The sequence below is a fragment of the Empedobacter sp. UBA5528 genome, assembly GCF_002426075.1.
In the GTDB taxonomy this organism is placed as follows: domain Bacteria; phylum Bacteroidota; class Bacteroidia; order Flavobacteriales; family Weeksellaceae; genus Empedobacter; species Empedobacter falsenii_B.
In genome coordinates, this window is sequence record NZ_DINY01000061.1 from 1 (window position 1) to 57671 (window position 57671).

At 30.7% G+C, this 57671-nt stretch carries 49 protein-coding genes (1 of these 49 running past the window's edge); 28 read left to right on the top strand and 21 right to left on the bottom strand.

The window, feature by feature from the left end; all coding sequences use genetic code 11:
* Positions 1-334: 334 nt before the first annotated feature.
* A complete protein-coding gene (locus B4L98_RS12730) occupies positions 335-727 on the top strand; it encodes a DoxX family protein (RefSeq protein WP_280050222.1) in 393 nt (130 codons plus the stop codon).
* A 183-nt stretch (positions 728-910) separates the two neighbouring features.
* Positions 911-1903, top strand: coding sequence for an OmpA family protein (locus B4L98_RS12735; RefSeq protein WP_291078367.1), 993 nt, complete (start codon positions 911-913; stop codon positions 1901-1903).
* A gap of 221 nt (positions 1904-2124) precedes the next feature.
* Here B4L98_RS12735 and B4L98_RS12740 read toward each other — a convergent pair whose 3' ends face one another.
* Together B4L98_RS12740 and B4L98_RS12745 are read right to left on the bottom strand one after the other, a co-directional pair.
* Positions 2125-4320 (bottom strand): B12-binding domain-containing radical SAM protein, encoded by a 2196-nt coding sequence (locus B4L98_RS12740; protein ID WP_291078369.1) that lies wholly within the window; start codon positions 4318-4320, stop codon positions 2125-2127.
* Between the two features lie 59 nt (positions 4321-4379).
* Positions 4380-5330, bottom strand: coding sequence for a M20/M25/M40 family metallo-hydrolase (locus B4L98_RS12745; protein ID WP_291053306.1), 951 nt, complete (start codon positions 5328-5330; stop codon positions 4380-4382).
* A gap of 221 nt (positions 5331-5551) precedes the next feature.
* Here B4L98_RS12745 and B4L98_RS12750 point away from each other — a divergent pair, with 221 nt between their 5' ends.
* The 5 genes from B4L98_RS12750 to B4L98_RS12770 all read left to right on the top strand — a co-directional run bounded on the left by B4L98_RS12750 (position 5552) and on the right by B4L98_RS12770 (position 9049).
* Positions 5552-6115, top strand: coding sequence for an RNA polymerase sigma factor (locus tag B4L98_RS12750; RefSeq protein WP_185144198.1), 564 nt, complete (start codon positions 5552-5554; stop codon positions 6113-6115).
* Positions 6108-6935 (top strand): hypothetical protein, encoded by an 828-nt coding sequence (locus tag B4L98_RS12755; protein WP_291078371.1) that lies wholly within the window; start codon positions 6108-6110, stop codon positions 6933-6935. The genes B4L98_RS12750 and B4L98_RS12755 overlap by 8 nt, the downstream gene beginning before the upstream one ends.
* Before the next feature lie 21 nt (positions 6936-6956).
* Complete coding sequence (locus B4L98_RS12760; RefSeq protein ID WP_291078373.1) at positions 6957-7766, top strand: DUF4097 family beta strand repeat-containing protein; 810 nt, start codon at positions 6957-6959, stop codon at positions 7764-7766.
* Positions 7763-8488: a hypothetical protein gene (locus B4L98_RS12765; RefSeq protein ID WP_291078375.1), complete on the top strand. Its 726-nt coding sequence runs from the start codon at positions 7763-7765 to the stop codon at positions 8486-8488. Before B4L98_RS12760 ends, B4L98_RS12765 begins: the two co-directional genes overlap by 4 nt.
* A 96-nt stretch (positions 8489-8584) precedes the next feature.
* Positions 8585-9049, top strand: coding sequence for an OsmC family protein (locus B4L98_RS12770; protein ID WP_291078376.1), 465 nt, complete (start codon positions 8585-8587; stop codon positions 9047-9049).
* Between the two features lie 41 nt (positions 9050-9090).
* Here the strand turns inward: B4L98_RS12770 and uvrA are convergent, their stop codons facing one another.
* Positions 9091-11892 (bottom strand): excinuclease ABC subunit UvrA, encoded by a 2802-nt coding sequence (gene uvrA / locus B4L98_RS12775; protein ID WP_291058772.1) that lies wholly within the window; start codon positions 11890-11892, stop codon positions 9091-9093.
* Positions 11893-12043: 151 nt separating this feature from the next.
* Entirely contained in the window at positions 12044-12382 is a 339-nt protein-coding gene (locus B4L98_RS12780) for a hypothetical protein (RefSeq protein WP_291058774.1), read from the bottom strand.
* Positions 12383-12536: 154 nt separating this feature from the next.
* On the opposite strand from B4L98_RS12780, the gene B4L98_RS12785 reads away from it, so the two are divergent.
* Positions 12537-13511, top strand: a complete 975-nt coding sequence (locus B4L98_RS12785) for a bile acid:sodium symporter family protein (RefSeq protein ID WP_291058776.1) — start codon at positions 12537-12539, stop codon at positions 13509-13511.
* Positions 13512-13596: 85 nt separating this feature from the next.
* Positions 13597-14583 (top strand): DUF3810 family protein, encoded by a 987-nt coding sequence (locus tag B4L98_RS12790; RefSeq protein WP_291078377.1) that lies wholly within the window; start codon positions 13597-13599, stop codon positions 14581-14583.
* A 32-nt stretch (positions 14584-14615) separates the two neighbouring features.
* Here B4L98_RS12790 and B4L98_RS12795 read toward each other — a convergent pair whose 3' ends face one another.
* Positions 14616-15284 (bottom strand): head GIN domain-containing protein, encoded by a 669-nt coding sequence (locus B4L98_RS12795; protein WP_291058778.1) that lies wholly within the window; start codon positions 15282-15284, stop codon positions 14616-14618.
* Between the two features lie 88 nt (positions 15285-15372).
* Entirely contained in the window at positions 15373-16614 is a 1242-nt protein-coding gene (gene pepT, locus B4L98_RS12800) for a peptidase T (protein ID WP_115000674.1), read from the bottom strand.
* 64 nt (positions 16615-16678) lie between these two features.
* Between pepT and B4L98_RS12805 the strand changes: the two genes are divergently transcribed.
* Together B4L98_RS12805 and B4L98_RS12810 are read left to right on the top strand one after the other, a co-directional pair.
* Positions 16679-17545 carry a hydroxymethylglutaryl-CoA lyase gene (locus tag B4L98_RS12805; RefSeq protein WP_291078379.1) on the top strand — a complete coding sequence of 289 codons (867 nt, stop codon included), beginning with the start codon at positions 16679-16681 and terminating at the stop codon, positions 17543-17545.
* Between the two features lie 135 nt (positions 17546-17680).
* On the top strand, positions 17681-19051 hold the full coding sequence (locus B4L98_RS12810) for a peptidylprolyl isomerase (RefSeq protein ID WP_291046591.1): 1371 nt from the start codon (positions 17681-17683) through the stop codon (positions 19049-19051).
* Positions 19052-19089: 38 nt separating this feature from the next.
* Here the strand turns inward: B4L98_RS12810 and B4L98_RS12815 are convergent, their stop codons facing one another.
* Positions 19090-19632: a lipocalin family protein gene (locus tag B4L98_RS12815; protein WP_291078381.1), complete on the bottom strand. Its 543-nt coding sequence runs from the start codon at positions 19630-19632 to the stop codon at positions 19090-19092.
* Positions 19633-19757: 125 nt separating this feature from the next.
* Between B4L98_RS12815 and B4L98_RS12820 the strand changes: the two genes are divergently transcribed.
* From B4L98_RS12820 to B4L98_RS12835, 4 genes are read left to right on the top strand one after another with little or no spacing between them, the layout of a single operon-like run.
* On the top strand, positions 19758-20030 hold the full coding sequence (locus B4L98_RS12820) for a DUF2089 family protein (protein ID WP_291078383.1): 273 nt from the start codon (positions 19758-19760) through the stop codon (positions 20028-20030).
* Positions 20023-20502, top strand: coding sequence for a PH domain-containing protein (locus tag B4L98_RS12825; RefSeq protein ID WP_291078385.1), 480 nt, complete (start codon positions 20023-20025; stop codon positions 20500-20502). The genes B4L98_RS12820 and B4L98_RS12825 overlap by 8 nt, the downstream gene beginning before the upstream one ends.
* Positions 20483-21079: a hypothetical protein gene (locus B4L98_RS12830; RefSeq protein WP_291053334.1), complete on the top strand. Its 597-nt coding sequence runs from the start codon at positions 20483-20485 to the stop codon at positions 21077-21079. Before B4L98_RS12825 ends, B4L98_RS12830 begins: the two co-directional genes overlap by 20 nt.
* Positions 21076-22002, top strand: a complete 927-nt coding sequence (locus B4L98_RS12835) for an alpha/beta hydrolase (protein WP_291046572.1) — start codon at positions 21076-21078, stop codon at positions 22000-22002. The genes B4L98_RS12830 and B4L98_RS12835 overlap by 4 nt, the downstream gene beginning before the upstream one ends.
* Before the next feature lie 374 nt (positions 22003-22376).
* On the opposite strand, the gene B4L98_RS12840 is transcribed toward B4L98_RS12835, so the two are convergent.
* The 10 genes from B4L98_RS12840 to B4L98_RS12885 form a co-directional block, all read right to left on the bottom strand.
* Entirely contained in the window at positions 22377-23228 is an 852-nt protein-coding gene (locus B4L98_RS12840; protein ID WP_125350343.1) for a carboxylesterase family protein, read from the bottom strand.
* A 103-nt stretch (positions 23229-23331) separates the two neighbouring features.
* Positions 23332-24786, bottom strand: coding sequence for a glycoside hydrolase family 30 protein (locus tag B4L98_RS12845; protein ID WP_221855164.1), 1455 nt, complete (start codon positions 24784-24786; stop codon positions 23332-23334).
* Between the two features lie 5 nt (positions 24787-24791).
* Entirely contained in the window at positions 24792-25631 is an 840-nt protein-coding gene (locus B4L98_RS12850; RefSeq protein ID WP_221855166.1) for an endonuclease/exonuclease/phosphatase family protein, read from the bottom strand.
* Between the two features lie 93 nt (positions 25632-25724).
* Positions 25725-27971: a beta-glucosidase BglX gene (gene bglX, locus B4L98_RS12855; protein ID WP_221855167.1), complete on the bottom strand. Its 2247-nt coding sequence runs from the start codon at positions 27969-27971 to the stop codon at positions 25725-25727.
* Between the two features lie 10 nt (positions 27972-27981).
* A complete protein-coding gene (locus B4L98_RS12860) occupies positions 27982-29322 on the bottom strand; it encodes a glucoamylase family protein (protein ID WP_221855170.1) in 1341 nt (446 codons plus the stop codon).
* A complete protein-coding gene (locus tag B4L98_RS12865) occupies positions 29322-30755 on the bottom strand; it encodes a RagB/SusD family nutrient uptake outer membrane protein (RefSeq protein WP_286495499.1) in 1434 nt (477 codons plus the stop codon). Before B4L98_RS12865 ends, B4L98_RS12860 begins: the two co-directional genes overlap by 1 nt.
* Before the next feature lie 19 nt (positions 30756-30774).
* Positions 30775-33702, bottom strand: a complete 2928-nt coding sequence (locus tag B4L98_RS12870; RefSeq protein ID WP_291078387.1) for a SusC/RagA family TonB-linked outer membrane protein — start codon at positions 33700-33702, stop codon at positions 30775-30777.
* A gap of 178 nt (positions 33703-33880) precedes the next feature.
* Positions 33881-36598, bottom strand: coding sequence for a helix-turn-helix and ligand-binding sensor domain-containing protein (locus B4L98_RS12875; protein WP_291069938.1), 2718 nt, complete (start codon positions 36596-36598; stop codon positions 33881-33883).
* 60 nt (positions 36599-36658) lie between these two features.
* Positions 36659-37372 (bottom strand): lipoyl(octanoyl) transferase LipB, encoded by a 714-nt coding sequence (gene lipB / locus B4L98_RS12880; protein WP_291078388.1) that lies wholly within the window; start codon positions 37370-37372, stop codon positions 36659-36661.
* 51 nt (positions 37373-37423) lie between these two features.
* The gene (locus B4L98_RS12885; protein ID WP_291078390.1) at positions 37424-38266 is read right to left on the bottom strand and encodes a hypothetical protein; all 843 of its coding nucleotides are present in this window, start codon (positions 38264-38266) and stop codon (positions 37424-37426) included.
* Positions 38267-38430: 164 nt separating this feature from the next.
* On the opposite strand from B4L98_RS12885, the gene B4L98_RS12890 reads away from it, so the two are divergent.
* Together B4L98_RS12890 and B4L98_RS12895 are read left to right on the top strand one after the other, a co-directional pair.
* Entirely contained in the window at positions 38431-40599 is a 2169-nt protein-coding gene (locus B4L98_RS12890) for a S46 family peptidase (protein WP_291078392.1), read from the top strand.
* A gap of 145 nt (positions 40600-40744) precedes the next feature.
* Complete coding sequence (locus B4L98_RS12895; RefSeq protein ID WP_291078394.1) at positions 40745-41893, top strand: AI-2E family transporter; 1149 nt, start codon at positions 40745-40747, stop codon at positions 41891-41893.
* Positions 41894-41997: 104 nt separating this feature from the next.
* Here the strand turns inward: B4L98_RS12895 and B4L98_RS12900 are convergent, their stop codons facing one another.
* From B4L98_RS12900 to B4L98_RS12915, 4 genes are all read right to left on the bottom strand, one after another.
* Positions 41998-42573, bottom strand: a complete 576-nt coding sequence (locus B4L98_RS12900) for a phosphatase PAP2 family protein (protein ID WP_291078396.1) — start codon at positions 42571-42573, stop codon at positions 41998-42000.
* Complete coding sequence (locus B4L98_RS12905; protein ID WP_236688155.1) at positions 42573-43127, bottom strand: twin-arginine translocase TatA/TatE family subunit; 555 nt, start codon at positions 43125-43127, stop codon at positions 42573-42575. The genes B4L98_RS12900 and B4L98_RS12905 overlap by 1 nt, the downstream gene beginning before the upstream one ends.
* Before the next feature lie 92 nt (positions 43128-43219).
* Positions 43220-46135 carry a protein translocase subunit SecD gene (gene secD, locus B4L98_RS12910; RefSeq protein ID WP_291078398.1) on the bottom strand — a complete coding sequence of 972 codons (2916 nt, stop codon included), beginning with the start codon at positions 46133-46135 and terminating at the stop codon, positions 43220-43222.
* A gap of 121 nt (positions 46136-46256) precedes the next feature.
* Positions 46257-47105: a DUF6929 family protein gene (locus B4L98_RS12915; protein ID WP_291078400.1), complete on the bottom strand. Its 849-nt coding sequence runs from the start codon at positions 47103-47105 to the stop codon at positions 46257-46259.
* A 124-nt stretch (positions 47106-47229) separates the two neighbouring features.
* Here B4L98_RS12915 and B4L98_RS12920 point away from each other — a divergent pair, with 124 nt between their 5' ends.
* From B4L98_RS12920 to B4L98_RS12970, 11 genes are all read left to right on the top strand, one after another.
* Positions 47230-48450, top strand: coding sequence for an MDR family MFS transporter (locus B4L98_RS12920; protein ID WP_291065998.1), 1221 nt, complete (start codon positions 47230-47232; stop codon positions 48448-48450).
* Positions 48451-48487: 37 nt separating this feature from the next.
* Complete coding sequence (locus B4L98_RS12925; protein WP_125350685.1) at positions 48488-49054, top strand: cob(I)yrinic acid a,c-diamide adenosyltransferase; 567 nt, start codon at positions 48488-48490, stop codon at positions 49052-49054.
* Entirely contained in the window at positions 49047-49679 is a 633-nt protein-coding gene (locus tag B4L98_RS12930) for a thiamine diphosphokinase (protein ID WP_280049982.1), read from the top strand. Before B4L98_RS12925 ends, B4L98_RS12930 begins: the two co-directional genes overlap by 8 nt.
* A gap of 65 nt (positions 49680-49744) precedes the next feature.
* Positions 49745-50479 carry an SIMPL domain-containing protein gene (locus B4L98_RS12935; protein ID WP_280051395.1) on the top strand — a complete coding sequence of 245 codons (735 nt, stop codon included), beginning with the start codon at positions 49745-49747 and terminating at the stop codon, positions 50477-50479.
* 465 nt (positions 50480-50944) lie between these two features.
* Entirely contained in the window at positions 50945-52342 is a 1398-nt protein-coding gene (gene mnmE, locus B4L98_RS12940) for a tRNA uridine-5-carboxymethylaminomethyl(34) synthesis GTPase MnmE (RefSeq protein WP_291078403.1), read from the top strand.
* Between the two features lie 184 nt (positions 52343-52526).
* Entirely contained in the window at positions 52527-53660 is a 1134-nt protein-coding gene (locus tag B4L98_RS12945) for a site-specific integrase (protein ID WP_291078405.1), read from the top strand.
* The gene (locus B4L98_RS12950) at positions 53657-54457 is read left to right on the top strand and encodes a hypothetical protein (protein WP_291078407.1); all 801 of its coding nucleotides are present in this window, start codon (positions 53657-53659) and stop codon (positions 54455-54457) included. Before B4L98_RS12945 ends, B4L98_RS12950 begins: the two co-directional genes overlap by 4 nt.
* A gap of 107 nt (positions 54458-54564) precedes the next feature.
* On the top strand, positions 54565-54843 hold the full coding sequence (locus B4L98_RS12955; RefSeq protein WP_284583556.1) for a helix-turn-helix transcriptional regulator: 279 nt from the start codon (positions 54565-54567) through the stop codon (positions 54841-54843).
* A 112-nt stretch (positions 54844-54955) separates the two neighbouring features.
* Entirely contained in the window at positions 54956-56104 is a 1149-nt protein-coding gene (locus tag B4L98_RS12960; protein WP_286500665.1) for a VapE domain-containing protein, read from the top strand.
* 217 nt (positions 56105-56321) lie between these two features.
* Positions 56322-57179: a toprim domain-containing protein gene (locus tag B4L98_RS12965; RefSeq protein WP_291078410.1), complete on the top strand. Its 858-nt coding sequence runs from the start codon at positions 56322-56324 to the stop codon at positions 57177-57179.
* Between the two features lie 193 nt (positions 57180-57372).
* Positions 57373-57671 carry the 5' portion of a hypothetical protein gene (locus B4L98_RS12970; protein ID WP_291078413.1) on the top strand. Its footprint extends 238 nt past the window's final position, so only the first 299 of its 537 coding nucleotides appear in the window; it begins with the start codon at positions 57373-57375; its stop codon lies off the right edge, out of view.

Consider the following 57671-nt stretch of genomic DNA (forward strand, 5'->3'; position numbering starts at 1 on the left):
GGAAAATTCAGGGGGATATCCATTCGTAAACTCAGTAACAAGTTTCAATACTCACATCAAATACCGTCACTTCGAGTGATTTTCGAAATGTAATGTAGAAAATTATATCAAGAAGTTAAACGTTTTAAAACAATTTTCATCTTATTCTTCAACATAATAAATGTGACAGCAAGAAAGAAAAAAACGTAAAAAGTTAAGCGTAAAACATAATAAATTAATTCCCTATAAATTTCAAATAAAAAATCTTGATTTTTCACCTATTCAAAACCCATTAAGTGTTAGTTGTACGATTTTTGATTCATTATTGAATAATAACATTCTAAAAATGAATACCATGAAAAATAACACGACACAAAACATCGCACGATATACCTTAGGAGCTTTTTTGATTGGAGCAGGAATTGCTCACTTAACTATAGCTAGAAAAGAATTCAAGACACAAGTACCAAATTGGGTTCCTTTACCCAAAGATGACACAGTTGTGTATTCGGGAATTGCAGAAATAGCCTTGGGTAGTACGATTGTTTTAGCTCCAGATAGTAAAAAAGAAATAGTTGGAAAAATAGCAGCTTGTTTTTTTGGGGCTGTTTTTCCTGGAAACTGGGCTCAATATAAAAACAAAAGAGATGGTTTTGGATTGGATACAGATCAAAAAAGATTAGCACGATTATTCATGCAACCTTTACTAATTATATGGGCTTTGAAATCGACTAAAAATACTAAATAACTTGTTTGAAGTAACCAACTTACGACAATTGAATTATATTAAACAAATTTGAATGAAAGAGGATGACTTTTAATAAAGATCTAAATAAAAGATTAAAAAAATTACGCAAATAAATAACTGTATGATAATAATTTATAGTATTTTTATCTCAAATAATACTATAAAATTAATATTTGAACAGCGATGAATAAACTATTTATTGTAGCGATTGCAGCTACTTTGATTGTTTCTTGTAACAACAAAACAGAAGAAAAGAAAACGGATAATGTTATAGTAGATACTAATCAAAAACAAGAAAATACGGTTGCTAATAATGGATTTGACATCAGCAAAATTCCATTTTCAACAGCTGATATTGGAGATTTTCCTTTCATAAATCTTCCGCAAGGTTTAAAAGAAATGAACAAACCTTTGGTAAAACAATTTGACATATGTTTTTTTCCTATTAACGGTGTTATGACACCTTTTGAAGGAAAGTTGTATAAAACTTTTGTTTCACCTAAACAAGGAGAAGAATTTTCGCAACATTTCTTTGAAAAAAGTATGGCTGATTATTTACAATCTATCGGGGCTGTTAAAGTGTTTGATGGTGAAATAACCAAAGAAGAATATGAGCGTTACAATAAACAAGATCCGAATAAAGGAGGCGAAGGTGATATGGGATACGCTGGACAAAATATGAAGTTTTGGGTATTACGCACAAAAGATAAAGGAAATGTATATATACAATACCATTCTAACAATGCTGGTGCTTCGCTTAATGTACTACAAGAAACAGACTTTAAGCAAACTGTCACCAAAGTAACAGCAGACGAAATTGCTGAGGATTTGACTATGAATGGAAAATCTATTTTATATATTAATTTTGATGTTGATCAAGCAAAAATCACGCAAGAAGGTGATGAGATTGTGACTGAAATTGCAAATGCCTTAAAGAAAGATAACGCATTGAAAATATCAATTGAAGGGCATACTGATAATTCTGGCGACGCTAAGCATAACAAAAAACTATCTAATGATCGTGCAAATGCTGTAATGCAAAAACTAATTGCTTTAGGTATTGATAAAACACGTTTATCTGCTATAGGATACGGAGCCGAAAAACCATTGGTAGCAAATGATACAGAAGAAAATAAAGCTAAAAATAGACGTGTAGAGTTGGTTAAAGTAAAGTAAAATCTATATATGTTTTAATTTTATTAAACATGAAAAATATTGATACTAATCCGTAGTACATTATTAAAAAAAGTTGCTCCAAACATTATAGAAACTAAAGAACTAGATTCTATACCAAAGAATGTTTAATTCTGATGATTCTTTAAAATCATTTAATCAAAAATGATACAAATTCATATCTACTAAAAAAAAACCTTGAATAATTCAAGGTTTTTTTATGTTTATACAATCAGTAAAACTGTTTCTTTTAATTTTTCTGCTTGTTTTGAATAAATAAAAATCTCAAAATCAGTTTGTATTTTTTCTTCAAAACTTTGTTTCATTTGTTGATAAGAAACTGCTTTTGGACTTTCTTTCAAGTATTGAACAAAATCAACCAACCATTCACCAATCTCTTTGTCTACAACAATTTCAAGATAATCTTGTTTGGTATGAAATTGTAAAACAGCATTCTCAAAAGTTTTTCCTTTTTTTGTTTTCGTTACAAATTCTATTTGTGGCTTACCTCCTAACCAAACCACTTTTTGCGTTGGTTTATACGTTACAAAAGTTTCATTATTCAAAACTGTTTCGATATAATTTGGTTGAATTGAGGTTCTCGGAACTTTAAAATCAAACCATTCATTCAGTGATAATTCAAAACCAACTCCGTGCATATAATTAAACAATGATTTCTTTAATCCATACGAGAACTGATCATGAATTAAACCTGATTTTTCTTCGTGAATCATATCATTATTCGCAAAAGTTCCTAATTCGGTGCTATGATTAATTACTTGATATTTCTCTGGATTCAACCCAACTGGACTATGTGCTGTCATCGCAAATTGATGCCAAAATCCTGATTGAAGAATTCCTAATTCGAACATTTGACGCACCATTTCCAAACTATCAATCGTTTCTTGCTTTGTTTGTGTCGGAAAACCATACATCAAATATGCATGTACCATAATTCCAGCTTCGGTAAAATTTCGATTTACAACCGCAACTTGCTCCACTGTTACACCTTTATCAATCAATTTCAACAATCGATCCGAAGCGACTTCCAAACCTCCAGAAACCGCAATACAGCCCGAAGCTTTCAATAATCGACACAAATTATATGTAAAACTTTTCTCGAATCTTATATTTGTCCACCATGTTACAATTAATTTTCTTCGAAGAATTTCTAACGCAACTTCTCGCATTAATGCTGGCGGAGCAGCTTCGTCCACAAAATGAAAACCTGTATTTTGAGTTGTTTCAATCAACTCTTCCATTCTATCCACAATTTGTTTTGCAGCAATTGGTTCATAAATTTTGATATAATCTAACGAAATATCGCAAAACGTACATTTCCCCCAATAACAACCATGCGCCATTGTCAGCTTATTCCAACGCCCATCACTCCACAAACGATGCATTGGATTAACCACTTCGATGACAGAAATATATTGATCTAATTTGATATCCGTATAATCTGGTGTTCCCACTTCGCTAAATTTATAATCGCGAACAGTTTGATTATTGATATAAGAAACTTGATTATTTTGAAGAGCAAAAGTTCTTTTTAACTCAGAAACTTCAACTTCATTGTTGATATATTTTAACAATTGCTCAGTTGGTGCTTCACCATCATCTAATGTAATAAAATCGAAGAACTCAAATACTCGTGAATCGCTTAAAGAGCGCAATTCTGTATTTGGAAAACCTCCACCCATGTCCACAACAATTTCAGGATAATTTGCTTTAATATATTGCGCACAACGGAAAGCCGAATATAAATTTCCTGGAAAAGGAACCGAAAAACCAATCATTTTTGGAATCGTTTTCTGAATTAATTTCTCTAATTCCGAAAGTGTAATTTTATCAATATAAGTTGGGTCTTTCTGTAATTCTTGATACAATTCATCAAAAGAATTTGCCGATCTTCCTAAACGTTCAGCATAACGAGAAAAACCAAAATTTTCATCAACAGCCTCAATGATTAAATCCGATAAATCTTCTAAATATAGCGTTGCCAAATGCTTCGCTTTATCTTGAAAAGACATCGAACCAAAAGCCCATTCCAAATCTTCAACTTCTGCAAAACGAGAAGCTTCTGGTAAATATCCATCTTGAATAATTGAATCAGCTAAGGTCGAATTTTTTCCTTGTAAAAATCGGATAACAGGATCAATAGTTGCGATATATTCGTCGCTTAACATCACCATTCTTTTACTATTATCACCTAATTCAATCTCTTGATTTTGAATAAATTCAAATAAATTAATTAAACCTTTTCTTGAAAATAATTGTAAGATAACATCTAAACCTAAATCAGCTTGAAAAGTTGAATATGAAAGTGTGTTTAGAAATCCTTTTAAATAAACTGTTCCAGGATATGGTGTATTTAATTGCGTAAAAGGTGGTGTGATTAATAAAAGATCCGTTTTCAATCGTTGAAATTTGTTGCAAAAATACGGATTGAAAAAAAATAATTTTAGATTTTCATCAATTATTTTTCAGTTTTATCAGTGCTTCTAAACGGCATCGTTTCAATTTTGAAACTTCCTTCAATCACAGCTTTTTCGAGATTAAGAATTCCTTTCAACGATTCATAATCTACTTTATCTGCATCGTCAGTTGGTTTATGATAATCGTCGTGACCGCCTGTATGGAAAAATAAAACTGGAATATCTTTCTCATAAAACGAAGTTTGATCCGAACCGCCTCTACCTTCATAACCTGTATAAAATTTAACAAAATCAGTCGGATTAATTTCATTAAAAATTATTTCGAAAGTTGGAGAAGTTCCATAACCTATAATTGAAACGCCAGATTCTTTGTTCAAACGACCAATCATATCCATGTTTAACATCCAATGCACTTTCGATAAATCATACGTTGGATGTTTCACAAAATAACGTGACCCTACCAAACCTAATTCCTCTGCACCAAAAGCAATGAATAGAAAATTAACAGGTTCTGTCACTTTATTTTTACTGTAAAATCTTGCCAATTCTAACAAACCAGCAACGCCAGAAACGTTATCATCAGCACCATTGTGAATCATTCCATAACTATCTTTCGCCAAAGAACTTCCTTGCTTTCCTTCTCCCAAATGGTCGTAATGTGCACCAATCACAATCGTTTTCTCCGCTTTATTATCTAAAAAAGCAATCACATTTTTTGCAGAACGAATACTGTCAACAACTTTTACTTTTTTTACCTTCGCCTCAAATCCTTGAAAATATCCATCTTCTCCTAAAGGTTGAAGTTTATATTTTTTGAATTCTTTTGCAATATATTTTGCAGCTTTCAAATTTTCTTCACTTCCAGTTCCTCTTCCTTTCATTTTGTCATCAGCCAAAAAATAAACGTGTTTTTTAAGATTTTTGACTTCAATTTCTTGCGCAAAAGACTTGGCTCCTACAACCAAAGATAAGATGATAACTATTTTTTTCATATTCAATTTCGACTAACTCTGTGTCTAACAAAAATAGAAAAATAATCAAGAATATAGATGAATAGGATAATTTTAGAAATTTAATTTTACTTATTATCACTGAAAATCAGGGCGAATAATTCAATAATTGTTAAATTTCAAAAACTTTTTTAAAAATTGATGCAACATTCAAAAACTTGCTGCGTCTATACAATAGAAACAACAATGAAACCTTGAAAATTTTGGAGAAAGAAAATTTTTCAATAAATGATAAACAACTATTAGATTGGTGCGAATCTGGTGTAGAGGCTGGTTATACTCAGCTCTATCATCGCTATTCGAAATCAGTTTACAATTCTGTTTATCGTTTGGTGACAGAAGTTTCTGATGCGGAAGATTTGACACAAGAAATTTTTATTTCACTTTTTTCTGATATTCAAAAGTTGAAAAGCATCGAGAATTTAGGAGCTTGGTTCAGTAGAGTTGCGATTAATAAATCGATTTCACATTTACGAAAAAATAAAGTTTATTTTTCTGATGTTGATGGAGCAAATATTATTGATGACAGTGAAGAAAGTTTGGAAGAAAAACAAATATTGGATGGTAAAATTGAAGAATTGCAACAAGCGATTGAAGAATTACCTACTGATACAAGAACAATTGTGAATCTATTTCTGTTCGAAGACATGCCGCAAGAAGACATTGCTCAACTTTTGGGATTGAGCCACAACACGGTGAGAAGTAAATATCATCGTGCAAAAAAGAAAATTTACGAAACCTTACAACAAACCGTTTGCAATGAATGATTCTTTAAAAAAACATATTGATAAAAACAGAGAAGCCTTTGAAAACAAAGAACCTTCTGCAGAATTATGGAAAAGAATTCAGGCTGAGATTCCTAAACAGGAAGAAAAAACTTTAGTAATTGAACAACCTAAGAAATGGAGAATTCAGAATTGGAGTATTGCTGCTTCTGCGCTTGTTTTATTGAGTGTTGGTGGATATTTTTTCTTGAAAAATGATCAAGTAAATTCGCCTAAAACAATTGAAATTGTAAAGGAAAAACAGGTTAAAAAAGTAGAAGAAGTTCAACCAGAAATTGTTCATCCAACTGATTTTAAAACTGAACAAATTGAAAAAGAAACTGAGTTTGTAAGAATTACGAAAGAGAAAAAAGTTGAAAAAATTGTTCAACCAAAAGAAGAAGTAATTGGTATTTATGAAAATCTTAAAAATGAAATTTTAAGTTCATTAAACGATCAAGAATCAACAAGTAATCGTATTAATGCAATTGCAAAAATAGCTGATTTACCAAGTATTGATCACAATTTAAAAGAGAGTTTATACAACTTAGCTTTAAATGACAACAATACAATTGTGCGACTAAATGCACTCGAAGCGCTTGCTTCAAAATTACCTAAATCGGACGTTTCAAAAGAGTTAACAGACATTTTTATGAAGCAAGATGATCCGATGGTACAAATGGAATTAATAGGAATGATAGCGCATATCAATAATGATCAAATCGATTTGAAATTAACAAATAAATTACAAGAAATGGTTTTGGATCCTACAACAAAACCGTTTGTGAAAGACGAAGCGTACGCGGTTCTTTTTAGAAAATAATAATTAACAAAAAATCAAAAAATGATAAGAAAAATATTTTTGGTAGCTGCATCTGTTATGATGATGTCTACGTACACTTTTGCACAAAATGAATCGAAAAGTGCGAATGAAGATAATTCGAAAACTTACAAATTAGCTGTAAGTAAAGGAAAACTGAACCTTGATCTTGGACGCGTAACAGTCGAAGGTTACAACGGAAACGAAATTGTTTTTTCTACAAAAACAAGATCGCGAGATAATGACGAAAGAGCAAAAGGATTGCGCTCAATCAACTCATTAGGACTTGAAGACAACACTGAATTAGGAATAAATGTTGTAGAAAAAAATGGTGTAATTGAGGTAAAACAACTTCAACAAATGACACCTCCAAACATCAAAATTTTAGTTCCGAAAGGTGTAACAATTTCATTTAATCATCAATCTCAATTTGGAAGTACCATTACGTTCAAAAATATTGAAAATGAAGTTGAAGCAACTGCAAGCTACAACAATATTGTATTAGAGAATGTAACGGGACCTGCAACAATCAACACGATTTATGGTTCTATCGATGCTAAATTTAGTCAAAATGTAAAAGGTCCTTTGTCGCTTGTGTCGATCTATGGTCACGTGGATGCTTCGATTCCGAAATCTTCTAAAGCAAATGTAAAATTAACAACTTCGTTTGGTGATATTTTGATTGCGCCTGAATTATCATTAAAATTAGAAGCGAACAATAGTTCGTCTGATATGATAAAAATTAACAATCAAGCAACAGGAACGCTAAATGGCGGAGGAACAAGTTTCCTTTTCAGATCAGATTATAGTAAAATATATTTGAGAGCGTTATGAGAACAGTAATTTTATCTTTAGCAGTGGGCTTATTGGCAAATTTATCAATCGCTCAAACAAAAATTCAAAAGAGTTTTTCAGTTGAAAAAGGTCAAGAATTAACATTAAAATTTGATTATCCGCAAATCGTTAAAATCACCACTTGGAAACAAAATGAAGTGAGTATTTCTGGAAATGTTAATATCAATAATGGTAAAAATGATTCAAATTTCAGCTTAACAGAAAGCAAAAACAGTCAAGGAAAAACGATCGAAGGCAAAGTTGTAAAACTAGAAGATATTCCAAATCAAGTGACAGCGACTTTTGGGAGTGAGAAAAAACAATTTCAAACCAAAGAGGATTACCAGAAATATGTTGATGCAAATGACATTAAATCTTCTTCGGTTTCTACAGGTGTACAAATGGATATTGTATTGGAAATAAAAGTTCCTGAACATATGAAAACAACTATCGAATCGACTTATGGAACAATTGAAGTTATCAATTTTGATGCGCCAATTATTGCACAATCAACTTACGGAAGCGTAGATGCAACAATGAATGCAAAACAAATTGGAGAAATAAAAGTGGAAACTTTTTTTGGGAAGATGTACACTAATTTAGATTTTGAAATCAAGACTATAAAGTCAGATAATTTTCATTCAGTAATTGCAGCAAACGTAGGTAAACAGCCATTGCAAGAATTTTCTTCTAAATATGGAAATGTCTATTTGAGAAAATAAATAGTAGATAAATTATAACATTTTTTGAAAGCACAATTGAGGATTCTCAGTTGTGTTTTTCTTTTAGAAAAGATTATTTTTGATAAAAATTAAGCAATGAATCATTTATTTAAAGTTGCGCTAAATTGGATAAAGAAAGAATCTAAAATGGATTCTTCAACCAGAATTTATACAAAAAGTCATCACATTTCGATTGAAGGAAAACCTGATTTAGAGGTTTCTGCCGCGAAAGCTTTCAAAGGTGATCCAAATTTATACAATCCAGAAGATTTACTTTTGAGTAGTTTGACTTCTTGTCACATGATGTCGTATTTATATTGTTGTGCGCAACATAAAATTGAAGTAATTTCTTACCAAGATCATTCAGAAGCTACACTGCAAGTCAATCCTGATGGAAGCGGAAAGATTGTAAAAGTAGATTTATTCCCTGACATCATTATTTCTGATTCATCACAAATTGAGTTGGCGCTTTCGCTACACAAAAAGGCAAATGAATTGTGTTTTATTGCGAATTCATGCAATTTTCCTGTATATCATCACCCAAAATGTAACGCAAAATAAAACCGAACTAAACTCGGTTTTAATAATTTATTTTATTTCTGTTATAATTTCTCTTTTAAGAATTGAGCTGTGTAGGACTCTTTTACTTTGACAATCTCTTCTGGCGTACCTTCGGCAACCAAATAACCGCCTTTCTTCCCTCCTTCTGGACCAAGATCAATCACCCAATCGGCAACTTTGATAATATCCATATTATGTTCGATTACAAAAACCGAATGTCCCAAATCAATCAAAGCACGTAATGCTTTAATCAACTTCTGAATATCATGGAAATGCAGACCTGTAGAAGGCTCATCAAAAATAAACAAGGTTTTATTTGTCGTTTCTCCTTTCGTCAAGAAAAAAGCCAGCTTCACACGTTGTGCCTCTCCACCAGAAAGCGTATTCGACGATTGCCCAAGTTTTACATAACCCAAACCAACATCTTGTAATGGTTTCAGCTTTTCGACAATTTTATTTTGTTGATGCGTTGCAAAAAAGTCAATTGCTTCATCAATTGTTAGATTTAAAATATCTGAAATCGATTTTCCTTCGAATTTAACTTCTAAGATTTCTTTCTTGAAACGTTCGCCATGGCAATCTTCACAAACCAGCTCTACATCAGCCATAAACTGCATTTCGATGGTAATTGTCCCTTCTCCTTTACATGCATCACAACGTCCGCCATCTACATTAAACGAAAAATGTTTTGGTTGAAATCCCATCACTTTACTTGCTTTCTGATTGGCAAATAAATTTCGGATATCATCGTAAGCTTTTACATACGTCACAGGATTAGAACGCGAAGATTTCCCGATTGGATTTTGATCGATTAACTCAATTCCTTCCAATTGTTTCAGATCTCCAACTAACTCATCAAAATCACCGATTTTATTTCCAAAAATCTCGAAATGACGCTGAACAGCTGGTGCTAAAATATCTTTCATTAAGGTAGATTTCCCTGAACCCGAAACACCTGTAATAACGGTTAATTCGTTCAGAGGAAATTTAACATCAATATTTTTTAGATTATTTTCTCTTGCTCCAATAATTTTCAAATAATTAGGAGATTTTAGACGTTTTTTAGGAACTTCAATTTCTAATTTTCCGTTCAAATATTTAGATGTTAATGTATCACCTTTTAATAATTCATCATAGGTTCCTTCAAAAACTACTTCACCTCCATTTGTTCCTGCTTCTGGACCAATATCGATGATATAATCAGCAGCTTTCATGATATCTTCATCATGCTCTACCACAATCACTGTATTGCCTAAATCGCGTAAACGATGTAAAATTGTAATAAATTTAGCTGTATCACGCGAATGTAAACCAATCGAAGGCTCGTCTAACACATACATCGAACCAACCAAACTACTTCCCAAAGAAGTTGCTAAATTGATACGTTGTGATTCTCCTCCAGACAACGTATTCGAAGCACGATTTAGCGTTAAATATTCTAAACCAACATCTAACAAAAACGTTAAACGCGACTTAATCTCATATATAATTCGACCCGCAATTTGCTGATCATATTCGTTAAATGTAATACTTGTAAAGAAATCATTCAACTCATTCAAAGGTAAATCAACCAAATCATTAATCGATTTATCCGCAATTTTCACGTAATTCGTTTCCTTACGCAAACGCTTTCCTTTACAAGTTGGACAAGTTGTTTTACCACGATAACGAGACAACATTACACGATATTGAATTTTGTATGTATTCTCCTCAACCATTTTAAAAAAACCATCCAATCCTTCCCAGTCGTTATCTCCATGCCACAAATAGTCTTTTTGCTCTTCGGATAACTCAAAATATGGTTTATGAATTGGAAAATCTACTTTTTGAGAAAGTTTGATAAAATGATTTTTCCACTCGCCCATTTTCTCACCTTTCCAAGCTACAACCGCATCTTCGTAGATTGACAACGATTTATTTGGAACGACAAGATTCTCCTCAACTCCAATTACTTTCCCGTAACCTTCGCAAGTTGGACAAGCTCCATAAGGATTATTGAAACTAAAGAAATGGATAGTTGGTTCATTAAAAATCAAACCATTTGATTCGAATTTATTTGAGAAATATTTTACCGAATTATCTTCTACATTTACAATCGCTATTTCTCCTTTTCCTTCGAAAAAAGCCGTATCGATAGAATCTGCCAAACGATGATAAAAAGATTCTTCGTCCTCTGTTGGCAAAGCGATACGATCAATGACAAGATGAACATCATTTTCGGGTTGAGGTTCGAAATTAAATGAAATTAGATCTTCAATTTTCACTTGATTTCCATCTACACTCAAACGTGTAAACCCTTGTTGTTGAAGAATGTTTAAATGTTCAACAAACGAACGTTCCTCTGGCACAACTAATTTTATTTGAAGAATAAATTTAGTTTCAGCCGCAAAAGTTTTTAGATAATCAATTACATCTGTCACCGAATCCTTTTGAACTAATTCTCCTGTAATTGGCGAATATGTTTTACCGATTCGTGCGTACAACAACTTTAGATAATCGTAAACTTCTGTTGATGTCCCAACTGTAGAACGCGGATTCGTAGAATTTACTTTTTGCTGAATCGCTATTGCTGGCGCTATTCCTTTGATATAATCAACTTGAGGCTTATCCAATTTTCCTAAAAACTGACGTGCATAAGACGATAAACTTTCGACATAACGACGCTGCCCTTCCGCATACAACGTATCAAAAGCCAAAGTAGATTTCCCAGAACCAGACATCCCAGTAATCACGACTAATTTATTTTTTGGAATCGCTAAATCAATGTTTTTTAAGTTGTGCAGTTTTGCACCTTTAATCAGAATAAATTCTTTCGGATCAAGTTGATTGATATCTTTTTTCATCGTGGAGCAAAGTTAAGTTATTTTAGAAAGTTAAACTTAATCGCAACAAAAATTAGTCATAAAATATAACGTATAAAAAAAGAAAAGATTTAGTTAAAATATAAAAGCGCATCAACATGTTGACGCGCTTTTTCAATAAAAAAATAAAAATTTATACCTGAAATAATAAATAATTTTCTTCGTTTAACTCTTGATATCCAACATCGTACACATAAAAAATCGTGCCATTTTTTGATTCATCTACATTTGTAATGTACTTAAAATCAAAGTTTCTCAAACTCAATTCGTTTTTATTTACCGAACGAGCTCCTTCTTCTAATAAAGTTTTTAAGATACGATTATTTTTTCTTAATCTGTTGTTAATATTTCGTACAATTTCTACTTTATCACGGTTAAGATTATTATTATAAGAATTTCGACAAAAATCATTACAAAACTTTTTGTCTTTTCGGCCAAATAGAGTTTGGTTGCACTGTAGACATGTATTCATAAGTAGTTTTTAGTGTTGTATGTACAAATATATAAAAAAAGTTATTCAATTTACAAATACTTAACATTATGTATTTTATCTTTAAATCAAATTCATAAATATTTAGTAAATGTTTATCATCATATTTATTATTTTTGTTTAAATTTTATTGATTTTGAAAATTCTAAATAAATTACCTGATCCATTTATTCTGTTTTTATTCGTTGCCATTATTGTTGCCTATTTTTTCCCCGATATTAGTTTGTGGTCTTACAAAGATTTTAATCTGAACACAGTAATTGATATTGGCGTTATTCTAGTATTCTTTTTTTATGGGCTAAAACTTAATTGGAAAGAAGTTTTCAAGGATTTAGCAAATTGGAAAATGCATGTCTTGATTCAATCTATTACATTTATTTTTTTTCCAATACTTGTTTTGTGTTTTTATCCGTTGGTAAAAAGTTACCCAGTTTATTTTACACTTTATGTCGCTATATTTTATTTAGCCGCATTACCAAGTACCGTTTCTTCGTCAGTTGTAATGGTTTCGATAGCAAAAGGAAACATACCAAGTGCTATTTTTAATGCAAGTATTTCTGGACTAATAGGTATTGTTGTTACACCGCTTTGGATGAGTTTGTTTTTATCAAAAAGTAATGGTGAATTTGATTTATTAGCCACTTTTTTGGATTTGGTTCTTAAAATTATTTTACCTGTTTTTGTCGGTGCACTTTTACAACCTTATTTAGGATTCTTTTATAATAAATATAAAAAGCAATTCGGTAATTTAGATAAACTAACCATTGTACTTATTGTTTACAACAGTTTTAGTCATACTTTTTTGGATGGATTATTTACAAAATTAGGCGTTCTTCCGTTGTTGGCAGTTTTCATAATTGTAGTTGCGTTATTCTTTTTCTTTTTCAAACTTTCAAAATGGATTGCTAAGAAAATGAATTTTAATCGAGAAGATGATATTACCATTCAATTTTGTTCGACTAAAAAATCATTGGTTCATGGCTCAGTAATTGCAGCAGTTATTTTTAAAGGAGATATCGGTATTTATTTGATTCCGATTATGCTTTACCATACTTTTCAGTTAATTTATATCAGTTATATCGCCAATCAATATGCTAAAGAAGTTGAATAAAACTTATCGAAGTATTCTTATTTTTCTATTTCAAATTATTTTATTTTCGATATTATTTTCAATCGAAAGCGTTGATGATTTTATAGTGAATTATCTTACATTTCCAATTTCAGGATTTATTGCAAAAATCACGAATTCAGTTCATTTTCCTGTTGGAGAATTATTTTATTTAATCATTGGAATAATCGGTTTTGTATTGATTTTTAAATTGATTCGAAGTTTTTTCAAATCAAAAGAAAAAGTTTCGCATTCAATTTATCACATTATGATTTTTGTAAATTGTATTTACTTTATTTACACGTTTGCTTGGGGCGTGATGTACAAAAAAGAAACATTAACTATTAACAAAGAAAAAATCGTTATTCAACCTAAAATTCTGAAAGAATTCTATTGCTACGAACTTGATAAAGCAATATCAGCAAGAAATTTAATCGAACACAATGATTCAACAACAACGATAAAATTCAAATCTAATTTAAAAGATTATAACCAAGAATTTTTTGCTTTACAGCACCAAGTAAAAAATGTAAAATGGTTAAAAAATTATCGATTATTAAAAGATGTACATTACAAATTATCTTGGATTTCGGAAATGCAAAATTTTATGGGTATTTTGGGATACTATAATCCTTTTACGGTAGAAGCAAATCTGAATCGATACAATACAAATTTAAAACAACCTGCTACACTTTTCCACGAATATGGGCATCAAATGGGGTTTGCATCAGAAAGTGAAGCTAATTTTTTGGCTTATTATTTAGGTGCAAAATCTAAAAACCCAGAAATTAATTATTCGGTTTATTACAAAAGTATTTACACACTTTTAGGCGCTATTTACAAATCTGATCCGTATTTTGTGAAAATGGAATTGGATAATATGCATTCTAAAATAAAGCAAGACAGAAAAGCCGAATTAAAACATTATTTGAAATATGAAGGTGCTACAAGCGATACTTTTTCTGAATTAAATAATCAGTTTTTGAAGGCAAATAACCAAGAAGGAACGATAAGTTATAGCAAATATGTCGAATTAATTTACTTGTTGTATCAAACAAAAAAAGCAACAAATTAATCGTTGCTTTTCTATTATTGTTAAAGTTTTAATTATTTAAAATTAATCTTTCCGCCAGCTAATTTTTTATGATTACGCTGCGTTGGATTACCATAAATATCAATCACTCCACCTGCTCTAGTTTTTGCATCTACAGATTTCTCTGCTCTCGCTTCTATTACTCCTCCTGCATTTGTTGTTAAACTTGCTGTATCAGAATTTAATGTTTTCGAATAATATTTCCCTCCAGAATTTGCAATTACAGTCTGAAATTCAGTATCACCAGTTAAAATTACTTCTGCACCAGAATTTATTTTGACTTCTAATTTTGAGGTTTCGATTGGTAATTTAATAGATGAACCTTCGTTAGATGTCAAATACAATGCTTGCGATTTTACGACATCACCAGAATAAATGCGAGAACCTTGACTTGCCTGAATTTCATATAATGATTTGTAATAAACCTTAACCGTTGCTTCTCCTCCTTGCATCAATTTGGTTCCTGTCATTTTCAATTTCAGTTCACCTTTGTTATTTTCAACTTGAACATCGCTCGCATTAACTCCATCTACTTTCACTAAGTTTTCGTTTGATGAAATTAATTCAACTGGAATTTTATCATAAACTTTTAAGATATTAAAATCTCCAACATTTATCTCTTCTTGCGCAAATGCAAAAGTTGAACAAAATATAGCGGCTGCTGATAATACGATATTTTTCATAAAAAAAGTTTTCTAATTTGATTTGAAATTACACAAAATTTAAACCAAAAAAGAAAACTTAAGTTATTTTTAAGATATATTGTAAGAATTATTTCGCTCCTTCAGCTGTTAATTCTGCAATACGTACAATAATTTCTGTTGCTTTTTCCATAGATTCTACCGGAACATATTCGTAAGGTCCGTGGAAATTATGACCTCCAGCAAAGATATTAGGACAAGGTAATCCCATAAAAGATAAACGAGCACCATCTGTACCTCCACGAATTGGTTTGATATTTGGCGTAACACCACAGTCTTTCAAAGCTTGTTCTGCGATTTCAACAGATTGGAATTTCTCTTTTACTTTCTCAATCATATTAAAATATTGATCAGAAACTTCTGCTGTAATTACTTCATGATCAAAACGCTCTTGAATATCAGCAGCAATTTGTAAAAATAAAGCTTTACGCGCTTCATATTGCTCCATATCGTGGTCACGGATAATGTAAACCATTTTTGCTTCAGATACATTTCCTGTAATTTTAGCTAAATGAAAGAATCCTTCGCGACCATCAGTTAATTCAGGAACTTCGTCGTTTGGTAATTGCGCAGCAAACTCCATTGCAATATTAGATGCATTAATCATCTTATCTTTTGCATAACCTGGGTGAACAGATTTACCTTTGATTGTAACAATTCCAGATGCAGCATTAAAGTTTTCGTACTCTAATTCTCCAATTTCAGAACCATCCATTGTGTAACCCCATTCAGCACCAAATTTCTCTACATTAAAGAAATCTGCACCGCGACCAACCTCTTCGTCAGGTGTAAATCCAATAGCAATACGTCCATGTTTAATTTCTGGATGAGCAATCAAATATTCTGCAGCTGTTACAATTTCAGCAACACCAGCTTTATCATCAGCACCTAATAATGTTGTACCATCAGTTGTAATGATTGTTTGACCTTTATATTGAGATAATTCAGGGAACTCGTTTGGTGATAAAATCATTGATTCGTTCAATTTGATATCTCCACCATCGTAATTTTCCCAAATTTGAGGTTGTACATTTTCTCCAGAAAAATCTGGCGATGTATCCATATGAGAAACAAAACCAATAGTAGGCACTTCGTGATCAACTGTAGAAGGAACATATCCAAAAACATACCCGTTTTCATCTATTGAAACATCTTCTAAACCGATTTGTTTTAACTCTTCAACCAAATAATTTGCTAAATCCCATTGACGGTCTGTACTTGGAAATTTATCTAAAAAAGCTTCACTTTCAGTGTAAGTTTTAACATATTTCAAAAAGCGTGTTACCAACTTTTCTCTCCATTCTGTTTGCATTGCGTTTTAATTTTTGTCAAAATTACTAAATTATCTACCTTTAAGGCGCAAATAAACCAAAAAAATGAGTGAGCTAACTTTTAAAATTATTGAATGTCCTCGTGATGCAATGCAAGGACGCAAAGATTTTATTCCAACTGATAAGAAAATCGATTACTTAAATCGTTTATTGACTGTTGGTTTTGAAGCGATAGATTGTGGAAGTTTTGTTTCGCCAAAAGCGATTCCACAGATGGCGGACACAAAAGAAGTTTTAGATAATATTGATAAAACCAATTCAAAATCGAAATTATCTGTTGTTGTTGCCAATAAAAGTGGCGCAATGAAAGCTGCAGAACACGAAAAAGTGGATATTATTGGATTTCCTTTTTCTATTTCAGAGAATTTTCAACAATTCAACACGAATAAAAGTCGTGAAGAAGCGTTTGAAATGGTGAAAGAAATCAACCAAATCTCAAATGATAATGGTAAACATATGTTAATTTATCTTTCGATGGCGTTTGGAAATCCTTATGGAGAAACTTGGAATGAAGAAATCGTAAAAGAATGGTCAAAAAAAATGGCTGATATTGGAATTTCTTCGATCAATTTATCAGATACAATTGGTGTTGCAGACGAAAAAACAATTGTTGATTTGTTCCAAAATTTGATCCCCCATTATCCAGAAATTGAATTTGGCGCGCATTTTCATACCGTTTATACCGAATGGCATTCTAAAGTACTAGCCGCTTATGATAATGGTTGTCGTCGTTTTGATGGTGCTATAAAAGGTTTGGGCGGATGTCCAATGTCAAAAAGCGATATGGTCGGAAATATGCCAACCGAGAAGCTAATTAGTTTCGCAAATGAGCATAAAGAAAAACATGGTTTGAATCTTTTTGATTTCGAATCTTCTTGGAATGTTTCTTTGCGTACATTTGGCTTAGTTTAATCTTAACAATAAACTAAAAAATCAATTCTTTTGTTAAAGGAAATTAAAATATGTTGGACTTTAACAAAAAAAGTTAAATTTGCTCATCGGTAAGTTTTTTATCGAGCTTAGAATATTAAAATGAAATTAAAGTATATGAAATTTAAATCGAGTATGATGTTGCTAATTGCAGCATTATTTACGGTAAATACTTTTGCACAAACAGCAAAACCAACACCAAAACGTCTTGCTAAAGTAGATGGTATAGCTGCTGTTGTTGGAGATCAGATTGTTTTAGAGTCTGATGTAGATCGTGACTATTTAATGTCGAAACAACAAGGGATGAAAGTCGAAGACAAATGTGATTTCCTAAATGACATTATGTTAGACAAAATGTTGGTTGATCGTGCAAAACAAGATACTTTAATCAAAGTGACACAAGACGAGGTAACTCGTCAATTAAACAACCAAATCGAAGGTTTGATTGCTCAAGCTGGAGGAGAAAAACAAATTTTAGACTATTTTGGTTTCCGTACAATGGCGGAAATGAAAAACGAAACTAAATATATCGTAGAAGATAATATTTATGCACGTAACAAAAGAGAAATGGTTGTAAAAGGCGCTGATGCAACGCCAGAAGAAGTTCGTTTGTTTTTCGAAAAACACCAAGGTGAGTTACCAGACGTAAAAGACGAAGTTTCGATTAGCCATATTGTAACTTATCCTGAAGTTTCGCAAGAAAATCAACAAAAGATTATCGATCAATTAAAAGAAATCAAAAAAGAAATTGAAGAAGGTGCTTCTTTTGCAACGAAAGCAATTTTATATTCAGAAGATCCAGGTTCTGCAAGTAATGGTGGTGAATATAAAAAAGTTTCTCGTGGTAAAATGGTAAAAGAGTTTGATGCGGTTGCATTTAACTTACAAGAAGGTGAAATTTCTGATCCATTCAAAACTGATTTTGGATATCATATTATTAAGTTAGAAAAACGTCGTGGACAAGAATTAGATTTGCGTCATATCTTGATTACGTTGAAACCAACGGAAGAAGAAATAAAAAAGGCTTATAATAAATTAGATTCGATTCGAGTTTTAATTAACGACGGAAAAATGACATTTAAAGATGCTGCATTAAGATTTTCTGATGATAAATACACAAAATTTAACTCAGGAAATATCATGAACCAAAATTCTGGTGACGATCGTTTCGAGAAAATGGCTTTGCCTCTACCAATGTTTACAGCGATTGCAACATTGAATGAAGGAGATATTTCTCAAGTTTTCGAAGATGATTTTGATAACAGAAAAGCGTTAAGAATCTTAAAAATCAATAAATTTTATCCAGAGCATAAAATCAATTACCAAGATGATTATTATAGAATTCAGAAATTTGCAGTTCAAGATAAAGAACGAACATTGTTGATGGATTGGGTAAAACGTCAAGTTGGTGATGCTTACATTAAAATTGGAAAAGAATACCAAAGTTGTAATTTCCCGATCGATTGGGAAAAGAAAAACCAAAAATAATAAAACAAAAAACCTCGAGAAATTCTCGAGGNNTAATCTTATTTCGCAATTGGAACTTGAGAAGGCCAAATTAATTTACTTGGATCAAACCCTACTTTTTTTACCGAATCAGAAAACCTGTCTTTTACCTTATCCGAGATCTCTTTCTTACGCGATAAAATCCATAACTTTTTATAATCTTCACTTGCAACTAACGCATTGTTGTAATCTTTATCAAAATCGATAACATACAATTTCTTTGCAAAAATTGGTAAAAACGTTGTCGAAAACAACCCAACATTTTCGATATCTTGTGCTGCAATTCCTTCAATTTTCTCCCACCCTTTTTTCTTCGCATTATATCCGCGTACAATTACTTCCAATTGTCCATTTTCTTCGTTCAAATTAAAACGATGTGTCACATTTGTTTGTCCTTTTTGCGCTTTATTTTCCAAACGTGCTATTTCGTACCAACGCCCTAAAAATCCACCTAGATCAAAATTTTGAGCAGGTTTGTATTTTACATTTTTCTTATTGTGATTAACGATATATGCTGTTGTCCCTAACGCCAATGCTGCAAGGGCTAATTTCTTAAAATTCATTTTACTAAAACTTAGGTTGCAAATGTATCAATAATATTAAAGTTGAAAAAATATGATTTCACATTTTGAATTAATTAAAGTTTTATTTAATTTTATTGAAACTAATTTTAACATTATTTAATCTAATGAAAAAACTTCCTGTTATATGCCCCAGCTGTACAGAAGAATTAGCGGTCGAAAAGTTGATTTGCAATCATTGCGAAACACAAGTTGTAGGAAACTATGAACTTCCTTTATTTCTGAAACTTACAAATGAAGAACAAGCATTTATTATGCAATTCTTTATCAACTCAGGAAGTTTAAAAGACATGGCAAAAGAATTTGAAGTCAGCTATCCAACGATGCGAAATAAAGTAGATGATTTGATTAATAAAATAAAAACAATGTCTGATGAATAAAGAATTTTCGGTATCGATGTCGCCTTTTTTCAAGGTTACAACTGCAATTTTAATTGTATTATTAATCTTAATTGGAGGAGTATTGTTTAAAGAAACAGAAGTATATGTTGCGGTGATTTATGCAATCATTATTTATCCATTGTTTGCGTATTATTATTTAATCTCTTTAAATAAAATTAAAGTTGATTTGAATAATATTTATTTTATTTCAAAAATTAAAACGAATATTATTCCGATAAATGAAATAAAAATTATTAAAAGAAAATCTCAAAATAATTTGATAATCGTTGGATGCAGAGGATTTATGGGATTGATAGGAAGATCTATGGATAATTATCGATGCAATATAAAAAATCGTACAAAACTTGTTGCGATAGAATTAGAAAATGTAAAATATTTGGTGAGCTGCGATCAGCCAGATGAATTTGTTAACACAATAAATACACTAAAAAATGATAAAGAAACTCCTTAATCCATTTGCATATTTCGATGAAAAAATACTGTTCATTATTGGACTATTTTCGCATTTCCTTTTCACTTATATCGCCAATATTACTGAATCTTTTTTCCCTGATTTTTTAAGCATTAAGAAAAATGGAATTTCTTATTCTTATCTCGATTTGTTGTATCAAAATACGAGAAATTTAGTAATTGCAATCCTCATATTTTACATTTTAGGAAAAATCATCAATAACAGAACACGAATTATAGACATTGTAAACGTTGTTTTAATCTCAAGAATCGCTTATTACATTGTATTCATAACGGATTTTATTCCAATTGTCAACAAAAGTATGGACAAGGTTTTGAAAGGAGTTACAACAAATAATCTCGAAGTTTTGCACGAAGCTCCAACAATGATTGTACTTGTAATTGTAGCTTTTATCGCGATATTTTTCTTGTGTATAATGCTCTATTTTTTATACATAGGTTTCAAAACTGTTACAAACATGAAAAATACAAAACAAGTTTTTGCTTTCATTGCTACCTTGTTATTTATCATTGTTTTAACCACAATATTATCATTATTAATACCACAAAAAATATGAAAAAAGTTTTATTTTTCTTTATACTTATTTGTTCTACAGTTTTTGGTCAATCAAAAAATGATTTCACAGAATCAGATATTCAACTTAACGAAAATCAAGTTAAATTATTTGGAACATTATGTTTACCTCAAAATGCAAAATCTAAAATACCAATTGTTTTATTAATTTCTGGTTCTGGACCAACAGATAGAAATGGAAACAATAATATGATGATTAATAACTCTTTGAAATATTTAGCTCATAGTTTAGCTGAAAAAGGAATTGCATCTATTCGCTATGACAAAAGAGGAATCGGAGAAAGTTCTATTGCTAATTTGGACGAGTCTAAACTTACATTTGATGATTACGTTGAGGACGCAAGGAATTGGATAACTTTCTTAAAAAAAGATAAAAGATTTGGTTCTATTTCAATAGCTGGACACAGCGAAGGTTCATTAATTGGAATGCTTGCATCTTCAAAAAATGTCGACAAATTCATCTCGATTTCTGGTGCAGGAGAATCTATTGACCAAATACTTAAAAAACAATTAAATCTACTTCCTGAACAATTAAAAACCGAATCGTATGCTATTATAGATTCTTTGAAAAATGGAAATACTGTAAATAATATTAATCCTAATTTATCTTCATTATTTCGTAAAAGTGTACAACCTTATTTAATTTCTTGGATTAAATATAATCCTGTAAATGAAATCAATAAATTAACTATTCCTTTTTTAGTGATTCAAGGGGGTATGGATATACAAGTTGATACGGAGAACGCTAAAAACCTATCTCCTAAATCTGCTGTTATTATCAAAGGGATGAATCACGTTTTAAAAAATGTTACTTCAAAAGATGATTTATCTTCTTACAACAACCCAGAACTTCCAATAAATATAGAATTAGTAGAAGTCATTTCTAATTTTATCCTCAAAAACTAACTATAAAAGACAAAGCAAATTGCTTTGTCTTTTTATTTAAGAATTAACAAGCTGTTCCTCCTTCAAAATTTGTAATTGTAGTTTTTTTTATCAAATTTTAGAGTGATTGTCATTGTTCCATTAGCTAAAACTGAATCAGATTCTATATTTTATTTACCTATTATTTCTTGATCTACATCAATTTAAAATAATAATTCTATTCTTAAATTTACAATTCTTATTTGTGATTCGTAACAAAGGAGTTTAAAGATTATACAGATTTTTCATAGTATAAAGTTGGTTAGGTTATTTAGCAAAGAGCAGAAGAAACTTTTGCTCTTTGTTTGTTTTATATTTATAATCATTAAATAATTTATCATGTACTTATATTTTTATTAGTCAACAATTATTCGATTATTTACTTTTTTATTCCCAATTATTGATTGATTAATAAAATTGAAAACTTCGTCTAAATATTGTTTTCTTAATCCAGACCATTCATGTTTTCCTGAATTAGAGAAAATAGCAAAAGATGCCTGACTATATTTTCTATTCAAATCTTCTAAAGTAGCAGAACCATTTAAAGGAAAAAATCCTGGTTGATTATCCAAACAACTTCTGTGTGGCGCATTGTAAGCTGGTACAACATCATCGCTTAAACCATGTACATAAACTGTTGGCAAAACACTCGATTTTGTAACATAACGATTGTCTACAATCGCTCCTGCATAACTTACTAATCCATCAATTTTAACTTGATTGAATTGATTTCCGTACCATAAATCTCTCAAATAATAAGCATTTAGAATAGTCTCCGCTCCTGCACTACTTCCTCCTAAAATTAATTTATTAATCGAGAATTTAAGTTCTTTTGAATTATTTTGAATAAAATTTAGCGCAGTTAAAACATCAAAAGAGGCTTCTTTAAAAATCATCAACTTTTCTTGTTTTGGCAAATCACACCCAAAACCAGCCGAAGAATTTGCCAATAATCTATACGAGATAGAAACAGCTACGAAACCTCTTTCTTGAGCATCTTTCATTCGTTCAATTTCTTCTTTATCCGCTCTTGTTCCTCCTGAAAATCCGCCTCCGTGTACCCAAGCAAATACATTATAGGTTTGATTCTCTTTATAGTTTTTCGGATAATAAATATCAAACGCTAAATTATTTTTTTTATCATATACTATCGTTTTCTGCGCATATGTATAACTTATCATTAAAAATAAGGCAACTAAATATTTCATTTTCTTCTATTCTAAATAAAAATTGCTTGACTTTAACTTCTTACGTTGTCAATTTGTCAAGCAATTTACTATAAATAATTTTCCCTTTAATTATTCTATTTTTTTACGAAATAATGATTGTGCTAATCGAATGTTCTTGCGAATTTACCTCAACAGCTTCTCCTTCTATCCATAAATTATATTGATAAGGTTTATCTGTTTGATTCATCACAACCACCACAACTTTTCCGTCTTTGTTTACAAAGGAAGTTGTCATTAAATCTGAACGATTAGACGATGCCGCAATTCTTTGCGCACCTGGACGAATAAATTTTGAGAATTGACCAATGTAGTAAAACGAATTTGTATACGTAACCTGTCCATTTCTAGTATCACCATGAATTGGTGCAAAACAGAAATTTCCTACGTGATTTGGTCCTCCTTTTTCATCCAACAAAACATTCCAATCTGTCCAAGCAACTGTTCCGGAGTTAAAATCGTTGATCATATTGTAACCATATTTTTCACCCAATGCCCAATTTCCCATTTGATTGTAATCAAATTGTTCTTTACAACCTTCTGTAAAAATTAAATTAACATTCGGGAAAGCTTCGTGAGTTAACGCTACATTATTGAATAAATTCACGCTTCCGTTCCATGTTTCGTACCAGTGAAAACCAACTCCCCAAACATATTTAGCAGCTTCAGAATCATTCAAAATAGTTGAAGCACGTTGATAAATTAAATCACGGTTATGATCCCACACAATAATTTTTTTGTCTTTTAATCCTTTTTGGTGAAAAGTCGGACCTAAATTATTTTTCAAAAAATCACGTTCTTCTTCAGCTGTATAAATACACGATTCCCATGTTTGCGTTGCCATTGGTTCGTTCTGAATAGAAACTCCCCAAATTGGTAAACCAATTTTCTCATAATTCTCGATAAATTTCACAAAATAGTTAGCCCAAGTTTGGTAATATTCAGGTTTCAAAGAACCTCCTTTTAACATACTGTTATTCGTTTTCATCCAAGCTGGCGGACTCCAAGGACTTGCATATAAACGATAGGCATCTTTCATTTCTGCTTTTGCCATTTTAATCATCGGAATTTTATAATTCAAATCATGTGCAATGTCAAAAGTTTTTAACTCATTATCATTATCTTTTACATACGTGTAACTATCGCTCGAAAAATCACTCGAATTTATTGTTGTTCTAATCAACGAATAACCAATTCCTTCTTTTTCGCTATAATAAGCTTTGATAATTTCTTGTTGCGTTTTCTTTGGCAATTTTGCTAAAACTTCTGCTGAAGCATCTGTGATAGCTCCTCCAATTCCTTCAAATTTTTGGAATTTACGTTTTGGATCAATAAAAATTGCAATATCTGTTTCTTTTGGTTGTGGAAACTTTTTTACAGCTAACTTATCTGTCGATTTTGCGATACGTTGATTCGTATTTTTTGCAGTTGTATATATTTCGATTTTCTTGTTCGAAAGTTTAAAATCTTGCGCATTTACGGCAAAATAATTTAACAATAAAGCTGCAATAAGAGGATATTTCAAATGTGATTTTGTCATAATTATTATTGAATTAAAAATTTGGCTAAAATTGGTAAATGATCTGATGGATATTTGAAATCGTAGAAATCATCAATCGTATTGAAACTTTTACACGTTACTTTTGAATTCTTTTTGTAAAAAATGTAATCTAAAATTTCTGTTCCTTTTACATTGAATTTAAAATCTTCCCATGTAAAATCTGGTCCATAAACCATTTGCGCATTTAGACGAGTATCTAAATATTTGTTTTGAATATATTTAACAGATTCATCGTTTTGATTCATATTAAAATCTCCCATAAAAAATGCTGGAACGTTTTTCTTTTCAGTTAACTTTTGAATTAAATTATCAATCATTTCTAACGATTTTTGACGCGCAATTTTTCCATCATTATCAAAATGTGTATTGATTATCCAAAATGTATTTTTCGTTTTTTTATCTTGAAATAATCCGTAAGTGATAATTCTATAATAAGAAGCATCCCAACCTTTCGACATTTTTTCTGGCGTTTCTGATAACCAAAAAGTATGTTGTTCTAAAACTTTATATTGATCTTTTTTATAGAAAATAGCAGAATATTCAGCGTTTTTATCATCATTTCGAGGAGATCCAATAAAATCTAAACTCGAATTATTTTGTTTGATAAAATCTAACTGAGGAACTTGCGCTTCTTGTACACCAACAAAATCAGCATCATAATATTTGATTAAATCAACCAATTTTTGTTTGCGAATATTCCAATGATTTGCGCCATCATCAACAGACGCTAATCTAATATTGTAAGACATAATTGATAAATTTTGTTGTGCAAAACCTATCATTGTCATGATTAAAACTAAACTTAAACTAATATATTTTTTCATGTGTGTGATGTTAAAAAATTCCAAGTAAGCACAACAATACTTACTTGGATGAGAAATAAATTAAATTTCTAACTAAAACTATAAATGAGGAATTTAATCAACTAAAGTAAAACTTGTTTTAAGCGTTGCGTCTGAATTTCCACCAACAAAAATGTCGAAATCTCCTGCTTCTGCAACATAGTTCATATTGATATCGTGGAATTTTAAATCTTCTGAAGTTAATGTAAACGTAATTGTTTTTGTTTCTCCTTTCTTAATCATCACTTTATCAAAACCTTTCAATTCTCGAACTGGACGCGTCACACTTCCTACTAAATCGCGAACATATAATTGTACTACTTCTTCTCCATCGTAGTTTCCTGTATTTTTAACATTTACAGTGACTTTGATTTCATCTTTTCCATTCCTCATCGTTGATTTGTTCAACTTTAAGTTACTATAATCAAACGTTGTATAACTTAAACCATAACCAAATGGATATAAAGGCGAATTCGGAGAATCTGTATAACGAGATTTATATTTTTGCTCCGCATCACTCGCTCCTAAATAAGGTCTACCTGTATTTTTTTGATTGTAATGAATTGGTATTTGACCTACAGAACGAGGAAATGTCATCGGTGTTTTGGCCGAAGGATTGTATTTTCCATACAACACATCTGTAATCGCTAAACCTCCCATTGTTCCTGGATACCATGCGTATAAAATTGCATCCATATTATCATTTTCCCACGAAATTGTCATTGGACGACCAGCCATTAAAACTAAAACAATTGGCTTACCAAGTTTCTTTAATTCTTTTAATAATTCTTTCTGATTTCCTGGTAAATCTATATTTGTTTGAGAAGCAGCTTCACCTGTTTGATTCTCGTTTTCTCCCATAACCGCAACAATTACATCCGAGTTTTTCGCTATATTAATTGCTTCTTGAAAACCATCAGTTTTAAACGAATTAAGTTCTGTTCCTTGTGCGTAAGTAATTTTTGCGTTTTTACCTAAAACATCATTCAAACCTTCCCAAACAGACCACGCTTTTCCATAACGATCTCCACGTGCAGCCCAGTTTCCGATGATATTTTTCTCATCTTTAACTAAAGGTCCAATAACTGCAACTTTTTGAGATTCTTTTAATGGTAAAATTTGTTTATCATTCTTTAATAAAACCATTGATTTACGCGCAACATCACGAGCTTCATTTAAAAACTCTTGTTTCATTACCGTTTCTTTCTCTCGTTTTGCATTTGAATAACGATATGGATCTTCGAAAAGACCTAAATCATATTTAGCTTCTAAAATTCTACGAACCGCAGTATCAATCACATCTTGTTTTACTTTTCCTTCTTTTACTAATTTTGATAAATGATTAAGAAAAGCACCACTCATCATATCCATTTCAATTCCTGCTTCAACCGATTTTAGAGTTGCTTCTTCCAAATCTTTTGCAATTCCATGAGGAACTAATTCCTGAATCGCCGTATAATCTGTTACAACAAACCCTTTATAATTCCACTCTTTACGCAAAATTTGATCGTACAAATATTTACTTGCTGTAGAAGGAACTCCTCCAATTTCGTTGAAAGACGTCATGAAAGATCCAGCACCTGCATCAACAGTCGCTTTGAAAGGCGGCAAAATATAATCTCTTAAGAAACGATCAGAAATTTCTACCGAACCATAATCGCGACCAGCCTGCGCTAAAGCATATCCTGCAAAGTGTTTTGTACACGCTAAAACGGTATTTAAATCATATAAACTTTTACCTTGAAAACCATTAACACGCGCTATTGCAATTTTACTTCCTAAGAAAGTATCTTCACCTGCACCTTCAGAAACACGTCCCCAACGAGGATCAAAACCGATATCAACCATCGGAGCAAAAGTCCAATGAACTCCGCCAGCAGCTGTTTCTTCAGCAGCAATTCGAGCCGATTTTTCAATTGCTTTTAAATCCCAAGAAGAAGCTTCACCAAGTGGAATTGGAAAAATAGTTTCATAACCATGAATTACATCGTATCCAAAAATTAATGGAATTCCAAGACGTGTTTCTTCAACAGCAATTTTTTGTAATTTTTTGGTAATATCTGTTGTCGTAGCGTTAAATACAGACCCCATCATACCTTGTTTCGTGTATTTTATATAATTTTTATCAATTGCAGAGCCTGTAACATCACCTCCATCATAGGTATATTGTACCATCTGACCCACTTTGTCATCAATCGTCATTTGACTCATCACATAATCAATAAACTCTGATTTCGATTTCGATTTATCAAACTTTATTTTTTGCGCATAAGTATTGAATGCTAATCCTAAGAAAGCAATTGAATAAATTAGTTTTTTCATTTTTTTGATTTTAATTCGAGGCTGTTGTTTTGAATTTCAATTTGTCTAAACCTCTTTGTACATCTTCATTTTGCATAAACAATTTCCACAATAATCCAGAGCGATAATTCTCTATCATTGGTGTAATTGTTCCTTGATCTATCGCCAAATATTTCGTAATCACTCGATCATTTTTTACATCAACCGCATCATACGGACCTGCTACTCCAATCAAGCTTTTGTTTTGTTTTTCGTAAATAAACTTCAAGAAATCCATAGATTCTTTCGGTGCATATGGGAAAGACGATAACGCAGCTGTAGGCGTAATTACATTATTGTCATTTAATGGAGAGTGTGCTGTATAACCTTCTGTTCCATCTCGATTGAAGGTATAACTTGCCGTTAATCCCCACATATTTTTTTTGTACTTCTTGAAACTTTCCGTTTTTTGTTGATTGTAGATGTAATGAATCTTTGCTTGATTTTTCACTACTTTTCCATAATCAATACCAATTCCATCTATTAAATTGTTCGGATTAAGTCCAATAAATGAATATTGTGCCCAAAATAAAGGTCCAACATTTTTATTAGCTCCGTTATGCTTTACAATCAATGGAACTCCGTATGCAGAATCATTTGATTTTATATCACCATTTCTCGTCCAACCATTGTAATAAACTTCTGAATTGATAGAATGTTTTGGAGAAGCCGCAGCAATAACATACGTAATCATGGTTTCATCAAATCCTTTTAAAGGAAAATTGATTTTCCATTCGTAATTTGGAGACCAATGCCAGTACAACACATTTTCTCCTCGTGTATAAAAATTGAAATCGATTTCTTTCCAAAGTTGATCAGCTAATTGCGAAATCTCTATTTCTTTCTCATTTTTAGAATCTTTGAAATACTCTTTCAAACAAATTAAACCCTGAGCAAGAAATGCAGTTTCTACCAAATCACCTCCGTTATCGTATGTACTAAAAGCTTTTACTTTTCCTGTTTCGCCATTTAACCAATGTGGCCAAGCTCCATGAAAACGATTTGCATTTTGTAAAAATTTCAATCCTGTTAAAATTCGTTCAGTTGCTTCTTTTCTTGGAATAAATTCGCGATCAATACCAACAATTAAACTCATTAATCCAAATCCTGTTCCTCCTGTTGTAATGATATTTGAATCATTTTCTGGATAAAAACCATCAGGATGAAAACGTTCACGAGCTAATTTTGAATGAGGTTCAGCGTAATCCCAAAAATATTGAATCGTCTGTTTTTGAACTTTATCTAACAGCTTATTTTCTTGTTTTGTTTGAGCAAAAGCACTTGCGCCACATAAAAAAGCGCAAGTAACTATTGTTTTATTTAATTTAATCATTACCAACCTGGGTTTTGAGTCATTGTTGGAGTTTGAATAATTTGTCCATTTGGAATTGGGAACAATTCATGTTTTCCAGTAACGAAAGTTTTACCATTTTTCGCCATCATCTCTTTTGCTTGACCAGTACGAACTAAATCAAACCAACGATCATGCTCAAATGCTAACTCCAAACGTCTTTCATTCCAAATTTTTAATCGTAATTGATCTTTAGACATACTTGCTATTGGAGCTAATTTTACACGTGTTCTAACACGATTAAGAGGTGTTAAAGCATCTTGCCCAATTTCATTTGCTGCTTCAGCTTGAATTAATAAAACTTCAGAAAAACGAATTACACGAATGTTTTTGTCTCCATCCGCAGAACCAAGATTCGCACTTGAATACGCTTTTTCGTTATACATCGGGTTTTCTACAGAAGTTGGAACTAAACGACCGTCATATAAAGTTTCACCTCTAAAAATGATTGTTGCATCACGACGAATAGCATCTCCTTCAGCATTAAAAGCATCTAATAAATTTTGAGAAGGAACATTGAATCCCCATCCCCAACCTCCAGTACCACGAGCTCCTTGAGTTTCTGAATATTGTTGAACGCCATGCGCAACAGCATCTCCACGAGCTTGGATTTCAAATAAAGACTCTTTACCATTCTCAGTTTCTTTTCTCCAAGTTGTTGCGTAATCACTTTCTAAATCATAAATACCAGAATTAACAACGGTTGTAGCCATATCGTACGCTTGTTGATTTTTTCCTTGGTATAAATATACCTTTGCCAATAAAGCTTGAGCAGCTCCTTTTGTTGCACGTCCTAAATCTTTTGCAGCATATTCATTTTTAGTAGGAAGTTTTGATATTGCATCTAATAAATCTGCTTCAATGTATGCATAAACTTCTGCTTTTGGTTTACGTACTGAATAAGACGCCGGAACATCTAACTCCTGTATCACAGTATCTCCAAACATACGAACCAAATAGAAATAAGAAACAGCTCTCAAAAATTTTGCTTCCCCAATTAATCTATTTTTTTCTGCATCTGTGATTGATGATTCTGTCGTATATTTTATAGAATATGACGCTCTACCAATTGTTTTATAAAAACGTTTCCACATAGCTTCGATAGAACCAGTTGTAGAACTATGTAATAATTCGTCTAAATCTCTTTTATCTCCACCATTATCTGTAGAGGAACTTCCTTTATCTGCATTATCAGAAATCATTTCAGTAACTCCTAACCAAGAGAATGCATAATCCCAATCTGTAAACATTCCGTAAATACCATTCACATATTTTTCTGGAGATTGAGAAGCTTGATCATCAATAGCTATATTTTCTTGAGAATCTACATTCAAAAAATCACTTGTACATGAACTTAATGTTCCGATTGAAAGAATAGAAGCTAATGTTACTATTTTAAATATATTTTTTTTCATTTTTTTAAAATTTTCTAGATTAGAATTCTACGTTTAATCCAACTAAAAATGTTCTAACATTTGGATATGCAGAGAAATCCATACCTGTCGTTCCATAAGGACTTCCATCATAACGTTTTCCTTTTACATTATCTAAAGTTAATTCCGGTGTAAATCCTGAATACTTCGTAATCATGAATACATTTTGTGCACTAACATATAATCTTAGGTTTCTGATAAAATCAATTTTATCTCTAAAATTATATCCTATTGTCATGTTACTTAATTTGAAATAATTACCTTTTTCTAAATAGTAAGAAGAAGCAACTTGATCACGCTCCGCTCCTGGATGAGAATTTGTACTACCAGCTCCTGTCCAACGATCGTTAAACATATCAACTGTTATATTTTCCCCTCCTAAACGTGTATTTTTGATACCATTGTAAATCTTGTTACCTCCAGCTCCGTAACCGCTAATCGTTAAATCGAAATTTTTATATTCTAAACTAACATTGATTCCGTAGTTATATTTTGGAATATATGATCCCATGAATTTTTTATCACGATCATCAATAACTCCATCTCCATTTTGGTCTTTGTAGCGTAAATGTCCTGGACGAGCACTTGNNTGAGCATTGCTATTTATTTCATCTTGTGTTTGCCAAACACCTTCTACTTCATATAACCAGAAAGAACCAAGTGGTTGACCAGCTTCTAAACGTTTTGCAATTTGTCCATTTCCTAAAGAACCTCCTGTCATTCCAGAATATCCTTCTTTCACAGATTTCACTTCATTTTCATTGTAGTTAAAGTTACCACCTATCGAATATCTAAATCCTCCAGCTGTTTCATTACGATAATTCAAAGCAATTTCAAAACCTTGATTTACTACTTTTGCAGCATGGTCATAAAAATCTTTTTCATAAGGAGACGATCCTATTTGTTTAATATTTAAGATGGCATTTTTCGTGGTCTTGTTGTAGTAATCTAAACTTCCTGATAATTTACCTTTCAATAACTCGAAATCTAGACCAGCACTCCATTCATCTACAATTTCCCATGAAATATCATAAGCTGGAGATCCGATATAAGCTCCATAAATTAAATCTTGACCTGGTCCAAAAACATAATTCGCATTATCACTACCTGTTGAAGTAGAAATTGTTGTATAATTGTATGGCACATCTGCATTACCTAAGCGTCCCCAACCTCCGCGAAGTTTTAAGAAAGAAATTACATTACTATCTTTTAAGAACTCTTCGTTAGAAATATTCCAAGCAGCAGAAACTGATGGGAAAGTTCCCCAATATTTTTCGTTTTGTTTAAATTGACTTGAGCCATCTCTACGAATAATTCCAGAAACGTAGTATTTATTTGCGTAATTATATTGTAAACGCGCAAAATAAGAAGCATAAGCAATTGGAGTGTAATTATTTTGATCCATTGCAGCCTTGTATTGTCCAGAAGCATGATGAGCTGACCAATATTGTTCTTTATCAGGAACATCATATACTGTGATATCTGAATATTGACCAATACCCATTTTTTCAGCAGAAACTCCCGCAACAACATTGAACGAATGATCTCCAAATTTGCGATCAAATGTTACAAAATTTTCCCATGACCATCTAAATGTTTCTACATTATTTAGATTTAGAGAGTTATTCATATAAGTTGAACTTGCTGGATTTTTCGCTTTTAAATCTTCAAATTCAGCAGCAGTTCTAATTGGATTACCTGCAATCCATCTTTCTTTAATTGGATTAAATTCTCTGTATTTGTACCAATATTTTGTTCCTCCAGCACGAGAAGTTACAGTTAAACCTTTTGCTAATTTTAGTTCAGCTTCAATATTTCCTTGAAGCGTAGTAGAATTAGCTTTTTGATTATCATAGAATAAAGTAGACATTGGATTACCATGAGAGTTCAAATTACTTGTCACCTCTCCTGGTTTTGCAACGTATGTTACTTCTCCTGTAGTTGTATTAAAAATAGGTAAACCCCATCTTCCGTTATCATATTTTACAGGAACTAATGGTGACTGACGGTAAGCTGTATCAAATGCTCCATATGGTTTAGGAACTTCTCTAGAAAATGTAGCGCTAACGTTTTGTTTAATCTTTAAAACTCCATCAAACAATTTGTAATCGTTGTTACTACGAACAGTTGTTCTTTTGAAGTTATTTCCTTCTAAAATTCCTTTCTCTTCGAAATTATTAATACTGAACATGTAATTAATATTTTCTCCAGCACCAGCCAACGAAACATTATTACTAACTAACTGTCCTGTGGTTAACATTTCATCAAACCAATTCGTGTTATATTGTTGATTTGTAGAAATCAAAGAACCTCCTGTTGCTTTTCTTTGCTCGTTAAAATAAGTTATGTACTGATTAGCATCAGCCATATCTACCATATTCATAGTATTTCTTACTCCAATATATGAATCATAGTTAACTCTTATCTTTCCTGTTTTACCACGTTTAGTTGTTACAACAACAACACCGTTTGCACCACGAACTCCATAAATAGCTGAAGATCCTGCATCTTTTAAAACATCAATTTTTTCAATGTCATTTGGATTAATATTATTAATATTTGGAACAATTAACCCATCCACAACATACAAAGGAGCTTTACCTCCCAAAGCTGTACCCATTCCACGAACCAAAACAGTTGGTGTACCTCCTGGAGTATCCGTATTAATAATATTAACACCAGCTAATTTACCCTGCAAAGACTGCATGGCAGTTGTACTTGCAATTTGCGTAATGTCTTTAGCATTAGCTGATGAAACAGCTGATGTAAGATCTGATTTCTTAACAGTACCATATCCAACCACAACGGCTTGATCTAGTATAATAGAATCACTTTCAAAAGGATCTCCTATCTGTATAGAATCGTTAGTAACTTGGGCATTTACACAGAAAGACCCGAGAATAAATAATGGAAGAAAATATTTTTTCATTCTATTTCAATAAATGGTTATTTCAAAAATAGAATGTTTTAACACTTGATTAACAAGTAATAATTTTAGTTAGAATAATTTTCTAAAAAAATAAAATATATAATACTAAATACCAAATAATTATAAATCATTACATTTACAACATGATGTAGTTATGATGTAATTTATTTTCCGATATTTAAAAATTAATCATATACTTATTTAGGTTTATTTCAGAAGGAATTTGCATTTTTTTGCGTAATCTATATCGTTGTAGTTCTACTGATCGATAATTAAGGTGCATTAAAGGAGCAATCTCTTTGGTTGATAAATTCATTCGAAGGAATACACACAGTTTTAAGTCTTTCGCAGTTAAATTAGAATACTTGTCAGCTAATCTCTTAATAAAATCTTGGTGAATTTCCTGAATATTTAATTCGAAATTTTGCCATTCATTTCTGTTGTAACTATATTCCGAAAACGTTTTCTCAAATTTCTTTTTTAACTTTTTATTGATTTCATTCATTTCCAATTGAGAAAACAATTGATTAATTTCTAGGATCATAGCACGTTGATTAGCTAATTTCAAAGCTTGTCCTGCCAATTCTGTAGATTTTGTTTGTAAAGAAGTTTCTAAATGTTGTTTTTCTTTATGATGATTCAATTCTTTCAACTCTTGTTGATGTTTCATTTCCATCAAATTCAATTCATATTCAAATTGCTTTTGTTTAATTCTGAAACTTTGTTTCAACTTCATTCTGTTATACTTATAAATAGCCAAAATCGATCCAACAATTAATAAAATATAAAATAATATCATCAAATTTGATAAATACCAAATCTTTTTAACCCGAAAATCAAAATGATTCAACTCAACAAAATTTCCATCTTTTAAAGCATAAATTGACAATTGATATGAACCACTTTCTAATTGTTTATAATTAATTATTGGCTGATTAAGTGGTTGAATTTTAGAGTTATTTAATTGATAATATAATTGATAATTCGCAAAATCATCATTCAAAATTGAAACATAAAAATCTATATAATTATTTGAATACTCTATATTAGGTTCATTATTCAAAACCGTTTGATTGATTTTTGCTTTAATTTTAATCTTTGGTAATTCACGACGTATAGATTTTAAATCATATTTCAATAATCCGTTTTCGAGGTTAATATATAAAAACTGATCGTTGATTTTAGCCGTTAAATTGTCATCAACCAATTTTCCATCATACAATTTTTTTGGAATTAAATAATGAATCAATTTATTCTGTTCCACTTTAGAATAATACAGAATATTATCCGCTTCAACTAAATAACGATTCTCCTTTAAATAACGAATTCGATTAATATTCTTTAATTTTGAATCTAAATTCTCATCAGAAAATAAATTTTTATTTATATCATAACGGACTAAATGTTGATCGTCAATCAGTACAAAAACCTTGTTATCTTCGAGAATAGTTTGCGGATTAACTAATTTTTTATGTTGGTAAAATATCTCCTTACCTGTTCTATTTTTAAGATCAAATAAATATAAACCACCATTTTTTCCAGTTCCTAAAATTTTATTTTCGACAATAACAAAATCAATAATAGGAATAGTTAAACTAGAAACTTTAGTAGATTCTTTATGAGAACCTTGTATATATTCATTGATTCCCGTAAAAGATGATTGATATAATTTATTTCCATTTTTGATCAATTTAAAACCTCCATTTGTAGAAGAAATCTTATTCAATAGTCCTGAATAAATGTAAGTTCCCCAACTATCCGAAACATAAATTGTATTATCAATATTTGTTATATTCCAAATTAAACCTTTTTCGAGAACTGAATTTGTTTGGTTTGAAGTATTTGAATAATTATAAAATCCATGATTTGTTCCCAGCAAAATATTATCCTTATAAAAGTCGAACGAAAAAACATTTCCTAAATGACCATTGTAATCATATAAAAGTTGAGTTTTGTTTTTCAATTCTATTTTCGAAATACCTTTGTCCGTTCCAAGCCAAGCATTTCCTTTAGAATCTATTCTTATATTTTGGATTGTATTACTGATTAACCCAGAGTTTTGATTGTAATTTTTGTAAGAATTAGTTTTTAAATCATATACATAAATCCCATTATTTGATGTTCCAATGATTAATTTATCTTCTAATCGAATCATTTTTAACACTAAATAATTCTTTAGCATTTTATTGAATTCCACATTGAACTCTTGTAAACCAGCTGTTTTGTTGTACTTGAAAATTCCTTCTGTTAATGTACCAACTAAATAATCATTATCATATTTTTCTATTCCATGAATTACAATTGATTTACCTTTTTCAATTTCAAATAACGGCTCAAAATGTCCATTATTAAATTCGAAAATACCTTTAGAAATAGTCGCTACTAACATTTTACCTTTCACCAGATAAACGTAAGAAGAAAGCGCAGGTAATTTGTATCGTTTAACTGTTTTACCATCAAATTGAAAAAGATAATTGAACGATTGAAAATAAATAGAACGATTATGATAAAATATTTTCCAGATTTCTTCTTGTTCTAATCCTTCAAAACTTTTGAATTTATCTGAAATTGAAATGTAAACTTTCTTTCCTTCAATCGTTTTCCAATATCCAAAATTATTTAATGCACCTGAATACAATACATTATTCATTGTAAAAACAGAACGTATAATTGTTAAGCTATTTGGCGAATATTTTTCCCAAAAATTACCGTCATATTCTAAGATATTTCTATTGTTCGCAAAATATACTTTTCCTTGCTTGTTATTTTCTGTAATATCCCAAATAGGCGATTCGCCCAAATATTCGCTTTTAGAATAATTCGAAATAATTGGCGCAAACGATTGAGATTTGCTATAAGTGGAAACAAGTAAAAATAGAATAAATAAGCTTCTCATTGTGCAATAAAAAAGACCGTAAAAACGGTCTTTAAAAATAGATTATATTTTTGAATTATCTTATTTAAATTCTACATCAAAAACTTCTGCAAAATGTTTTTTTGTAAACGCTTTCACTTCGTTCATATCTACCTGATGTCCAAGTTCTCTTTCCAATGAAGCAACAGCTTTATCCTGAATTCCACATGGAACGATGTATTCAAAATAACGCAAATCTGTATTCACATTTAGTGCAAAACCATGCATCGTTACCCAACGTGAAGCCTTAACACCCATTGCACAAATTTTTCGAGCAAAAGGTCGACCTACATCCAACCAAACGCCAGTTTCTCCTTGAGAACGCTCACCTTTTAGTCCATATTCGGCAATAGTTTTGATAATCACTTCTTCCAAATTGCGCATATACAAATGAATATCTGGCTTGAAAGTATCCAAATCCATAATCGGATAACCAACCAATTGTTGCGGTCCATGATACGTTATATCTCCACCACGATTGGTTTTCACAAAAGTTGCATTTATTTCGTTTAATTTATCACTTGAAGCTAACATATTCTCTAAATGTCCACTTTTTCCAAGTGTATAAACATGCGGATGTTCTACAAAAAGTAAATGATTTTTGGTATTTTTAAAATCTAAACTTCCCTCCTTTTCTTGCGCTCTATTATATTGTTTTACGGCTATATTTTCTGCTAAAAGACTTTCTTGATAATCCCAAATTTCTTGGTAATCTCTGTTAATTCCTAAATCTTGGAATTCGACAATTTGTTTCATTTTACAATGTGTTTCGAATGTCAAATTTACGAAGGATTTCAAAAATTATCATTAATCTTCAAGCTCTACTTTAAAATTTCCTAAACTAGGATTATTAAGGATTTCTTCTAATGTATATTCCTTTATAAATGTTTTTCCATCTAAAGTAAACATTGCATCAGTAATATTTAAAGATTTTATTTTCTTAGAAAAAGTATATTTATATTTAAACTTAATTTGTTTCAACATTCCTAAAAAAATCGCTTTTTCTTCATCATTATCAAAGTTCTGTTTATCAAAATCTTTTGAAAATTTTTCAGCATCAATTGTTTTAGAGAAAGATTTTCCATCGAAAGCATATGTTGAGCTTGTCATCATCGCCATAGGATTATCACTAAATAAAGGTTCATTGACTAATTGTTTTGATTTTCTCTTTCTCTTTTTCTTTTGACTTAATTCATCTGTAATTCTTTTTTCTTCTTTTATATTGATAACTGCAAAAGTTTCTTCAATAATTTTTGAATTTGAATTAAATTCTTCTGCAGATTTAGATTTATTAATCATTTCTATTGCAAATTTATCTCTCAAGTCTAATCGAAATTTAAAAAAATCAATTGCAGATAAATCATCTTTATATAAGTCAAATTTTTCGGTTTGTTTTCTGAATTTTTCTCCACCTTTTTCTTGTAATAACTGAACAAATTCATAATAAGAATACTCATTATTCGAAATTTGATTCATCTCAATTTTATCATCAATATTACTTGAATTCATCATTGCTCCAATTTGAGGTATATCTATTTTTTGAAAATAATCAAACTCACCTTTTTCATTTACAACAACTTCCTCAGAAATTGTACATGAAGTTAAAGTAGCTAAAGCTAATAATAGTGTAAATATTTTACTGAAATTCATATATAAATTGTTAATTTTTGTTAAAAATAATTGATTTTGTCCAATAAAAAAAACTGAATAAACACCTCTAAAAATAATGGTTTTGAGCAATACATTAACGATTGAATAAAAATCTTTATCTTTGGAATTCTTAGAAATCGGTAGAATAAAATAATCAAATAAAAATGAAGAAACTATTCGTTAAAGGATCTATTTTAATGGCTTTGTTTGCAAACTTTAGTGTTTTTGCACAACAAGGTGGTGGAATGTGGATTCCAACAGAATTGAATGAAAAGGAAATGAAAGACATGGGATTGAAAATCTCATCAAAAGACATTTTCAGTACTGGAGATAAAAGTATCAACAATGCAGTTGCTCACTTTGGTGGCGGTTGTACGTCAGAAGTTATTTCTCCAAATGGTTTATTACTAACTAATCATCACTGTGGTTATGGAGAAATCCAAGCACATTCATCTTTAGAAAATGATTATTTAACAGATGGTTTTTGGGCTAAAGAGTTGAAAGACGAATTACCAAACGAAGGTTTAACAGCGACTTTTATTGTAGATATTAAAGATGTAACTACTGCAATTTTAGCTGGTGTTAATGATAATATGTCGGAGGAAGATCGTAACAAAATCATCAAGAAAAATATTGAAGATTTTAATGCAAAAACTAAGACAGAAGCTTATCGTTCAGTATTTATTAAGCCTTTTTACAAAGGAAATAAATATTACCAATTTACGACAGAAACATACAAAGATGTTCGTTTAGTTGGTGCGCCGCCATCTGCAATTGGGAAATACGGAAATGACACAGATAACTGGGTTTGGCCACGTCATACAGGAGATTTCTCGATGTTTAGAATTTATGCAGATAAAAACAACAAACCTGCAGATTATTCATCAGATAATGTTCCTTACAAACCAAAACATTTCTTACCAATTAATATTTCGGGAATTAGCGAGGACGATTTCACGTTTGTATATGGTTTCCCAGGTACGACGGACGAATATTTACCAGCTTCTTCTATCCAGCAAATAAAAGATGTAATTGATCCTGCGCGTATCAATGTGCGTACAATTGCGTTATCTCATATCGATAAAAAAATGCGTGAAGACGATGCAACTCGTATCGCTTATGCATCTAAACAAGCGCGTATTTCGAATGCACACAAAAAATGGATTGGTGAAGTTTTAGGACTTAATCGTTCGAAAGCTGTAGAAAAACGTCAACAATACGAGCAAGAATTTATGAATCGTATTGCGAAAAATCCGAAATTAAAAGATCAATATTCGAATATTATTTCTGAATTAAATCAAGTTAATAAAGCAAATCAAGATTATATTTTAGCGTACACTATGTATTCTGAAACGTTTTTCTCAAATTCAGAAACATTCAGAATGGCGTTAACATTGAACAATATTTTGAATGCGGTTGGACAAAAAAATTATGCTGAAACTAAAGCAAAAGCGTTGAATACAGTTGCGTCTATGCACAAGGATTATAATCCTGAATTAGACAAAACTATTTCTTCTGATTTGGCAGATAATTATTTCAAAGTTGTTCCTCAAAATTTATTACCAACTACAACTGCTGCAAATATCAAAACGGCTTTAGGAAATTCGGTAATCAATGGAACGAAAAAAATTAATGGTCAATCTGTTTTAGGAAATATCAAAGCATTAGCTGAAAATGATGCTGAGTTTATTAAAGCCTTAAAAGAAGATGCTTTAATTGCTCAAATTCGTTTGATTTTAGATGCAAATCAAACTAAAGTTACACCTACATATTTAGCAAATCAAGATAAAATTAACAAGTTGATGCGTACGTATATGAAAGCGCAAATGGATGTTTTTACAGACAAAAAAATCTTCCCAGATGCGAATTCTACTTTACGTGTAACTTACGGAAAAGTTGATGGTTACCAACCACGCGATGCGGTTTATTACGAGCCTGTAACACACATGGAAGGTGTGATGGAGAAATATATCCCAGGTGATTATGAGTATGATTTACCAAAACAAATGTTGAGTTTATATGACAAAAAAGATTACGGAAAATATGCGGATAAAAACGGAAAATTACCTGTAAACTTTATTGCAACAAACCATACAACTGGTGGTAATTCTGGTTCTCCTGCATTGAATGCAAAAGGAGAATTAATAGGATTGAATTTTGACCGTGTTTGGGAAGGAACAATGTCTGATTTGAATTATGATCCTGAGATTTGTCGTAATATTATGGTGGACTCTCGTTACATTTTATGGGTAGTTGACAAGTATGCTAATGCGCAACGTTTGATTGATGAAATGACCATCATTGAAGAAAGCAAAAATGCAAAGAAAAAATAATATTTTTCACTATATTCTGAAAACCACGTTTTTATAACGTGGTTTTTTTATTGAAATAAACGTAAGATTCAAATAAAATATTCAGAAATAAAACTATATTTATACAACTTATCTAAAAAACTGTCAAAATAAAACACTCATAATTATGGAAGTCATTAGAAAATGGCCTTTTTATTTAAAACTAACTTGTACATTATTGTCAATCATTTGTTTAACATTTATTTCAATAATAGGTAAAGGAATTTTAGTTCCATTAATATTAGGCTTCTTAATTTCGATATTATTAGCGCCCGTTTGTGCATTTTTCGAAAGATATTTACGCATTCCGCGTGCTATTTCGAGTATCATTACCACTTTGCTTTTTGCAGCATTTATCTTAGGAATTTTCTATTTGATTGCTATACAAATGGCGGAAATAGCAAATGAATGGCCTACATTTCAGAAACAAATCATAGAAGCTTTTATGAATTTGCAGAATTGGATTCATCATACGTTTGGTGTTAATTCGCATGCACAAATGGAATATTTGACAAAGAATGTCAAAACCACTATCGAAACGAGTACAATTGTAATCGAAAAAGTAATTTCGATTGTTTCATCGATGGCTGTTACAGTTTTGTTCACCTTTTTATACATTGTTTTCTTGTTGATTTATCGTCGTCATTTGGTAAAATTTTTATATTACGCATTCAATTCAAATACACACGATCAAGTTTATAATGTCATTACGTCTATTCAAAAAATGGTCAAACAATATTTGATTGGCTTGTTTTTACAAATGTTAGTCGTATCAATTTTATCTTTTATTGCATTTTCTATTCTTGGTCTTAAATACAAATTTGTTTTAGCTATTTTAACTGGCGTTCTAAATGTCGTTCCATATGTAGGAATTGTTATTTCGTTAATTATAACGCTAATAATCACATTTGCTACAATGTCAGCTTCAAAATTGTTCTTTGTTTTAATTGCATTTATTGCAATTCATGCAATTGATGGAAATGTAGTGATGCCAAAAATTGTAGGTTCTAAAGTAAAAATCAATTCATTGATTGTCATTATTGGATTAGTAATTGGAGAAATGACGTGGGGAATTATGGGAATGCTTTTATCGATTCCGATACTTGCGTTGATGAAAATTGTTTTTGATAATGTGACTGAATTAAAACCTTGGGGTTATCTTTTGGGTGATGAAGATTCTACAGAAATTGATGATGATTTAAATACATTTTTAGCCAAAAAGAAAGCTAAAAAATCAAAGAAAAAAACAAATAAGTTGGACGAGAATTTGGAGTAATCTGATTTCTATTTTACATAATTGGATTGCTGACTATTATTTTATCCATTAAAAAAGTCTATAACAAATTGTTATAGACTTTTTTTGTATTTATTATTATGAATCTAATTCTTCTTCAAATATTTTTTTTCTAAAAAATAATACAATTTCAAGAAAAGAATCGAGAAAAATATTCCGATTAGTGTTCCGAAAAATATATCTCCTGTGAAATGTACCCCGACATAAACTCTACTGTAAGCAACCATTAACGCCCAAACAAGTAAGACATAAAGTAACCATTTGTAATGGCGTCTTAGCAGTATTCCAATAAAAATTGCAATCGCCATATGATTAGATGCATGCGCCGAAGTAAAACCGTATTTACCTCTACCCTCGCAATCTATCGGGCGAAATAATCCTTGAATCGATTCGGTGTAACATGGGCGAAAACGTTGAAAAGAATTTTTCAAGATATTTGTAAATTGATCTGCACACGCTATCATCAGTGCAATACAAACTCCAGCCAATAAGGTTTTTTTCCAACCAAGTTTTACATAAAGTAAGATGATAAAGATGATATACAACGGAATCCATGTTTTTTTATCGGTTACTAATAACCAAAACCAATCCCATTTTTCATTCCCTAAATTATTGAAATACAAAAATATTTGTACGTCCCAATCAAAATAATCTTGTATCATTACCTACTTACTGATCCGCCTAAACCTAATGCTTCGTCTACAGATTTTGGTTCTACAACAACCGCAGGTTCTTCCACAATTGGCTCAACCACATTTTCTATAACGGGTTCTGTTGTTTCTTGCACATCCAATTCCAAATCCTGTACAGGATCTACAGCTTTCATAGTTGGTGCATCATCTTTCAACGCTGCATTTACTGTATTGTCTTGATGAATAGCTTGATGCATTTCATCTACTGGATTACGAACTTCATCAAATGATTTCTGAAAATCTTCCATTGGATTAATTTTCGCAAAAGAATCTTTGACTTCATTCATTGGATTTAACTCTTTTATGGTATTCTGAATCTCTTTTGTAGGATCAACATCCTGAACAGGATTCATAATCTCTTGCTTGATATCTTCAGATGCTTCTTTTAATTTGCGCACAGCAGTTCCCAAACCACGAGCAATTTCTGGAATTTTATCTGGTCCAAAAATCACTACAGCAACCACCATAATAATCACGACTTCCTGGAAGTCTAAAAACGCTGGGTATATTACTAAACTATTCACTAAACAAATGTATAAAATCTAAATTTAGTAGAAGAAAAAAAGCCATCAAATTTCTTTGATGGCTTTCTTAAAATTTATTTAAAATTTGAATCTTATTTATTCATTTGACCTTTTTTAGTAAAGTCGTACAATAAAGGAGATGCAACGAAAATAGACGAGAATGTACCAATTACGATACCGATTAATTTCGCAAACATAAATCCTTTGATTGATTCTCCACCAAATGCAAAAATGATTAATACGATTAAGAACGTTGATAAAGATGTATTAATTGTACGTGATAATGTTTCTGAAGTAGAAATATTAATAATATCGTACAAGTTGTGGTTTTTCTCAACTGTTAAATTCTCACGAATACGATCCAAGATAATAATCGAGTCATTCATCGAATAACCAATTACCGTTAAAATCGCCGCGATAAACGCTTGGTCGATCTCCATGTTGAAAGGTAAAATTCCTTTGAATAAAGAGAAAACTCCTAATACAATAATCACGTCATGCGCTAATGCGATGATAGTTGATAATGAGAATTGCCAACGTTTGAACATCACGATTAAGTAGAAGAAAATTGCAACTAATGCTAAAGAAACCGCTATATAAGAAGCTCTTGTTGTATCATCGGCAATTGTAGGACCTACTTTTGCAGAAGACATTAAACCTATTGTAGCATTATCTTCAGAGAAATCTTTTTCAGACATATTTGCTGGTAGATAAGATTTAAGACCTGTATATAATTTGTCTTTGATCTCGTCATCTACATTTGTTCCGTCTTCGTCAGCTTTGTATGCTGTTGTAATTTTTACTTGATTTTGACCACCGTACGTTTTCACCTGTGGCATCATTTTTTCACCTTCTAACACGAAAACATCACCCAAACTTTCAGAAATTTGTTGCGGATCAACGTGTTTATCAAAACGAACTGTATATGTACGTCCACCTTGGAATTCGATACCCATATCAAATCCTTTTGTGAAGATAGAGATTAAAGCTACTACTGTTAAAACAATTGAAATCGCATAAGAGATTTTTCTTGTTTTTAATAAATCAACTTTAATATTTTGTAACCAGTGCGCCGTAAATGATGTATAGAAAGGAACAGATTTTCCTTTTGCTAAACGTCCTTCTACGAAATAACGTGTAATGAAAATCGCTGTAAATGTTGATGTAAAAATACCAATCATAAACGTAGTTGCGAAACCTACAACAGGACCTTTACCAAAGAAGAATAAAATTAATGCTGTGATAAATGATGTTGAGTTGGCATCGATAATTGCAGAGAAAGCTCCTTTCCATGAATAAGCGAAATCTACTGCTTGACGTAATGATTTTCCTTTTCTTAATTCTTCTTTTACACGTTCGTAAATCAAGATATTCGCGTCCATTCCTGTTACCAATGTCAAGATAATCCCGGCAATACCTGGTAAAGATAATGTAGCTTTAAGTGATACTAAGAATCCTAATAAGAATAATAAGTTAACGATTAATGCAACGTTAGCATAAATACCTGCACGGCTGTAATAAAACACCATCCAGATTAATACTAATGCAAATGCACAACCAAAAGCGATTAACGAACTGTTGATTGCTTCTTGTCCTAATGATGGACCAACAACCTCAGCAGAAACGATTTTAGATGAAGCTGGTAAAGAACCTGCTTGTAAAATGTTTGCTAAATCTTTTGCTTCGTCAATTGTAAAGTTTCCAGAAATAACAGAATTACCTCCTGTAATTTGATTACTGATGTTTGGCGCAGAATACACCATATTGTCTAACACAATTGCAACACCTTGACCTGGTTGTCCAGGACCTGCAGGTTTCAACTCGTCTGTAATACGAGACCACTCTTGTGCACCAACTTGGTTCATTTGCATTGTAACAACAGGCTCATTTGTAAGAGAACCAGGATTACGTTCACCAGCAGCAGAAACTACTTTATCTCCTTCAATTAATGGTTCTTGCGTTCCATTTTTACCTTTTAAGACATAAAACTCTAATAATTTAGGAGCAGATTTATCATTTGCTTGTTTACCTAAATTCATTGGCTTATTCGCCCAAGAGTATTTGTATCCTCTAATGTTTGCTGGTAATCCAGGTACAAAACCTTTGTCTTGCATCACACGGTTTACAACAGCAGTATCTTTTACATTCACAACAAAACTTGCGTTAGAACCAGCTGGTTGCATAACTTCTGCTAAAGTTTTGATTGTTTCTCCTTTCTCATTTTTTACATTATATTTCTCTGTATTAACGCTAGAAAAATATTGTAAAACTGTAGGATCTTGACGAACAACTTGCCAAAACTCTAATTTTGCTGTAGATTGTAATAATTTTTTTACACGGTCAGTGTCAGAAACACCTGGTAATTCTACCAAGATACGTCCATCACCTTTATCACCTAAACGTTGAATTACTGGCTCAACAACACCAAATTGATTAATACGAGAGCTAATTACATCATAAGCTGTTGCAACTTTAGCTTCGATATCTTTACGGATTACTTCTTTTACCTGATCGTCAGAAGCATTGTACGCAATTTTATCTGCATTGTTTTTGTTTCCAAACAAATCTGCAGCTGCGTATTTTGTTCCTCCTTTTATTTTTTCAAATTCTTGAAAAAATAATTCGACATAAGGTACGTTACCGTTTGTTTTTTGAGCTTTATCTGTAGCATCCAAAGCCGTTGCCAACATAGGGTTTTGACTTTTCGCTGATAAATTCTCGATTAAATCTCTTTCAGAAACTTGTAAAATTACGTTGATACCACCTTTCAAATCTAATCCTAAATTGATTTCATTGTTTTTGGCATACCCATAATCGTACTTAATAATTCCCAAATCAAGAGGATGCTGAGCCAAGCTATCTAAAATTCTTGGTTCGTCTTCTGGCTTACTCGCCAAGCGCGCCGCCTCATGCTCCACTTTAGTTGTGTACCAAGTATAACTTAGTTGTCTGATACACAAGAGACTTAAAATAATTGCAAATGCTGCAATGAGCCATCTTCCTCGCATAATGTTTAATTGATAAATAAATTTTGACGGACAAATATAATAGTCTTGAAAATACTTTCACAATTTTTTAAGAATAAATCGAAAATCGATGTCCGTATTTCGAAATTCTTTATTCAAAAAATTAGATTTCCTTTTGGTATTTGTAGATATAAATTGACGCTTTATTAGATTCATCATCATTATCTTCGCACAAATACAAGGTATAATTCTTTCCAGATTCTTTATACAACGCTAAACCTTCGATTTTCTTATCATCCGAAATTTTTTGCCAGCGTGTAACCTCCATTGTAGCTAAATCTAACTCACCAATAATAGAGCCTTTTATTTCTCCATTAAACTGAGTTGTACTTTTAGATTCTACTGTTGCTGTAAACAAAACTTTTCCATCCACCAAAATAGCATCCGAAAAAGTAGTGGTTTCATTGTTAATTTTAGGCAAAGTGATTGGAAAAAAATCAATTGTTTTCCCTCTCAAATCATTTATCTTACCTCCCACTCTATAAATTCCATTTACACCAGCAGGTCCATTTCCTCTGTTGAAAAAATATGTACAATGTCCATCTGTAATAATTCCTTCGATGTTAAAATCTTTTTTAGATAAATTCGAAACCTTTAAAAATTCATCCAAAAGAAAACTATAATTATCGTTTTGTACCTCTTTAGTTTTGATGTTATATGAAATCAAATCGAAACGATTTTCCTTAGAACCCGAACCAAGAATATACAAATGATTGTCAAATTTTGTAATCGCTTCAAAATCTGGTTTATCTTTTTTGGTGATATGTTTTGATTTTACTTCTGGATTCAAATCAACTTTATCCACTTCTTTTTTCTTTCTATTGTAAACGTACAAATGTGCTTTATCATCGGAAATCGTGTAAACATGGTGTTTATCAACCACTAATCCAGATGCCGCTCCAAGCCCATTTATGACAATTAAAACCTTAAGAATGAAATTGTAAAACAACATAGATGTAAGATTTGTTTTTAAGAGGTTTCAAAAGTAATCAAAGAATATCAGAAACCTTGATAAATAACCGATTTTTTGTAAAAAAAGAACTTAACTTTGTAGCATTTAAAAAGAAAATTGAGAGATGAAAAAAATTCTAAAAATTTACATTGACGCCTACAGCGGACTTTCGAAAGAATCTTGGATGTTAGCCATCGTAATGTTGTTGAACCGAATGGGTTCGATGGTTTTACCATTTTTAGGAATTTATATGATCTCCGAATTAGGATTTTCTTTGGAAAACTCGGGAATAGTCTTAAGTTGTTTTGGAGTTGGTTCTGTAATTGGTTCTTGGCTTGGAGGTTGGATAACAGATAAAATCGGAAACTTTAAAGTACAAGCTATCAGTTTATTTCTAAGTGCTCCAATGTTTTTGATTTTACCTTATTTTAAAACGGTAGAATCTTTTGCTGTTATTATGCTTGTTTTGAGTATTATTAGCGAAATGTTTCGTCCTGCAAACTCAGTTGCCATCACACGTTATGCTAAGAAAGAAAATATCACTCGTGCTTTTTCTTTGAATAGAATGGCGGTTAATTTAGGTTTCTCAATTGGTCCATCAATGGGAGGTTTTTTATCTAATTATTCGTACGATTTATTATTCTATTGCAATGCAGGAGCCGCTTTGGTTGCTGGAATTGTTTTCTTTGTCTTTTTCAATGGACGAAAAGAGCGAAATGCAGCCAACACAGAAACTGTATCAGACAAAGCTACAGTCGAAAAAGAACGAAATGCATACACAGACACTCCTTTCTTAGTATTCAATCTATTTTGTGTATTATTCTCCATTGCATTTTTCCAAATTCTAAATACACTTCCATTATTTTATAAAGATGTAGTGCATTTAACACAAACAGAAATTGGATTATTAATGGGATTCAGTGGAATAATCATTGTTGTATTCGAGATGTTGTTGATCCATTATACCGAAAAAAGATTTACAGTTACACAACTTTTAGTTTTCGGTTCATTTATCACAGCAATTAGTTATTTTATCTTCACATTTAGTCACACATTAAGAATGTTGTACTTAGCAATTGGACTGATGTCTATTGGAGAAATGCTTGTTTTACCTTTGATGTCAACGGTTACAGCTTTTCGTTCGCAAAAAAATAACCGAGGAGCTTATATGGGACTAAACGGAATGACAGCAGCAATTGCCTTTATTGTTTCGCCATTTTTAGGAACTCACATTGCTACCGATTACGGTTTTAATACACTTTGGATAATCACCACAGTTATTTTAGTCATCGTAGCTATCGGATATCACTTTTTTACTAAACCACTTTTACCAAAAAATATTTAAGATTTTCTTATCTTCGATAATTATTAGTTGAAATCACATGAAAGTATATACAAAAACAGGAGACAAAGGAACAACAGGTTTATATGGAGGAACACGTGTCTCTAAAAATAGTTTAAAGATTGATTCTTACGGAACAGTTGACGAATTAAATTCTTATTTAGGATTAATTCGTTCATATGAAATTGATCCAGCATTAGAGGAAGAAATTATCATCATCCAAAAAGGTTTATTCAATCTTGGTGCTGAATTAGCAACGCCAGTCGATAAATTATACTTGGCAAATGGTAAACCTCGTATTCCGAAAACCGTTACTGAAGAAGATATTGTTCAATTGGAAGAATGGATTGATGATTTGGAAGGACAATTAGAACAATTGACACATTTTATTCTTCCAGGTGGAAATCAAGCCGCTTCTCATGCACATGTTGCGCGTTGTATTTGTCGTCGTGCAGAACGCTTAACAGTTGGTTTAGCTGAAGAAGAAGAAATCCGCCCAGAATTACAAAAATACTTGAATCGTCTTTCTGATTATCTGTTCGTTTTAGGGCGAAAAATTGCCACAGACAATAATCACGAAGAAGTAAAATGGATTCCAGGTGAATAAAAAAGCGCTTTTATTTTTGAATGGCGAAGTTCCAACTATTCTGCCTGATACATCAAATTATGATATGATTTTTTGTACAGATGGTGCATTTCGTTATTTACAAAAATTACATATAACGCCCGATGTTATTTCGGGCGATTTTGATTCTTTTGAAATCAGTCAGTTTCCTCCTGAAACAGAAGTTATTTCTACTCCAGATCAAAATGACACAGATTTTGCAAAAGCCTTACAAATCATTTTGGATAAAGATTTTGAACAGGTTGATGTTTTTGGAGCAAGTGGTCGTCAACAAGATCATTTTATTGGAAATTTGAATGCGGCTTATCGTTTCAAAGATCAAATCAATATTTTATTTTACGATAATTATAGTCAATATTTTTTCGCAGAAAAAGAAACAAAGTTAGAAGGCTATTTTGGACGAACAATTTCGCTACTCCCCTTTCCTGAATGTAAAAACATTGTCACAAAAGGCTTGGAATATCCGTTGAATAACGAAGATTTAAATTTACTTTCTCGTATAGGAACTCGCAACAAAGCCAATGAAGATGTGGTTACAATTGATTATTCAGAAGGTAATTTAATCATCTTTATCATCGATCAAGAATTTCCTATTTTGATTGCTTAATTTCACTATTTTCAGTGAAATACATCTTTAGTATTTTTTGTACATTTACTGAAAACCAAATTACTATGAATAAATTTTCAGTTATTGTAGCATCTATTTTAGCCGTTGGGTTAATTGCTGCAACATGTATATTAGGAAACGCTTACAAATACAAATTCAGAAGTTCTGAATCGATCAATGTTACTGGAAATGCTTTGAAAGATTTTAATGCCGATTTAGTTAAATGGCGTGCAACGTTTAGTCGAAAAGATTATGATTTACGTGTTGCTTCGGATCAATTAAAAGCTGACCAAACGGTTGTCAAAAACTTTTTGATTTCGCAAGGAATCAATCCAAAAGAAATAGTTTTTGAAGCGGTAAATATTTCAAAAGATTTTCAGTACGGAACAGATGCAAACGGAAATTCGATTAGTCAATTTACTGGTTATAATCTATCTCAAGACGCAACAATCGAATCGAAAGAATTGGATAAAATAGAAAAAGCTTCGCGCGAAATCTCTACATTAATTAGTCAAGGAATTGAGCTGAGTTCTTCTAATCCAAATTATTATTACTCGAAATTAGAAGATTTGAAACTTGAGTTGATTGCGCAAGCTTCTGAAAATGCAAAACAACGTGCAGAAAATATTGCTACAAAATCTGGCACTAGTTTAGGAAAATTAAAACAAGCCGATTTGGGTATTTTTCAGATAACAGGTAAAAATGATAATGAAGAGTATTCTGCTGGTGGATCATTTAATACAACATCACGTCAGAAAACGGCTCAAATTACAGTGAGAGCAAGTTATAACTCAAATTAAAAAATCAATAAAAAAAAGCTTCTTAATATTAAGAAGCTTTTTTGTCTATTTAAATACTACTGCAAGTAATATCAAAGCAGATATTACAATAAGTACGTCTACAATTTTAATTCTAAAATTACCAATTCCAAAACCTCTTTTTGTAGCATAATTTTTCTTTGATGACATTATAAATTCCAATTTCTAAAAGAAATACTAAAAGTGTGCCAATTATCTATCAAAATCTAATTTTTTATAAGTTGATGATAATTTAGAATCATAGGATTAAAACCATTTGACTAAAAATTTTAATTTCATGATCCTCAAATTCTTTCCCAATAGCATCAGATGTAGCAGTAATTAGTTCAGGTTAAAAAACATCCCTTTTTAAGTATTAATATATTAACAGTAAATATTTTTACATTTTAAAAAATTATCATATAAATTATAATTTTCCAACAACTTATTATGTTGTAAATTTGCCTTATGCTAAACAACGATACAATTTGTGCATTGGCAACTGCCAATGGAATGGGCGCTATAGCGGTTATTCGTATTTCTGGACCAGAATCAATTTCTAAAGTTGCTCAGATTTATCAATCAAAATTTAATTCAACTAAATCTTTGAATGACGCTTCTTCTCATACCATACATTTGGGTTATGTGATGGATGGAGATACCATTGTTGACGAAGCATTATTCTCAATATTTAAAAATCCTCATTCATATACAGGTGAAGATGTCGTAGAAATTTCGACACATGGATCGATTTATATTCAGCAAAAGGTATTGGAATTATTAAATAAAATTGGCATTCGAAATGCCAATCCAGGTGAATATACTTTCAGAGCCTTTTGGAATGGTAAAATGGATTTAACACAAGCAGAAGCTGTTGCTGATCTTATTTCTTCGGATTCTAAGGCTTCGCACGAAATTGCTATCAAACAAATGCGTGGAGGATTCTCTAATCAAATCAAAGATTTAAGAGAACAAATGATCAATTTTGCAGCTTTGATGGAATTAGAATTGGATTTTTCTGAAGAAGATGTTGAATTTGCAGATCGTACACAATTTTATGATTTATTGAATAAATTACAATCCATCTTAAAACGTTTAGCTGATTCTTTTGCTTTTGGAAATGTTATCAAAAATGGAGTACCAGTAGCTATTGTTGGTGCGCCAAATGCAGGGAAATCTACTTTATTAAATGCATTATTAAACGAAGAACGTGCTATTGTTTCGGATATTGAAGGAACAACTCGTGATACCATTGAAGAAACCATTTATATTGACGGTGTTGGGTTCCGTTTTATTGATACAGCTGGAATTCGAGAAGCTGGCGATACGATAGAACGGATTGGAATTGAAAAAACATTCGAAAAAATAGACAATGCTTCTATTATCATCTATTTGTATGATGCCAATATAACTGCTGATAATCAAATTGCGAATCAGTTAGATGATTTGCAACGTAGAGGAAAAATCTTGTTTAATGTTGCCAATAAAATTGATGTAAACAATAACGAATCAGCTATTTCTGATGCTATCAAACAAGAGTTTAAAGATGTTGTTCATTTAGAAATTTCAGCTAAAGATCAATATAATATCGAAGCATTGAAAGAAAATCTGATTCATCAAATCAAATTAAAAGGAACAAATCAGGATGACACAATCGTTACAAATTCTCGTCACTTAGAAGCATTGCAAAACACACTTTCTCAAATTGGAAAAATCAAACAAGGAATGGACATGGCACTTCCTGGAGATTTATTAGCCATGGATATCCGTGAAGCCTTAACCTATTTGGGGCATATCACTGGTGAAATAGATGTGGATCAAGATATATTAGGGACGATATTTGGCAAGTTTTGCATCGGGAAATAATTCGGATAATAACGGATAATAAAAACCTAACAACTACTTAATATAGTGATTGTTAGGTTTTTTGTTTTTATATTTGATGGTAGTTAAAAGGATGTTATTATTCCTTTTCTTACACCAATTGTACACCAATTATTTTGAAAATTTAATTATGATGTACAAATGTACACCATCAAATATAATCGTTATGAAAATCACTCTCAAACAAAGAAAAATTTCTGAAAATAAAATTACTCTTTTTCTCGAATATTATAAAGGTACAACAACTACTGCAGAAGGTAAAAGAAAACACCTTAGAGAATTTGAATATTTAAAACTTTATTTAAATCCAAATCCTACAACTGCTGATGAAAAGAAAAAAAATAAAGAAAATCTTGAATTAGCCGAAAATATATTAGCTATTCGTAAAACAGAATTCCTACAAGGTAAATTTGGAATTGTAGACCGTGAAAAAGCTAATATTACACTTTATGAATATTTTGACCAATTAAAAGAAAATCGTTCATCGTATTTATCTAATTATGGAACTTGGAAATCTGTAAAACGTTATATCGATCAATACTTCCATCCTTCTACTACTCTTTCTGAACTTACAATAGATTCTATAAATGGTTTTAAAAGATTTTTAGACGTTAATGCAAAAACAAAACATGATACTCCTTTAAAACATGGTTCAAAATATTCTTATTTCAACAGATTTAGAGCAACCATTAAACAAGCATACGAAGAAGGTTACATCACAAATCATAAACTTTTAAAAATAAAACCTTTTGAAGAAAAAGAATCTCAACGCGAATATTTAACTTTTGAAGAACTTCAAAGTCTAGCTGTTACCGATTGTAAATATGAAGTCGTAAAACGTGCATTTCTTTTTAGCTGTTTAACAGGTTTAAGATGGAGTGATGTTTTCAAACTAACTTGGAATGAAGTGCGTGATGAAAATGATGAACATCGAATCTTTTTTACTCAACAAAAAACTGATGATTTAGAATATATGTACATTAGTAAACAAGCACGAGAACTTCTCGGTGAACGAAACTATGCGAATCCAAGAGTCTTTGTTAATCTAAACTATGGTTCTGGAACAAATACTGAAATATTACGTTGGTGCATGAAAGCTGGAATTACAAAACATATCACTTTTCATTGTGCTCGTCATACTGCTGCAACACTTATATTAGAAGCTGGTGCTGATTTATACACCGTTATGAAAGTTTTAGGACATAAAGATATTCGCACAACACAGATTTACGCTAAAATCGTTGACAAAAGATTAAAAGAAGCATCAAACTTATTACCAACTTTAAATTTAGAATTATGATAAAAATTATTCTATTGTCAGTAATTGTTGTTATAATTATTACAACTTTTATTATTTATTATAAATTTATCTTTGATAAAAAAATAAGAAATTTTATAGAAGAAGGTAAATTTCATTTTACTCAAAAAAATGAAAGAATTAAACTATTTCATTTTCTACTTTTTTTAATTACAAATTCCGTATTTATAATATTACTAATAAAGAATACTGGGTTGAATAAATTAGATATAATATTATTTTTGATAGTTAATATCTCATTTCTAATAGTTTCATGGTGGATTAATATTAAATTCCCAATAGAACATAATCAAATTAATATTGATAATTCTAAAACTTTTAAAAATTCACAAACGAATAATCATTTAGAGCAAATAAACAATGTTACTAATGTTAAAATTGTTGAAAAATCTATACAATCTAATAATCAAGATATTTTTAACTTTAAAAAATTAAAAGAGACCGAAATAATAGAATTATTTGAATCAAATATCAATAATATATACGAAGATTCTAAAGATGATTTTTTACTATTATTAAAGGGAATCAAACCTAAAAACAAAATAATTTGGAAAGGAACATCAGGTAAAGGAATAAATAATATCACATATACAGGAATATTTATTTTACTAAATAAAATTCTTAATCTTCCGAGAACAAAATTGGAAAGAGAAAATAGAAAAAACTTAATAGAATTTATTATAAAAACCTTTAAAAAATATAATCCTGATAATGAAAAAAATTGCAATGAAATAGCTTATTCTACTCTTAATACTGCTTATACTAATTTTAATTTATAAGATTACTCAAATTTTTACTCTAATTAAGCTCTAAAATTAATTAGAGTATTTCATTCGTTTCTTATTTAGCTCAACTTTACAGGTATAATCATAAAAACATTATACCAATGGATAATTTAATTTTAGAAAAATTATTAAGTATTGAAACTTTATTACTTGATAAAAAGAAGGTATTAAACCCAGACGAATTAGCAAATTACACAGGCTATTCTAAATCGACGATCTATAAGATGGTACAAGGAAATATTATTCCCTATTCCAAACCTAATGGGAAGCATCTATTTTTTGACAAAGAAGAAATAGATGAATGGTTATTATCTAATAAATCGAAAAGTAAACTTCAATTACAAAACGAAGCTTCAAAATATGCAAACAGTAGAAAATAAAAAGTGATTATTCCCCAATAATCACTTCTAATATCATTAACAAAGCAAATGCTATGTTGTTTCAAATTCTGTGAAGCAAATATAAGGCATTTCATTTAAAATCAGAAACATTATGAATGAAAATGTTATGTCGAATTCTGTATTCGATAAGCTAGAGTATTTCCTTAATTCAAAATATCTTATAAGATTCAATAATATAAGTTTAACCTATGAATATACTTCAATCAATTCTCAAAATTGGGATGAATTGAATGTAGATAGGTTATTTATTGAAATTGAGAAAAATGGAATTAAAGTATCTTACGATAAACTATTAATTTATCTGAAAGCTAGTATTGATCATTATAATCCTATTGAATTTTATTTTCATAATTTACCAAATTGGGATGGTAAAGATTATATAGATGCTTTATGTTCAAAAATTGAATTAAACAATGATGTTGATTTTTTTAAACTTCAATTCAAGAAATTTTTGGTCAGAACAATTTTATGTGCTTGTGAAAAGAAAATAGTAAATAAAAATGCAATAATCTTCTATAGCCCAAAACAGAATATTGGTAAGACAAGTTTCATCAGATATCTCTGTCCTCCTACACTTCAAGATTATATCACTGAGAACATTAGTAATGATAAAGATTCTATCATTAAAGTTGCTACAAACCTAATAATCAACCTTGACGAAATGCAAAATTTTCTTTCTAATGATTTAGATTTTGTAAAATCACTCATTTCAAAAGAAATGATTAATGAACGACTTCCGTATGCTAAAAAATCGGAGAGAATTGTAAGAAGAGCAAGTTTCTTAGGTTCAACTAATAGAGCACATATATTGAAAGATAATTCGAATGTTCGTTGGTTGGTTTTTGAAATTCAATCATTTGATTTTTCTTATAGTAAAATTGATATTAATAAAGTTTGGAGCCAAGCCTATCATTTAGCTTATAAAGACTACGATTTCAATCCATATCTTACTTCAGAAGAATTAAACTACAACGAAGAGAAAAACAAGCGATTTAGGGCATTTTCTAAAGAGGAAGAAGAATTACTATCATTTATTGAAGAAAGTGAGAATGAAAATGATTTTATAACAGCTACTGACCTTTGTTTTGGACTAAGAAAAGTTTATTTACATAAGAATCCTGTTTCATTAGGGAAAGTTTTAAACAATATTGGTTTTAAATCAAAACGAGTCGGTGTTGAACGTACGAAAATGTATCAAATAAAGTTCACAGATTATTATCAAAATTTTTTAAAAATCTAAAAACAACCTATTCAACCTATTCATCTTATTCAAACCCTCTATTAATAAGGGTTCATTTTGAGCAACTTTATTAAATTAACCTATTCCAACCTATTCATTTAAGAAAAAAGTGAATAAGAAGGAGAGGTTTGAGCAGGTTGAAAAACAGCTCTGTAACCATGATTAACATTGACTTGAATAGGTTAGGTAGGTTAAAATTCAACTTTAAACTTTTTTTATGAATATTAATGAAATAAATAGTCTTGATTTAGAACAAATATTGACAAAAACATATTTGTTAAAATCAATTAAAAAAACAGAAAAGTCAATATGGGTAATTTCACCATTTAGACCAAACGAATCTACTCCATCATTTCACATTTCGAAGATTTATAAATATGATATTTGGTTTGATCATGGAAACGGATTAGGAGGAAAAAATATTGATTTTTTTATATATTATTTGAAAACAGATGTAAAAGGAGTTTTAAAATATTTTAAAGAGAACTCTTTTTCTTTTCAAAAGCAAAATGATTTTCAATTCAAAAAAAATCAAATAAAAAACGAATATAAAATTTTAAAATTGAAAGAAATTTCATCGTTTCCTTTAGTTCAATATTTAGAAGAAAGAAAATTGCCTTTGGAAATTGTTAATCGATATTGTAAAGAAATTCATTATAAACTAAATCAGAAAACATATTACGCAATTGCATTTCCGAACAATGAAAATGGATATGAAATTCGAAATAAATATGTCAAAATGTGTTTAGTAAAAAAAGATATTTCATTGATAAAAAACAATCAAAATCAATTAAAAATTTTTGAAAGTTGGAGTGATTTTATTAGTTACCTTTTTCTATTTCCAACAGACGAATTTCTTTATGATTTTTTGATTTTAAATTCAATTGCTTTGCTTAGAAAAAATATAGAATTGATAAATAAGTATCAAACCATTCAGTCTTATTTTGATCACGATGACGCTGGTGAATCTGCTACAAAATTCTTGAAAAACGAGTTGAAAACTAAAGTAAAAGATAATTCATCTTTTTATAAAAATTATAAAGATTTGAATGAATACTTAATTTTTGAAAAATAACCAAAAATTAGAATTTTTAGTAAAATTAGGAAATAGCAAGCAGTAATCGCGGGTAACCGATTTGAATTACATATTTCCTTAATTTTCAGTTTATTATAAAACAAAAGTAGTATTTGCAAATGCTTTAAAATACTACTTTACAATATAACACATTAAATATCAATAGTATTAACAATGTTAACAAAGTAGTAAAATGAAAAATAAGTTAGTTACTTTTAAATTAGATGAATCAATAAGAGACCATGCTATTAAGATGAAAAGGTTATATGATTATCCAACTTATGATGATCTTTTTCAAGATATTTTTAAGTTTTTTATTGACAACGAAACTTCTCCAAGAGATGCAAATATTTCTTTGCACAGACAAATTTTTGAACTCAAAAGAACAATATCAAAAATTCATTGTGAGTTTATAAATAAACGATTAAATCCTACACTTTTTGAAATAAAAACTCAATACATTAACACCAATAAAACGATGATTGAGATGAT

Coding starts and splice junctions, on each gene's coding strand:
- B4L98_RS12835 (WP_291046572.1), top strand. CDS start 21,076: ATGAAAAAAGTTTTATTTTTCTTTATACTTATTTGTTCTACAGTTTTT.
- B4L98_RS12925 (WP_125350685.1), top strand. CDS start 48,488: ATGAAAGTATATACAAAAACAGGAGACAAAGGAACAACAGGTTTATAT.
- B4L98_RS12875 (WP_291069938.1), bottom strand. CDS start 36,598: ATGAGAAGCTTATTTATTCTATTTTTACTTGTTTCCACTTATAGCAAA.
- B4L98_RS12960 (WP_286500665.1), top strand. CDS start 54,956: ATGAATGAAAATGTTATGTCGAATTCTGTATTCGATAAGCTAGAGTAT.
- B4L98_RS12765 (WP_291078375.1), top strand. CDS start 7,763: ATGAGAACAGTAATTTTATCTTTAGCAGTGGGCTTATTGGCAAATTTA.
- B4L98_RS12745 (WP_291053306.1), bottom strand. CDS start 5,330: ATGAAAAAAATAGTTATCATCTTATCTTTGGTTGTAGGAGCCAAGTCT.
- bglX (WP_221855167.1), bottom strand. CDS start 27,971: ATGAAAAAACTAATTTATTCAATTGCTTTCTTAGGATTAGCATTCAAT.
- B4L98_RS12965 (WP_291078410.1), top strand. CDS start 56,322: ATGAATATTAATGAAATAAATAGTCTTGATTTAGAACAAATATTGACA.
- B4L98_RS12955 (WP_284583556.1), top strand. CDS start 54,565: ATGGATAATTTAATTTTAGAAAAATTATTAAGTATTGAAACTTTATTA.
- B4L98_RS12795 (WP_291058778.1), bottom strand. CDS start 15,284: ATGAAAAATATCGTATTATCAGCAGCCGCTATATTTTGTTCAACTTTT.
- B4L98_RS12885 (WP_291078390.1), bottom strand. CDS start 38,266: ATGAATTTCAGTAAAATATTTACACTATTATTAGCTTTAGCTACTTTA.
- B4L98_RS12860 (WP_221855170.1), bottom strand. CDS start 29,322: ATGATTAAATTAAATAAAACAATAGTTACTTGCGCTTTTTTATGTGGC.
- B4L98_RS12780 (WP_291058774.1), bottom strand. CDS start 12,382: ATGAATACATGTCTACAGTGCAACCAAACTCTATTTGGCCGAAAAGAC.
- B4L98_RS12805 (WP_291078379.1), top strand. CDS start 16,679: ATGAGTGAGCTAACTTTTAAAATTATTGAATGTCCTCGTGATGCAATG.
- B4L98_RS12825 (WP_291078385.1), top strand. CDS start 20,023: ATGAATAAAGAATTTTCGGTATCGATGTCGCCTTTTTTCAAGGTTACA.
- pepT (WP_115000674.1), bottom strand. CDS start 16,614: ATGCAAACAGAATGGAGAGAAAAGTTGGTAACACGCTTTTTGAAATAT.
- mnmE (WP_291078403.1), top strand. CDS start 50,945: ATGCTAAACAACGATACAATTTGTGCATTGGCAACTGCCAATGGAATG.
- B4L98_RS12770 (WP_291078376.1), top strand. CDS start 8,585: ATGAATCATTTATTTAAAGTTGCGCTAAATTGGATAAAGAAAGAATCT.
- B4L98_RS12810 (WP_291046591.1), top strand. CDS start 17,681: ATGAAATTTAAATCGAGTATGATGTTGCTAATTGCAGCATTATTTACG.
- B4L98_RS12865 (WP_286495499.1), bottom strand. CDS start 30,755: ATGAAAAAAAATATATTTAAAATAGTAACATTAGCTTCTATTCTTTCA.
- B4L98_RS12755 (WP_291078371.1), top strand. CDS start 6,108: ATGAATGATTCTTTAAAAAAACATATTGATAAAAACAGAGAAGCCTTT.
- B4L98_RS12945 (WP_291078405.1), top strand. CDS start 52,527: ATGAAAATCACTCTCAAACAAAGAAAAATTTCTGAAAATAAAATTACT.
- B4L98_RS12915 (WP_291078400.1), bottom strand. CDS start 47,105: ATGTTGTTTTACAATTTCATTCTTAAGGTTTTAATTGTCATAAATGGG.
- secD (WP_291078398.1), bottom strand. CDS start 46,135: ATGCGAGGAAGATGGCTCATTGCAGCATTTGCAATTATTTTAAGTCTC.
- B4L98_RS12735 (WP_291078367.1), top strand. CDS start 911: ATGAATAAACTATTTATTGTAGCGATTGCAGCTACTTTGATTGTTTCT.
- B4L98_RS12950 (WP_291078407.1), top strand. CDS start 53,657: ATGATAAAAATTATTCTATTGTCAGTAATTGTTGTTATAATTATTACA.
- B4L98_RS12850 (WP_221855166.1), bottom strand. CDS start 25,631: ATGAAAAAATATATTAGTTTAAGTTTAGTTTTAATCATGACAATGATA.
- B4L98_RS12830 (WP_291053334.1), top strand. CDS start 20,483: ATGATAAAGAAACTCCTTAATCCATTTGCATATTTCGATGAAAAAATA.
- B4L98_RS12730 (WP_280050222.1), top strand. CDS start 335: ATGAAAAATAACACGACACAAAACATCGCACGATATACCTTAGGAGCT.
- lipB (WP_291078388.1), bottom strand. CDS start 37,372: ATGAAACAAATTGTCGAATTCCAAGATTTAGGAATTAACAGAGATTAC.
- B4L98_RS12760 (WP_291078373.1), top strand. CDS start 6,957: ATGATAAGAAAAATATTTTTGGTAGCTGCATCTGTTATGATGATGTCT.
- B4L98_RS12890 (WP_291078392.1), top strand. CDS start 38,431: ATGAAGAAACTATTCGTTAAAGGATCTATTTTAATGGCTTTGTTTGCA.
- B4L98_RS12920 (WP_291065998.1), top strand. CDS start 47,230: ATGAAAAAAATTCTAAAAATTTACATTGACGCCTACAGCGGACTTTCG.
- B4L98_RS12900 (WP_291078396.1), bottom strand. CDS start 42,573: ATGATACAAGATTATTTTGATTGGGACGTACAAATATTTTTGTATTTC.
- B4L98_RS12820 (WP_291078383.1), top strand. CDS start 19,758: ATGAAAAAACTTCCTGTTATATGCCCCAGCTGTACAGAAGAATTAGCG.
- B4L98_RS12845 (WP_221855164.1), bottom strand. CDS start 24,786: ATGACAAAATCACATTTGAAATATCCTCTTATTGCAGCTTTATTGTTA.
- B4L98_RS12895 (WP_291078394.1), top strand. CDS start 40,745: ATGGAAGTCATTAGAAAATGGCCTTTTTATTTAAAACTAACTTGTACA.
- uvrA (WP_291058772.1), bottom strand. CDS start 11,892: ATGAAAAAAGATATCAATCAACTTGATCCGAAAGAATTTATTCTGATT.
- B4L98_RS12815 (WP_291078381.1), bottom strand. CDS start 19,632: ATGAATTTTAAGAAATTAGCCCTTGCAGCATTGGCGTTAGGGACAACA.
- B4L98_RS12935 (WP_280051395.1), top strand. CDS start 49,745: ATGAATAAATTTTCAGTTATTGTAGCATCTATTTTAGCCGTTGGGTTA.
- B4L98_RS12840 (WP_125350343.1), bottom strand. CDS start 23,228: ATGAAATATTTAGTTGCCTTATTTTTAATGATAAGTTATACATATGCG.